Origin of the sequence: Kitasatospora sp. NPDC051164 (assembly GCF_044455625.1) — a bacterium.
Lineage (GTDB): Bacteria > Actinomycetota > Actinomycetes > Streptomycetales > Streptomycetaceae > Kitasatospora.
This window is the reverse complement of sequence record NZ_JBITFB010000014.1, coordinates 212,641-254,620: the sequence shown is the minus strand read 5'-3', so window position 1 is coordinate 254,620 and position 41,980 is coordinate 212,641. Positions and strand designations below refer to the sequence as shown.

At 70.0% G+C, this 41,980-nt stretch carries 37 protein-coding genes; 26 read left to right on the top strand and 11 right to left on the bottom strand.

Annotation, left to right across the window (positions count from 1 at the left end; genetic code table 11):
* Positions 1-578 precede the first annotated feature (578 nt).
* Complete coding sequence (locus tag ACIBEC_RS22595; RefSeq protein WP_396288696.1) at positions 579-902, top strand: hypothetical protein; 324 nt, start codon at positions 579-581, stop codon at positions 900-902.
* A gap of 68 nt (positions 903-970) precedes the next feature.
* Complete coding sequence (locus ACIBEC_RS22590; RefSeq protein WP_396288694.1) at positions 971-1,135, top strand: hypothetical protein; 165 nt, start codon at positions 971-973, stop codon at positions 1,133-1,135.
* Positions 1,136-2,128: 993 nt separating this feature from the next.
* On the opposite strand, the gene ACIBEC_RS22585 is transcribed toward ACIBEC_RS22590, so the two are convergent.
* The 11 genes from ACIBEC_RS22585 to ACIBEC_RS22535 form a co-directional block, all read right to left on the bottom strand.
* On the bottom strand, positions 2,129-3,418 hold the full coding sequence (locus tag ACIBEC_RS22585; protein ID WP_396288692.1) for a hypothetical protein: 1,290 nt from the start codon (positions 3,416-3,418) through the stop codon (positions 2,129-2,131).
* Positions 3,419-3,941: 523 nt separating this feature from the next.
* Entirely contained in the window at positions 3,942-4,466 is a 525-nt protein-coding gene (locus ACIBEC_RS22580) for a hypothetical protein (RefSeq protein ID WP_396288691.1), read from the bottom strand.
* A 26-nt stretch (positions 4,467-4,492) separates the two neighbouring features.
* The gene (locus ACIBEC_RS22575) at positions 4,493-5,065 is read right to left on the bottom strand and encodes a hypothetical protein (RefSeq protein ID WP_396288689.1); all 573 of its coding nucleotides are present in this window, start codon (positions 5,063-5,065) and stop codon (positions 4,493-4,495) included.
* A 213-nt stretch (positions 5,066-5,278) separates the two neighbouring features.
* Positions 5,279-5,407 (bottom strand): hypothetical protein, encoded by a 129-nt coding sequence (locus ACIBEC_RS22570; protein WP_396288688.1) that lies wholly within the window; start codon positions 5,405-5,407, stop codon positions 5,279-5,281.
* 386 nt (positions 5,408-5,793) lie between these two features.
* Positions 5,794-6,648, bottom strand: a complete 855-nt coding sequence (locus ACIBEC_RS22565; RefSeq protein ID WP_396288686.1) for a hypothetical protein — start codon at positions 6,646-6,648, stop codon at positions 5,794-5,796.
* Positions 6,645-7,085: a hypothetical protein gene (locus ACIBEC_RS22560; protein WP_396288684.1), complete on the bottom strand. Its 441-nt coding sequence runs from the start codon at positions 7,083-7,085 to the stop codon at positions 6,645-6,647. The genes ACIBEC_RS22565 and ACIBEC_RS22560 overlap by 4 nt, the downstream gene beginning before the upstream one ends.
* A gap of 8 nt (positions 7,086-7,093) precedes the next feature.
* Positions 7,094-8,134: a hypothetical protein gene (locus ACIBEC_RS22555; protein ID WP_396288682.1), complete on the bottom strand. Its 1,041-nt coding sequence runs from the start codon at positions 8,132-8,134 to the stop codon at positions 7,094-7,096.
* A complete protein-coding gene (locus tag ACIBEC_RS22550; RefSeq protein ID WP_396288680.1) occupies positions 8,131-8,304 on the bottom strand; it encodes a hypothetical protein in 174 nt (57 codons plus the stop codon). The genes ACIBEC_RS22555 and ACIBEC_RS22550 overlap by 4 nt, the downstream gene beginning before the upstream one ends.
* 63 nt (positions 8,305-8,367) lie before the next feature.
* Positions 8,368-9,918: a DUF2637 domain-containing protein gene (locus tag ACIBEC_RS22545; protein WP_396288679.1), complete on the bottom strand. Its 1,551-nt coding sequence runs from the start codon at positions 9,916-9,918 to the stop codon at positions 8,368-8,370.
* Positions 9,915-10,199, bottom strand: coding sequence for a hypothetical protein (locus ACIBEC_RS22540; protein WP_366106577.1), 285 nt, complete (start codon positions 10,197-10,199; stop codon positions 9,915-9,917). Before ACIBEC_RS22540 ends, ACIBEC_RS22545 begins: the two co-directional genes overlap by 4 nt.
* Complete coding sequence (locus ACIBEC_RS22535; RefSeq protein WP_396288705.1) at positions 10,196-10,834, bottom strand: WhiB family transcriptional regulator; 639 nt, start codon at positions 10,832-10,834, stop codon at positions 10,196-10,198. The genes ACIBEC_RS22540 and ACIBEC_RS22535 overlap by 4 nt, the downstream gene beginning before the upstream one ends.
* 217 nt (positions 10,835-11,051) lie before the next feature.
* Here ACIBEC_RS22535 and ACIBEC_RS22530 point away from each other — a divergent pair, with 217 nt between their 5' ends.
* The 24 genes from ACIBEC_RS22530 (at position 11,052) to ACIBEC_RS22415 (ending at position 41,868) form a co-directional block, all read left to right on the top strand.
* Positions 11,052-11,744 carry a GntR family transcriptional regulator gene (locus tag ACIBEC_RS22530; RefSeq protein WP_396288677.1) on the top strand — a complete coding sequence of 231 codons (693 nt, stop codon included), beginning with the start codon at positions 11,052-11,054 and terminating at the stop codon, positions 11,742-11,744.
* Positions 11,745-12,775: 1,031 nt separating this feature from the next.
* Positions 12,776-14,428 carry a hypothetical protein gene (locus tag ACIBEC_RS22525; protein ID WP_396288675.1) on the top strand — a complete coding sequence of 551 codons (1,653 nt, stop codon included), beginning with the start codon at positions 12,776-12,778 and terminating at the stop codon, positions 14,426-14,428.
* Between the two features lie 1,469 nt (positions 14,429-15,897).
* The gene (locus ACIBEC_RS22520; protein ID WP_396288673.1) at positions 15,898-16,851 is read left to right on the top strand and encodes a hypothetical protein; all 954 of its coding nucleotides are present in this window, start codon (positions 15,898-15,900) and stop codon (positions 16,849-16,851) included.
* Positions 16,852-17,027: 176 nt separating this feature from the next.
* Positions 17,028-17,303 carry a hypothetical protein gene (locus ACIBEC_RS22515; protein ID WP_024126962.1) on the top strand — a complete coding sequence of 92 codons (276 nt, stop codon included), beginning with the start codon at positions 17,028-17,030 and terminating at the stop codon, positions 17,301-17,303.
* Entirely contained in the window at positions 17,300-18,430 is a 1,131-nt protein-coding gene (locus tag ACIBEC_RS22510; protein ID WP_396288671.1) for a conjugal transfer protein, read from the top strand. Before ACIBEC_RS22515 ends, ACIBEC_RS22510 begins: the two co-directional genes overlap by 4 nt.
* A 16-nt stretch (positions 18,431-18,446) precedes the next feature.
* Positions 18,447-18,791, top strand: a complete 345-nt coding sequence (locus tag ACIBEC_RS22505) for a hypothetical protein (protein WP_396288669.1) — start codon at positions 18,447-18,449, stop codon at positions 18,789-18,791.
* Complete coding sequence (locus ACIBEC_RS22500; RefSeq protein WP_396288668.1) at positions 18,788-19,363, top strand: hypothetical protein; 576 nt, start codon at positions 18,788-18,790, stop codon at positions 19,361-19,363. The genes ACIBEC_RS22505 and ACIBEC_RS22500 overlap by 4 nt, the downstream gene beginning before the upstream one ends.
* A gap of 43 nt (positions 19,364-19,406) precedes the next feature.
* A complete protein-coding gene (locus tag ACIBEC_RS22495; protein WP_396288666.1) occupies positions 19,407-22,013 on the top strand; it encodes an ATP-binding protein in 2,607 nt (868 codons plus the stop codon).
* The gene (locus tag ACIBEC_RS22490) at positions 22,010-24,475 is read left to right on the top strand and encodes a hypothetical protein (protein ID WP_396288664.1); all 2,466 of its coding nucleotides are present in this window, start codon (positions 22,010-22,012) and stop codon (positions 24,473-24,475) included. The genes ACIBEC_RS22495 and ACIBEC_RS22490 overlap by 4 nt, the downstream gene beginning before the upstream one ends.
* Positions 24,476-24,550: 75 nt before the next feature.
* Positions 24,551-25,225, top strand: a complete 675-nt coding sequence (locus ACIBEC_RS22485) for a hypothetical protein (protein WP_396288662.1) — start codon at positions 24,551-24,553, stop codon at positions 25,223-25,225.
* Positions 25,218-26,675 carry a peptidoglycan DD-metalloendopeptidase family protein gene (locus tag ACIBEC_RS22480; RefSeq protein ID WP_396288660.1) on the top strand — a complete coding sequence of 486 codons (1,458 nt, stop codon included), beginning with the start codon at positions 25,218-25,220 and terminating at the stop codon, positions 26,673-26,675. The genes ACIBEC_RS22485 and ACIBEC_RS22480 overlap by 8 nt, the downstream gene beginning before the upstream one ends.
* A 222-nt stretch (positions 26,676-26,897) precedes the next feature.
* Positions 26,898-27,374, top strand: a complete 477-nt coding sequence (locus ACIBEC_RS22475; RefSeq protein WP_396288659.1) for a hypothetical protein — start codon at positions 26,898-26,900, stop codon at positions 27,372-27,374.
* 31 nt (positions 27,375-27,405) lie between these two features.
* On the top strand, positions 27,406-29,895 hold the full coding sequence (locus ACIBEC_RS22470) for an ATP/GTP-binding protein (protein ID WP_396288657.1): 2,490 nt from the start codon (positions 27,406-27,408) through the stop codon (positions 29,893-29,895).
* Positions 29,892-30,908, top strand: coding sequence for a replication-relaxation family protein (locus tag ACIBEC_RS22465; protein WP_396288655.1), 1,017 nt, complete (start codon positions 29,892-29,894; stop codon positions 30,906-30,908). The genes ACIBEC_RS22470 and ACIBEC_RS22465 overlap by 4 nt, the downstream gene beginning before the upstream one ends.
* 34 nt (positions 30,909-30,942) lie before the next feature.
* Positions 30,943-32,289, top strand: coding sequence for a ParB N-terminal domain-containing protein (locus ACIBEC_RS22460; RefSeq protein ID WP_396288653.1), 1,347 nt, complete (start codon positions 30,943-30,945; stop codon positions 32,287-32,289).
* Between the two features lie 254 nt (positions 32,290-32,543).
* Positions 32,544-33,401: a DUF4417 domain-containing protein gene (locus ACIBEC_RS22455; RefSeq protein ID WP_396288651.1), complete on the top strand. Its 858-nt coding sequence runs from the start codon at positions 32,544-32,546 to the stop codon at positions 33,399-33,401.
* A gap of 79 nt (positions 33,402-33,480) precedes the next feature.
* Positions 33,481-33,882 carry a hypothetical protein gene (locus tag ACIBEC_RS22450; protein WP_396288649.1) on the top strand — a complete coding sequence of 134 codons (402 nt, stop codon included), beginning with the start codon at positions 33,481-33,483 and terminating at the stop codon, positions 33,880-33,882.
* Positions 33,882-36,500, top strand: a complete 2,619-nt coding sequence (locus ACIBEC_RS22445; RefSeq protein ID WP_396288647.1) for a hypothetical protein — start codon at positions 33,882-33,884, stop codon at positions 36,498-36,500. The genes ACIBEC_RS22450 and ACIBEC_RS22445 overlap by 1 nt, the downstream gene beginning before the upstream one ends.
* Positions 36,500-38,767 (top strand): hypothetical protein, encoded by a 2,268-nt coding sequence (locus ACIBEC_RS22440; protein WP_396288645.1) that lies wholly within the window; start codon positions 36,500-36,502, stop codon positions 38,765-38,767. The genes ACIBEC_RS22445 and ACIBEC_RS22440 overlap by 1 nt, the downstream gene beginning before the upstream one ends.
* 14 nt (positions 38,768-38,781) lie before the next feature.
* Positions 38,782-39,246, top strand: coding sequence for a hypothetical protein (locus ACIBEC_RS22435; RefSeq protein ID WP_366106558.1), 465 nt, complete (start codon positions 38,782-38,784; stop codon positions 39,244-39,246).
* 162 nt (positions 39,247-39,408) lie between these two features.
* On the top strand, positions 39,409-39,837 hold the full coding sequence (locus ACIBEC_RS22430; RefSeq protein WP_366106557.1) for a hypothetical protein: 429 nt from the start codon (positions 39,409-39,411) through the stop codon (positions 39,835-39,837).
* A 230-nt stretch (positions 39,838-40,067) separates the two neighbouring features.
* A complete protein-coding gene (locus tag ACIBEC_RS22425; protein WP_396288643.1) occupies positions 40,068-40,574 on the top strand; it encodes a hypothetical protein in 507 nt (168 codons plus the stop codon).
* Between the two features lie 117 nt (positions 40,575-40,691).
* Entirely contained in the window at positions 40,692-41,105 is a 414-nt protein-coding gene (locus ACIBEC_RS22420; protein WP_396288641.1) for a hypothetical protein, read from the top strand.
* Entirely contained in the window at positions 41,098-41,868 is a 771-nt protein-coding gene (locus tag ACIBEC_RS22415; protein ID WP_396288639.1) for a hypothetical protein, read from the top strand. The genes ACIBEC_RS22420 and ACIBEC_RS22415 overlap by 8 nt, the downstream gene beginning before the upstream one ends.
* Positions 41,869-41,980: the final 112 nt, after the last annotated feature.

Genomic DNA, 41,980 nt, shown 5'->3' with positions numbered 1-41,980 from the left:
AGCTCAACACCTACAAGACCGCCTAACCCCCCAACACAGGGCCGGGCGACCCAACCCCCCACGGCCCGCCCGGCCCGGCCCCCCAGAGACCCCCAGAGGCCCGACACAGGGCCCCCGGGGGACCCCGAGCTACCGCACCGCCCAACACCAGTAGAGACGAGCCGAAGATGCCGCAGCGCAACAGCCAGCCTGAGATATCCGCCTGCCCCGGATGGGGCGAGGAGTGCGGCAACGAGACGGAGAGGGGAGCGGACCTCTGCCCCGACTGCCACATGGCACGGCTGGACGCGCAATCCCCCCGGATCCCCTTGTAGCCCTTGCCCGCGACGGCGGCTAGCTGAGACCAGGGCCGGGCGGCCCGACCCTCCAAGGGTCGCCCGCGCCCACCACAGGCCCGGCCCCGGCCCCGCACTCACCGGGGCCGGGCCACCCCGCCCCACCGTCGGTCATGTTGCTTATCCTCTTTTCATTGTGTAGTGTTATCACATCAGCCGGCCACCGCCACCCTGGGAGATTCCGTGTTTGCCCTGCTTCGCCGTTCCCCGAAGGTCGCTACGCCCGTCACCGAGAAGTTGGCGATGTGTCCCACGACCGGACTTCCGTACGGTGAGCCCGGCTCCCTGGAGCGACTGACCTGGATTTTCGCCGAGCAGGACCTGGAGGACATCCAGGAGCGCATGGAGTACTTCGCGCAGCGCGCCGCCGCGCGCCCCGAGTCCGGCCTGATCGTGTCCATCATCAAGACCCCCATAGCCCGTCCGCACATCATCCACATCCGGGACTTCGAGTCCGACGGGGACCGGCGCGGCGGCACATGTGTCGAGTGCGGGACGCACGGTGAACTGTCCGCACTTCGGGACCTTGCCCGCAACGACCTTGGCTGTGAGGCGACTTGGTTCTAAGCACCGGGTGCCGCCCCGCCGGGGCGGCACCCTAGTCCGACCCGTTGCGCCACCGAAAGGGACCCCTGATGACCGACAGCAAGATCACGCAGTTGCTTGCCCGCGCAGCGAGCGGCGACCCCGAGGCCGCCGCCGCGTTCATGCGAGCGCGGGCACTGCGACTGCACGCGGCGGAGCGCGTCAGCGCCAGCGGCCGGGCCGCCGCGCGGCGGATGCTCCGGGCAGCCTCGTAATCTCGCGCGCCGCGCCCCTCCCGGCGCGCCCCTCCCCCCGCCCCCCTTGCTCGCGCCCCGCTCAGCGTTTCGCTGGGCGGGGCCGCTTGCGTTCCGCAGCCCTCGGCGACCTGCTCAACTCCCCGACCCTCTCCACACCATCGCGGCTCTCTGCCTCATGCTCACCGTCCCTGCCGTCCCGCTTCCGTTCTCCCTTCCCGTCTCGTGCTTCGTGGTCTGTCCGTGTCTCGTCGGTCGTTGTCTGCTCCCTCTGTTCCTCTACCTCTTCGGCTCTTGTGCTCTGCTGCTTTCCTCTCGCTTGCTGTTGTCGCTCCGCCCGCTCTCGCTCTTCGCTGCTCCTCTTCCCCCCTCCTCCAGTCCTGCTGTCGCTCCTCTTTCCCTCGCTCCCTCCCGTCCTGCTGCTGCTCTCCCATCCATGTCGCTTCTTCCTCTCCCCGCCGGCTTCCTCCTTCCTGTCGTTCGCCTGTGGCTCTTCGCTGATGTCCTCATTGCCCTTGGGGGTCTCGTAGAGAAGTAGTCGGCGCGCCCCAAGCCCCTTGACCGTTCCCCTGAAGTGCAGGTTTCCGTGTCGGAGGCGCAGCGTGGGGGCAAGTTGTGGGGCAAGTTGAAAGGCAAGCTGTAGAGCAAGTTGTAGGGCATGTTGTGGGGCAAGTTGTAAGGCAAGTTAGCCTTAACGGTGGTCTGCGGGGCCGAGTCCTGGCTTTCGCGTGGGGGTGATTTCTCTCCCCTCCCCTGATGTCGGAGGGGGGAGAAATCACCCCCACGGCAGTTGGGCTCTCGGGGAGGAGAAATCTCCCCCTTCCAGCGGGGGGAGATTTCTCAGTGGCCAAGGGGGAGATTTCTCAGTGGCCGTGGTGGGGGAGATTTCTCCCCCTCTCGGGTTGGGGGAGAGAAATCACAGTCCGAGGGAGCGGCCCCGGGAGGGCCGGCGCCTGCGCAGGTTGGGCGGGCAGTTCGGCGCCCTCGGTTCTGGCCAGCTGGGACGTGGTGGGGTCATGCTCCTTGCGGCGACACGGTGGTCGCGACCGGCCCGTTGACGGCGATGCGCCCGTCGAGGCAGAGCTCGCGGTAGCCGGACGTGTAGGTGAAGCCGTGGCCGTCGCAGGTGGTGCAGTCCGGGGCGTGGGCGGTGGGGGCGCCGAAGCACTGGATTGGCTCTTGGTGGACGGCGGTGCCGTGGTGCTCCCAGGTGAGCACGGTGAGGACTTCGCCGGTGCCGTCGCAGCGCCCTGCGCAGTCGTGGGGGTGCGGGTGGTCGTCTTCGTCCTGGTCGTCGAAGTCGCGGAAGGCGTCCAGGAGGTAGGCGCGGGCGCGTAGGTCGCTCAGGGCGGGCCGGCGGTCGAAGGCGCGCAGGGCGTGGCCGGCGGTGGCCGCGGCCGCCGCTGCGGCGTTGTCGGCCGGTGCCGCGGTGGCAGCCCAGTCGAGGAGGAGTCCGCGGGTCATGAGGTGTTGCCGTTGTTCGCTGGCGACGTCGACGGCGGGGAAGAGGGGTGTGAGGCCGAGGTTGGCCCAGGCGTAGGTGTCGAGCATTTGGCGGACCAGCCGAGGGCCGGATCGGCGGAACGGGCGCTTGTGCGGCAGAGAGTCGTCAGTGGCGTGGGGTGCTCGGTATGCGGGGCCATGGGCGTGGTGGTGGAGTCGGGCGTATTGGGCCCGCAGGTGGTTGAGGCCGTCGTGGGGGTGGTGGTCGAGGGCCAGGCCGTCGACCTTGCGGAGGAGGGCGCCGTGGTCGCGGGCGGCTTCGTAGAGGTCGGGGTCTTGGGTGCGCAGGGCGAGGACGTCGACGAGCGCGCCGGCGTGCAGGAGCTGGAAGCGGCGCAGGGCGGGGACGGCGTTGCTGTCGGGGTCGTGTTCCAGAGTGTCGGTGAGGCGGAAGTGCGCCCAGCGCGCTTCGAGGATGAGCCGGGTGATGGACGGGCGTTCGTTGCGGTACGCCGTTACGGCGTGTTCGGGGTGCTGGCCGACAGGCACGGAGGTTCCCTTCAGGGTGACTGGTGTGCGGGGCCTGGTCGGCCCGCGCTTCATCGGGGCGTTGTAGGCGAGGTCGGCTAGGTGGTGAAGGCGGACGTCCTGCGGAGCTGCGGCCTTGAAGACGCGGTGCGCGGCGCCGGCGGGGGCGTGGGGCAGTGCGAAGACGCGGCCGCGGTCGAGGACGGCGAGGAGGCGTGCGGCGTGGTGTTCGCAACCGTCGGCGCCGGCGTTGTCCTGGTCGAGCACGGTGACGACGATGGGGCCGGCGCAGGGGGTGGGATCCGTCGGGAGTGCGGCGGGGCAGCGAGCCATCGGTCCTCATCTGGTGGGCTGGGTGAAGCGGCTGGACGGGGGCGCGTGGCCGCGCGAGGGTGGCGTGACGGAGCGTGCGCCGCAGTTAGCGTCGTTCCTCGTCAAGGAGATATGCGTGGCCCCAGGGGTTCGGTTCCGGGACGGGGCGTCCGTGTGCAATGTCGCGGAGGCGGTCACGGCGGCGTTCTTGGACGTAGCCGCGGCAGTGCAGGGGGTCGTGCTGGGAGGTGGGCCAGGCGGAGGCTGTGGCACACCAGGGGCAGTGCGGTCGCCGGGTCAGTCGCCGGCAGAAGGCGAGAGCGACCAGGGTGACGGCGGCTCCGAGGACGGTTCCGAGAACGAAGGGGTGCATCTGGTGTCTCCCACTGGATGATGCGGGGCCACCGGGTGGTGGCCCCGCAGCGGAGGTAGTCGGGCGGGTGTGCTGGGGTGGGTAACTGGTCGCGTGGCAGCGGATCGCCGGGGAAGAGGGCCAGTCGTGACTCACCGGGGCTGCGTGGCATGGGTCTTCGTTCCGTTTCGATCACCACCAGTGCCGGAACAGGTAGTTACCGCGCGGGAGTTCGCTGCGGCGGATGAGATCGGCGAGGATCAGCTCCAGCGACGGGGAGAAAGCGCGATCGGCGAAAAATCGGGACTCGAACACGGCGTTCTCAAGGTCTTGCGTTGCTGGCGGGTTCGCCTCGACAGTGGCTGGTGTGTTCTCGTCGGCGACGCGGATGCTCAGCCAGTAGTCCAGCTCCGTCATGCCGGTCTTGACGATGCTCTCGCCGGTGCGGGAGTCCCGGCCCAGGTACATCTCGGCGTCGTCGACGGCTCCGAGTGCCTCCAGGTAGTCCTCGTCGGAGGTGAGTTCGTACAGCTTCACGCTGTCATTACCGATGTGCTCGTCGTCCCGCTGGCATCCGCGCAGCGAGCTGTACGGCTTGCCATAGACGCGCTCGGCAATGGCTTCGATCGGGATGTGGCCGTTCTCGGCGGTCGCATAGTCAGCGTGTGGCTCCAGCACGTAGATGCTGTACGGCGTGTACTCGGGTGCATCGGGCATGGTCGGGTCTCCGGGGTGGTGGTTGGTCAGATCTGGTCGTGGAGATCGGTGTCGTCGTAGGTGGTCTGGGAGACCGTGATCCAGCCGGTTCGGTCGTCGTCGCGGAGCTGGAGCTCCCACTTGCCCGCTTGCCAGTGCTGACCGGTCTGCTTCCGGCCGACGTACTGGCGCTGACACTGCTTGCTGGGCTGTGTGCTGCCGCCCGTGGTCGCGCCCGAAGAGCCGGGGTTGGTGGTGCCGGAGGTGCCTCCGCTGGTGAGTGACTTGCCGGGAGGAGTGCCGCCCGATGTACCGCCGGAGTTGCCGGTGTTGTTGTTCTTGCCGGTGCCGCCGGACGAGCTGGACTTTCCACCGCTGGACTTGCTGCCGCTGGAGCCGCTGCTGCGGCCCTCGAAGGAGGCGGCGGTGAATGAGCTGGTGCGGATGGTCGGGCAGTTCTCGCGGTAGACGTCCTGGTACTCGGGGATCCAGCGACCGGCGTGGCCGCGCTTGTCGATGACCTCGCCGTGCGTGACGGGCTTGTTGGCGCAGCCGGTGAGGGCGAGGAGCGTGGCGGCCGTTATGGCGGTGCCGAGCATCAGAGTGCGGGGCGTGGTCACGGTGGACTCCCGGAAGGTGTGTGGGTGCGCTCAACTGCTACAGGTGTCGTAGGCGAGCTGCGTGTGACACGGATGCGGAACTTTCTCCGTCGAGATTCACAATACACACTAAATTCAGAATAAGCAACGTCCAGTTGAGCGCACGACCCCCGGGGCGTTCGTCAGGCGTTGGTTGGCCGGGACGGGGCAAGAGGCACCACTACGCGGACCCGGTCAGCGAATGTTCTGGGTGATCCAGGCGACGACGCAGACGGCTGCGATGATCGCCCACATGCGCAGGGCGGCCGGATCCTTGGCGATCGGCAGGGCGTTGGATTCGAAGACCTCGACCGTCGGGATCATGCCAGCGTGAACGACATTCCGGTGCTCATCCCGCTTGGCGGAGGCCTGGTCCTTGGGTAGCCATCCTGTCGTGACCGCACACGGGCCGCACCCGTACCGCCATGCCACCGCGGGCTCCCCCTCCACTGGTCCTCTGAAGTGTGCTTCGACCGTACCGGGCGGCCGCGCGCAGCGGGACGAGAACAAGCCGGTAGGGCGCGGTAGATGGACGCGATAGACGCATCTACCGATGGGATAGATCCGCAGGTCAGGCAGTCGTAGATGCGGCTAGTAGGGGGTGGGTCTGCCCTCTGCCCGGTAGGGGAGTGGAAGCCGGGGGAAGGCCGGTTGTGAGCGCCGAGCCGCCCCCTCCGGGCGGTGGCCGGCAGGGGGCGGTGGCGGGTGGTTCAGTCGGCTCCCGCAGGGGGCTGGATGAGGGTGATCTCGGAGGGTGGGGCGGGGGGCTCGGGTGGGGGTGGGGTGGGGGCGTTCACGGTGATGTCCGGGACCAGTTGCGGGGGTACGCGTACGGCCCTGCCGAGGGACTGCTCGAAGTCCTCGATGTGGACCCCGAAGTAGTTCCGGCCCCGGATGCCCATCTGCTTGCGCACGGGGATGCCGAGGGCCTTGCACTTCTGCCTCAGCATGGGTTCGGTCCAGTCGGTCAGCATCTCCTTCGCATGGAGGATCTTGAGGAGGGTGTCGGTGTGGACGCCCTTTCGGTCGCCCTTGGGATCCGTGCGGACGGCGAAGGCGACGTTGTGCTCGACGAACAAGCCGAAGGCCGCGTCCGCTTCGGCCGGGCTGACGGTGAGCGGCTCCGCTTCGAGGTGCTCCTCCCCCGCCATTTCATGATCGTTTTCGATGTCGGTGCTCGGCTGCTCCTCCTCGGCGGCGGTGGGAGCGTGGGCGGCTTCCAGGTCTTTCACGGTTCGGCCGGCCGACAGGCCGGTGCGGACAGCGACGGTCGTGACGAGGAGAAAGCTGGCGCCGCCGTAGGCGTACCAGAGCCCGGGATGCCTCTCCGCGAAGTAGAGGGCGACGTAACCGGCGATGCCGAGAGCGAGCAGGCGGACGCCGAACCCGCCGCTCTCCTCATCGCCACCTCGCAGCCAGGCGCCCACGTAGCGCAGCACGACCATGGTGGCGCTGACCACGACGGGCACCTCGCGGACGAACGGGATCTCCTCCAGCGTGGGCCTGCGTCGTTCCCGGTTGGCGGTCTTCGTCGTTGGCCGGCTCTCGTCGGGCTTGCCGGTCATGCGCCGACCAGGGACAGCGCGGCGGTGGCAACGGCGATGATCGCCCGCCAGACAGAGCCCTGCGCCGCGGCCATGGCGGCGGCGGTGAGCATCCCCCATAGGGCACCGGTGAACGGCACGATGGGGGCGAAGGAGGACAGCACGAGCAGGATGATCACCACGGCAGTCATGCCGATGGATCCCAGATCGGGGTTCGCGGCGATCTGGCGCGGGATGTCCATGACGGCGGAGCCGAGGTCGTGAGGCCAGGAGTCGGCGCGCAGGAAGGCGAGCTCGGCGAAGAAGCCGATGGCCTGGGCCGGGCCTCGGGCCAGCTTCTTCTTCCCCTTGCCCCGGATGCCGTAGATAAGCGTCACGATCAAGATGACGCTGACGGCGGTGGCAGACATCGGGCCGAGGGCGCTGGTTCCGGCCCCGGCGGCGAGCAGGCTGGTCACGGGTGTCCTTAGAGAGTGGGGGCGGAGAAGAGCAGGAGGGCGATCCCGGCGGAGGCGACCGGGATGTGGGTGAGGAAGCGGACTGCGGCGCAGAACGAGGGCAGCCGGTACAGCCACTTCTCCGTGAAGGCGGTGATGCCGCCGCCGACGACCGCGGCGAGCAGGACCACGCCGCCGCCGACGAAGAACGGGGTGGACGGCTCGGCGCTGCCGGCGGCGGCGTCGTGCATGACGGCGAGCGTCCACTGGGGCAGGCCGGTGTTCCACTGGGCGGTGAACATGCCCCAGCCCCAGGCGCCGGCGGTTGCGGCTGATCCGTTGTGGAGGATGAACCGCTGCAGCGGCGTGAGTGAGGCCCACCAGGCGGTGAGGGAGCCGCGGTTGCGGCTCCGGCCGGCCCCCTCCCCTGCGGCTGCTGAGGAGTCCTGGCCAGTGCCGTAGTAGTGGTTGTGCACCTCGTAGGTGCCCGGGTCCGGTGCCTGCGGATCGTCGGTTTTCTGGACGCGGTACCAGTCGGGCTGGTCGCCCTCCGGCTGCGGGAGGTCGTTGTCGCCGGCCGCGGCGGCAGGGCGGCCGTCGGCCTGGTCGTTGTCCTCGTGTCGGCGCCAGGGGACGCGGGGCGGCCACACGCTCTTCGCCGCCTCACCCGCGCGTCGCGTCTCGGGTGGCTGCGCCGGGGCTGCTGTGTCGTCCTGCTCCTCGGGGAGCGTCGGTTCGTCCGCCCGGGCCTGCTGCCCAGGGGGGTCGGTGAGGTCGATGGTCTGTCCGGGCGCGGGCAGTCGGCAGCCGCCGGGCTCCGTCGGGTTTCGCCGGGTGGCGGCGACGGGCTGCTGGTCCGGGGCGGGGTGGGCGGCGGGCTCGGGCTCTTCGTCGACGGGCTGCTCGGCATGACCGAGCGGCCGGACACCGATGCGGGACAGGACGCGGCGCAGCTGCGTCTCGTCAGCTCCCATGGTGTCCTCCGTCTCCGGGGTGGCGTGCGGTTCGCCCTGGGGGGCGTCGGCGTGCGCCCGGCTGCGCCGGCCGCGGATGGAAGGGGTGGTGCTCACTGCTCGCTCCCCTCGTGGGAGGCGGGGCGCCGCACGAGGGCGAGGCGGGGCCGGCGGTGCTGCGGGGCGCCGGCGGTCCGGGCCGGGCGGCCGGCGTTCACCTGGCGGCGGGCCGGTGCGATGAGGTCGAGGGCTTCGTTGACGTGCTGGTCGAAGGAGGTGGCGGGCATGAGTGGTCCTCACGGTCGTGCTCGCGGGCAGCCTTCGGGCGCCCTGCGGAGCGGGGCGTCAGGTCAGGGCTGGCGGATGCCGGCTGCTGCGGGGAGGAGGAGGCCGCTGTCGTGCTGCTCGAAGTCGCCCACGGTCGGGTCGAGGGCGAAGCGCTCGTCGATGGCCAGTTGCTGGCCGGCCGGTGGCAGGGCGGAATCGAGGGCCCGGGGGACGGCGGCCGGCTGCGGCGGCTCGTTCGCGAGGGCGAGGGCCTGGTCGAAGTGGTCCGGCTCCTCGCTGTCGGCGCCGTGCGCCGCAGGATGGGATGCCAGCGCCTCGGGCAGCCACTCGGCCTGCGTCTTCAGGAACCGCTTGGCCCGCGGGTTGCCGATGCCGAGGGCTTCGGCGCACTTGTTGATGCCCCAGGCGAACGTGCCGTCATCCTTGCGAGGGACGGTCTCGACGAAGGCGGCCATGACCTCCTCGTCGGTCTTCCGCTCCGCGCCCGGCGCCTCATCCTGCTCGGCGTCGACGTCCGGGTGCGGCGAGGCGGTGTCCTCGTCGTCACTGTCGTCCTCGGGCTCACCGCCCTCAGCCATCCTGGTCTTGAACTGCGGTTCTTCATTGTTGGCGGGGTGGGATGAGGGCGCAGGATGGGGGTCGGCCGTCTGGGATGGGATGGTCGGGATGGTGCCGATCAGGGTGTTGAGGATGCCTTCGAACGCGGTGGGATTCCTCAGGTTCATCCCGGCGATGTCGGACTGGCGTACGCGCATCTGCAAGCGGGCGACGACGCGGTTCAGGATGGCGGGCTCGGAGCATCCTGCTCGTTCGCTGGCATCCTGTGCGCGGGCGTCGGCATGCATCTCGACGAGGCGGTATGCCCAGCGCGTCATCCCGCCGGCTCGCTTGACCGCGTCCTGGGCACGGCGCAGCCGGTACCAGCGGTAGGCCGCCCGGGAGATGCGGACCTCGGCGGTGGCTTCTTCCTGGGCCAGGTCCTGGCGGGCGGCGAGCAGCAGCGCGACGCGGAAGGCCTCGACGGGGTGGAGCAGGCGCACCAGGGCGATGCGTCGGTCCGGGCGTCCGCCCTTGTTGCGGGCGGCACGGCGCTCCTCGAGCGAGCCGATCTCCCAGAGCACGGCCGCCAGGACGGGCCACACCGCGCGAACGGCGCCGCCGAGGAGGGAGGCGGCTTCGGACGCGGAGAAGACCGAGCTGATGCCGGCCAGAATCCAGAAGAGCGCTCCGGACAGGCCCGGCCCGTCGCCGTCGCGGGCGCGGCGGCGGGCTCGGCGGCCGCAGACCATCGCCGCGACGTCCAGTGCGACGAAGGGCAGGAGGTCGAACGGAGCGTCCAGGCCCATCTGGTGGTGGCCGACCCGGCGCAGACCGGTGGCCGAGAGGGCGGCCGCGGCCGCGGCGATGACGACGGTGAGGACGTCCTCGATCCGGCGGCCACGGCGGTCGGCGGCCGCGGCGCGCTCGGTGTCGGTGAGCGCGGCCAGGGCAACGCGGCGCCGGCGCAGGGCGATCGCCGGTCCGAGGGTGAGGACGAGCGCCCCGACGACGAACTGCCAGCTGCCGAAGAGTTCGGCCAGGGCCGCGCCATGGGGGGCGAGGTCGGGTGTCACGGGGAGTCCCTCCTGGCGAGGTTGCTGGCCGCATCGGCGGCCCGGGCGCGCAGCGGGTCGTCGCTGGGCGGGGTCGGGTCCTGGGTGATCCAGTCCCTGTAGGCGTCGCGCTCGGCGGTGGCCTGGCCGAGCAGGACCAGGAGCAGCACGGTGAGCGGGTTGACGGGCGGTACGTCGGCGCCGGCCGGCACGAGGACGGGGAGTAAGCGGACGTCGTCGCGGCGGGCGAGGGCGCTGACCAGAGCGCGGTTGAGAGCGCGTTCGTCGCCGGCGGGGGTCATGCGGCGACCGTCCAGCCGGCGGCGCGGCGGTAGGCGGCGACGAGCTCGTCGCGCCGGCGGGCGGCCTCGCGGATGTTCTCGATGTTCTCCAGGCGCTTCTCGGGCTTGCCGGAGGTGCCGAGGTACTGGCCGGAGAGCCTCTGCAGTTCCGCGCCGGCGGCGATGCGGGCGCGCCGGGCCTCCGCGGCGCGCCCGTCCAGGGCGCGGGCGCGCTCCAGCCTGGTGGCCTCGGCGGCCAGGCGGCGGGTCAGCTTCTCCGGAGCGAGGCCGCCGCGGACGCCGACGGTGTCGTCGTCGCGGAGCGCGAGCTCGGCGCACGCGGCCCGTACCGGGCAGACGGTGCAGTGGTCGCGGACCGTGCGGGCGCGGCGCTGCTGCCAGTCGGCCTCCGGTTCGCCGTCCTCCTGGTAGAAGTTGTCGACGTCCGGCTGGACGGTGTGGCACACCGAGTGGGTGATGGCCCGGCGCAGCTGCGGGGCTCGCAGCTGCTGGGCGATGAGCCGGCCGTCGTGGCCGGCCAGGTAGCCGCCGGCGACGAGGTCGTCGATCGGCTCGGTGTCGGCGAGGTACCGGGCGATGCCGTCCTCGGTGAATCCGCGGGCGTCTGCCGGCTGCGGCGGGTGGGCTGCCATCATGGTGTTCACGCGTTCTCATCTCCTGCGCTCTGGTGGGTGAGGGCGCGTTCACGGCCTCCGGGGGGACCAGCCCCGGGGGCCGCTTGCTTTTTCACGCGCCATCTGCCTTAACTGCCTTAAGGCAGTTGCGTCAGATGATGCACGCCATTGGCGATCACGTCAAGGAGAGGTCGAGCGGATGAGCCGAGAGTTCTGGCGGGTGCGGCAAGATGTGCGCATGACGTCCCATCACCCGCACGAGCAGGTCGCGGCCGCGCTGCGCGCCGACATCCTGAGCGGCAGGCTGGCCCCGGGCGATCAGCTCCCCGGCCAGCGCGAGTTGGGTGAAAAGCTCGGCGTCGCCCCGAACACCGTGGCCCAGGCGTTGCGGCTCCTCGAAGAGGAGGGCCTGGTCGAGACGGCCCCGCGCCGCCGCAGCCGGGTACTGCAGCCGGCTCTCGCCATGACGGTCCGCCTGCACGAGGACGGGCTGATCAGGCCGGCGGAGTCCGGCGACGGCGGCCACGACGACACGAGGCGCGGGGTTCCCGGTACCGACGCCGCCGCGGTCGAGGCTCTGGGCCTCAAGCCGGACGCCGCCCTGTCCGTCCGGCAGTCGGTGCTGCTGCAGGCCGGCATCCCGTGGGCGCTGCAGACCCTCTTCACCCCGGACTCGCTCGCGGTGACCGGGGCCGAGGCCGCCACCGTCGCGCCGTTCACGGCGGGCACGCTGCGGCGCGAGGACAGCCACACCAGCACCTGGGGCGCGAGGTCCGCCACCACCGAGGAGTGCTCACTCCTCAAGGCCAAGGCCGGCACCGCGGTGTTCGAGATTCGAAGAGTCGGATATACGGATGAGCGCCCAACCTCATACCTTTTGACGGTAGTACGTGCGGATCGGGTGACTATCCGCACGGGAAGCGCCAGTTAGTAACCCTCTGCGCCAACTGCCCCCTCTTGGCCGCACTTTTCGACGTCGCGTGAACAACGCGCCGAGTGCGTGTGCACGGCGGCCGTCAGGGGATAGGGTGACTTCCGCTTGATCCAAAACGCCTCACCTCGGGCCCCCGGCGCACAGCGCCGAGGACGGGCCCGGCGAACCGAGAAGGCGGTTCTCCCATGACCAGCACCGCGCAGACCCGGGGCGGTTTCGCCGCGCCGGGCGCGGCGCTGCGGTGGGGGCGGCCCGGCACTGCCGGGCCCAGAAACACGAAATCCCCCGTGAAGGGGGAGTTGAGGATGTCGTAGGTCTTCCGGGCGGGCGCCTCTAGCAAAGGCTGCTCCTCGCCCCTCTCCACCGGCTTCGGAGTTAGCAGCTCCTCTGCCGGCCGTCACCGCTCCGACCCGGGTTAGCAGCCCAGTCCGAGCGAGGGCCGGACCGAATGGTCCGGCAATCACTGCCCTCCAGCAGCAATCCCCCCGAAGGGGTTTGTCGTTTCCCGGGGCAACCCGGGAGAACGGGGTCCATCTTGCAGTACACCCATGCCCTTTGTCAGCTCGGACGCCATCGAAGCACGCCGATCGCGGTGGTTATTCGCCCGTCCGTGACGCCAGCACCACGCTGCGTTGCCGCTCTCCGGGTCGGTGCGGCCCGGATCCACCGTGGCCCACAGCGGTCCAGCGGTCTGCCCTTGACCAGCGCCAGCCGACACCCCTTGACCAGCAATGCCGAAGCCTCGCTCCCCACACCTGACCAACGAGCCTTCACGGGCCCGGTCAAGGGGGCCTGCCGCCAACCCAGAGAGCCCCTTGACCCGCAGGTCACAGGTTCGCTGGGGATTTTTTCGGCCGGACTGTCACACCGTCGGCTTTTTCGACACCCGTAGCAGCTGAAGGACCCGTTCCTTCAGCCCTCGCCCGAGTGCCTCTGGCCAGACCCCAGACCGCGCGTCCTTGCCGGACGCCGTCGAGACCCAGCGCACCCGAGTCGCCGCCCCGCGGCACCGGTGCGCCAGGAGAAGCGTGCCCCGCACAGCAGCACCACCGAGTAGCCCGCCGCCGGCGGGCGATCAGGCGCGCCCGCAGCGCCGCCAGCGGGTCAAGGTGCCCCTGCGCCTCGTCACCAGCCCGCAGTACGCCGACGTCGCGCTGACCGCGTACGTGAAGATCGCCGCGCTGGCGTCGCGTCCCGAGGGATGCACGGCGGCGACCGTGACCATCGCGGAGTACGTCGGCCTGTCGAAGGCCTCCGTCGAGCGCGGCATGACGCAGCTGATGCGCCCCGGGCACGACGGCGTCGTCGAGCTGTCCTCGACCCGCCGTTCCCTGCCCGGCGGATGTGGCACCTCGGCGGTGCGCCGTACCCGGCCTCTGTCTGCGACCGAGCGGTTCGTATGGATCCCGGTGGCCGCCTCCGAGGACCTCACCCCGCGCCAGCTGCGCGCGTACGCACTCATCGCGTACGCCCAGGCCCAGCGGATCCCGCTCACCGAGTCGGAGATCGCAGGGGCGCTCCACCACCACAGCGGCCGACGGGCCGGCCAGCCGCTCACCACCGCGGCCGCCGGGGAGATCGTCGACGAACTGGAAGCCACCCGGTGGATCACCGTGGAGCGCAGGGCCGGCGTGCGCGGCCGCCACCACTTCATCGCCCACGACATCCCCGCCGCCCTTCCTCAGGACCCCTGTGGACAACCGTCCACCGCGGACGTCGCACCCTCCTCCACCTCTGGTCCTGGTGAGGGATCGGGTTCCTCGGCTGATGCGGGATCACTCGCGACTAAGGAAGAACCTAGGACTGACCGACCTGATGACGAGCGCGCCCCCTTCTCACCCGCCGTAGGCGAAGTACAGGTGGGTGAAGCTGTGGAAAACCGCGGTGCGCAACCGCCGCTCGGCGACGGCGACGGTGGGCTCGCGCTGCGCGCGGATGACCACCAAACCCCCTTGACCACCCCCTTGACCAAGCCCGCGGGCACCCCCTTGACCGACCACACCGGCGCCTACGACGGACCCGGGCTCACCATCAGCGCCCGGGTGCACGCCGTTCTCGAGCCGGTGCACAGGCTCTACCGGCAGACCAGCGTCTACATGCAACGGCGCATCGCCCGGGAGGTCGGCCAGCAGCTGCGCTCCGGCATCGACGACGCCCGGCTGCGGCAGCGCCTGGAGGCACGGGCCGCCCGGTTCTTCACCGACGAGATCCGCGACCCCGGCCGGTGGATCCTCGGCGTCGGCCTGCCGCACTGGGGCTGCGGAATCTTCGACTGCGAGGCCGGTGTCCTGTGGAGCAGCGGCCGCAGGTGCTCGGTGTGCGAGGAGATCGTCCGCGACCGGCGCCGCGCCACCGCGCAGCCTGGGGCGCCCACTCCCACCCTCGTCGTCCACTCCACCCCCACCGGCACTCCCACCCCGCGCTCCACTCCCGCGGTTCCCCGGGGCCGGTGCCCCGAGTGTGGCTGCGCCGTCCTGGTGCTGAACCGGGCAGAGCCGGGCCGCAGGTGCAGGCCGTGCCGAGAGGAGCACGAGGGGATGCGCGCCGGCCGCCCGTCCTCAGCGGTGGAACCCGAGGTGTGCGCGGGGTGGGACGGCAGCGGATGCACCCGTCCTGCCCTCGGTTCCACTGGCCTCTGTGTCCGGTGTCGAACCCGGCATCTGGAGCGGGCCGCATCGTGAGCCGTCCACTCCACCGCCCCAGGGCTCTCCACACTCCGGTTGGCGATGGGCCGGCCACGCCGGAGCCACGTTCCACACAGCGGGCGCCCGCGGCCTGGACGAGCTCGACGATCCGCGACAGGACATGGTGGTCCTGGCGTCTCAGAGGCGCCCCTTGACCAGCTTTCGCGGCGGGCCGGTTTCCCCTTGACCCGCGCCCTGGTCAAGGGGAAACACGGGCCCGCGACAAGGCGCCGTGGAGTCCCGGTCGAGGGTGGGGCGGCGCGAGCGCACGCTGCTGTCTCCGCCACCGCGAACCGCGTGATGCACCCACCACTCCCCACCCGGCCATTTGCGTAGCCCACTCCCCACCGCCCGGTCCCGCGCACCGGGTGGGCTCCATCCGGTGGCACCGCGTCCGCAGTGGAGCCCACCCGGTGGCGAGTCGCCTTCGTCCATCGGGTGGGCTCCATCGGCTCGGACCACCCGATGGGCGACACCCAGTGGGCGACACCCGGTGGACGGGGTGTGGTTCATCCACTCGGTGGGCTCCATCCGATCCGGTGCACCGGTGGCGCCCACCGACGGCGGACGGTGGACGAGGCGATCGGATGGGCCCCGGTGGCCACCCGAGCCGCAGGCAGGATCGCAGTGAAGCCGCGCGTGCCACCCACCCGAGGTGATCGCCGGCAGCCAACGTCCGGCGATCCCCTCGCCGCCCTCTCCTCTCCCCCTTGACCAGCTTCACCGCATCATCTGGCCCCTCAGCCACCCCCTTGACCGGCGGTGCTTCCACCCCTTGACCACGGGACGGGGCGCCTGCTGTTTCCCCTTGACCTGGGCCCGGGTCAAGGGGAAACGCAGCAGGCGCCAGAGGGCCAGGATCCGATGAGGCCGGCTCACGGCACCGACACGGACAGCCCCTCTGCCCGACGACGGGCGGCCGCCCAGCAGGGGAGCCGCGGGGCCCGGCTGGCGCTTCCTCCCCGGCGACATGCACCGGAGCCCGGCGCCGTGCAGAACGGCGCGTGAAGGCGATGGCGACCCGGGGTGTCTCGGACTTAGTTCGCGATGGCGTCCATCGCGATGGGCCGATGGGCGGGAGGTCCGGGCCCACCGTGGGTGGCCAGTGGGTGGAGGTTCGTGAGCGCCGCGACGGGGCGTGGTCCATCCACTCGGTGTGCTCCATCCGGTCAAGTGGATGGCGCCGGCTCCGCGGTGCCTTAGGTCCGTCCACTGGAAGTGGTCTCCACCGCGTCCTCGGTGGAGTGGGTCGCACCCATCCACCTCGCCGAGTGGATGCCATCCCCCTTGACCACTCCGCCCACCCCCTTGACCGCGGCCCCCCTTGCCCAGTTGGGCGGCGGGTGCCGACGGCCGGTTTCCCCTTGACCTCGTCGCGCCGGAATCGCCGTCAGACCGCGGTCAAGGGGGGCCTCGGGAGTGTGAGCGCCATCGAGACCAGATGGCGCGAAAGGACGGACACGGACGTGGCCACCACCCAGCACACCCCGGCACTTGACTCCTCCGAGTCCACAACCCGCTACGACACGCTCGCCCTGATGAACCGCGACTGGGACGTGCTCTGCCGCGACCTGAGGGCGGCGGACCGCGTCGCCACGTGGGCCGAGGAGCACCCCGACCTCGCTGGGGCAACCAGTCCCCAGGACGTGGTCGACAAGATCTCCGTCTACTACCGCCGCGGTGACTTGGACGGACACGACCGCGTGATGCACCTGCTGGTCGAGCGCGCCGGCGGGACCGGCTTCGACGCCCACCTCGCGTGGCGGGTGGCCGTGCGCGTCCTGCTGCCCAAGACGGTCTTGATGGCGAAGACGCAGCGGCGCTCGTACGGCCTTCCGTGGGACGACGTCTGCGCGACCGTGCTGGGCGCTGCCTTCGAGGTCGTCCGCACCTACCCGCTCGACCGACGGCCGCGACGGATCTTCAACAACCTCGCGCTCGACACCCTGCAGCTGACCCGCCGCACCCTGGCCGCCTGCCTCGACGAGGTGGAGGACGTCCAGGAGTTCGCCGCCGGCGTCGCGCCTCTTGCCTCAGCTGAGTGCCACACCCGCTACGCCCACGTCGTCTCCAGCGAGGACCCCGACACCCCGCACGGCACGGTCGAGCTCGCGGACCTGCTGATGCGCGCTGCCCAGATGGAGCTCGTCGGCGTCGATGAGCCGGCCCTGTCGCGTCACGAGGCGCGGACGGAGGTCCTCGACCTCCTGCTGTGGGCGGTGGAGATCGGAGCCCTGAAGGAGCTCGAGGCGCAGCGCATCGCCCGGTACTACCTGTCCACCTCGCAGCGGCCCGAGCAGCGGCACATGACCACCCGCTCCATGGGCCACGAAGGGGACCTGCTGCGGCAGCACGCCAGCCGTGCCGTTCGCACGCTGCGCACGAAGTCGCCCCTCGCCCAGTACCGCGCCGCGGCCTGAGAGCGGCCGGCCCGCGCCGTGGATTGACCGCCGCAGAAGTCCCTCGAAAAAACTTCGGCCCGACTGTCACACCGCGGACTTCCTCGACACCTGTAGCAGGCGAGAGGCCCGCCAGAGCTCCTCCAGCCCCTAACGCCCCGCCCCGCCCCCACCCTTCAACCTCCGGGAGAACCGACGTGACCACGAAGTCCCCGGCCGGCACCGGCCGACAGCTGCTCGACGCCGACGAGGCCCGTGTGGCCCGTGCTTCGCGCGAGCTGACCAAGATTGCCGCCGCTCTGGTGAGCCGGCCGATGGACCGTGACCTGCACCAGCAGATGCGGGCCTTCCTCGACAGCGAGTCGGAGCCCGCCCTGGCGTCGTGGGATGTGCTGCTGGCCCGAACGCCGGCTCAGCTCAAGGAGCGCATCTCGACCGTCCTGACGGTCCAGGCCCTGCGGACGGCGTCGTGAAGCGCCAGCGCCGGCAGCGGAAGGCCGACAAGAAGAAGCAGTTCGTCGAGGCGGAAGTCTGGGACGAGGAGGTCGAGGAGCACCAGGAGTCGCCGACGGACCAACCGGATGAAACCGGGTGGAAGGCGAGCACCGCCCACATGTCCGGGATCTCCCGGCTGGCCCGCGTCGGTGTCTGGGCTCTCGTGGCGTCAGGCCCGGCTCTGGGAATGCTGGCGTTCCTCAGCGCGTCCGGCCCGGCCCAGGGCGCGACCAAGCCGGTCGTTGCCGCAGCGCCCGCGTCCTCGGTCGGACCGGCCGGCTTCGCCGAACTGTTCGTCGCCGCCTACCTCCAGGCCGGCCAGGGCACCGAGCGGGACCTGACGCCGTACTACTCCGGCTCGTTCGCACTGGCCGTCAAGCCCGGGACCCGCGAGGCCACGCAGTCCACCGTCCTGGCCTCCCGTGAGGTTCAGCCTGGCTACTGGTCGATCACCGTGGCCGCCGACGTCACGGCGCACGACGACAAGGGCAAGGCGAAGCGCCTGGGGGTGCAGTACTTCCGCGTCGGCATTCAGGCCACCGGCCCGGCCAGTGCCGGCGGCACCGACAAGGCGGCATCCGATGCCGGCTACGCCGCGACGTCCCTGCCGGCGCAGGTGGCCGCACCGACCTCCGTCAAGCCCGGAGGCCTGGCGTACGAGACCGACCGCGGGTCGAGCAGCGCCGACCCGTCGGTGGAGACCGCGCGCGGGTTCCTGGCCGCCTACCTCACCGGCTCCACCGAGCTCGACCGCTACACCTCGCCCGGCACGCGCATGCAGGCCATCAGCCCTGCGCCGTACGCCGCGGTGAAGGTGACCGGCGTCCAGGACGACGCGCTCACCGCCGGACAGCAAAAGGTTCCGGCCGACGGCACGGTGCTGCACCAGCTGGTCCAGGTCGATGCCACGGACCAGGCCGGCAGCCCGGTCTCGCTGAGCTACGCGCTCACCCTCAAGTCCCGCGCCGGCCGCTGGGAGGTCGCCTCCGTCGACGACGCCCCGGCCATCCGCGCGAGCAGCCCGCCCTCGGCGGCGCCGCACACCACCACCCCAAGCCCCGACGCAGCCACGGCATCTCCCTCGCCGTCGCCGTCGAACTCCTGAAGAAGAGGAATCGTTCATGCACACCCTGGCAGCAACCAACCCCGACCACGTCGTCCTCGCCGGCGACGTCCTCGACTGGGCCAACACCAAGACGGGCCAGGTCCGCACGCTGGTCCTCACCGTGGCCGCCCTCATGGCGATCATCGCCGTGCTGATGGCCTGGTGGAAGACCCGGTCCTTCGTCGGCACCCTCGTCGCCTTCGTGCTGGCCGCCCTCGTGCTGTGGGGAATCAGCAACCTCTCGGTCCTGCAGACCAAGGTCGGCTCCGAGATCAACGACACGGGCACCAACGCCATGTCCGTCCACCCGAACGCCAAGACCGGCCCCGCGGGAACCGGTAAGGACTGGCAGCTGTCGTGAGTGCCTCGGAGGAAGAGCTGATCGGGCACTCGTACACGCGAGCCCGTAAGCACCCGCTCGTCATCGGCAAGCTCCCGGGAGCCGGTCGGCTCCCGGGAGGGCCCTACACGATCACCCAGGTCATGACCATGGTGATCAGCTTCGGTCTCCTCGTCATGACGAAGGGACTGTGGGCCCACTTCGGCGCCATGAACTTCATCCTCATGGCACTGATCCCCTGGGGTCTGGCCTGGGTGCTGCGGTACGCGCGGCTCGATGGCCGGGACCCGGCACGCGCCGTGCGCAGCCTGCTCATCTACTCCTCCACCCCGGCCCAGGGGCGCCTGGCCGGCAAGCCGCAGCGGGTCGCTCGACCGCGACTGGCGACCGCCACCTGCACGGTGCGCGTCCGGTCCGCCGAGCGGCCCGCCCCGGCGGCGGCCGTAGCAAAGCCCGCACCCGTACTCGCGCGCAGGCCCCGTGCGGCCGCGACCGCGGCGCCGGTGGCCGCAGTGCCGACGGCCGCCGCGGCCGCGCGGCCGGAGCCGAAGACCGGGTTGCAGGCGCTCCTCGCCTCCCTCGACGAGCAGTAACCCGCTGCCTCGACATCACCACCAGCACAGAAAGAAGAACGCCATGCGTCTCCCCGTCCGGCACATCAGCGGCCACCTGATCTGGACCACTGCCGCCACCGTGTGGGCGGTGTGGCGCGTCGACACCGAGAACTACACCCACGCCTCGAAGTCCACGAAGCGCGAGCGACTGGACTCCCTGGAGTCCCTCTTCAAGTCCCTGCGGGGCGAGGCCCTCCTGCTCAGTCTGTGCCCGAGCGTCGACGCCGCGTCGGTCGTCACCCGCATGACCGCCGGCGTCGACCTCGACGCCTCCCCCGAGTACGTCGACCTCGCGCTGAAGGTCCTCGACCAGCTCCAGGACCTCGAACTCACCGGCCGCGTCGACTTCCTCGCGGTCCCCCTGTCCCACGTCGACTTCAAGCAGAGCACCCGGGCCGTCTTCTCCTCCGTCCAGTCGGAAGTCATGGGCGCCCTCGGCCTGCCGGTCGCCCCGATATCCCTCTCCGACGAACGCCAGCGCCTGGAGCAGGCCACCCGCCTGGCGGCGGGCTGGCCCTCCGGCATCAAGATGCGACCTGCCACCGAGGCGGAAATCCTGTGGATCTACGGGCACAGCGCCCGCCGCGGCCTGAACGAGCCGCTCCTGCCCGAGGACGGCGCACCGCGGGGTCTGCGCGGCCGCGGCCACACGGTGACCGCCCACACCCAGGTCATCCTCGACGAGGGCGGCCGCGGCACCCGGGCTTCCAAGGGCCCCACCAACCCCTTCAAGCGCCGCTACCTGCGCGCCACCAGCGAACACGGCGACTCCTACCAGGCGTTCTGCGTGCTCTCCGAGATGCCGGAAGCCTTCCGGTTCCCCGGCAGCGAGTACCTGGCCGCGTTGGACGAGTTCAACTTCCCCGTGGACTGGGCCGTCCGGCTGCACGTCGAGTCCGGCTCGAAGGCCGAGCCGAAGAGCCGGCGGCAGCAGCGCGAGCTCGCGCACCAGCGCGGCGAGTACGACGGCGAGACCTCCGGTGTGCCGGCATCGCTCGACAAGGCGTCCTTCGCCCTGGACGAGTACCGCGACCGGCTCACCGCCTCCAGCACCGAGGTCGAGATCCGCGCCACCGTCGCCACCTGCGTGTGGGGCACGACCCCCGAAGAGGCCGACGAGAAGGCGACGTCGCTGGCCAACCACTTCGGCGGCAACGACTACACGCTCGTGCGGCCCACCGGCGACCAGGTCGCGCTCTTCCACGGCATGCTGCCCGGAACCAAGACCCCGGGCCCGATGCTCGACTACACCCAGTACCTGCTCGCCCGCGACTTCGCCATGTCGATGCCGTTCTGCGGCGCCGGCCTGGGCGACGACTCCGGCAGCCTCTTCGGCCTCCAGCTCAACGGCGGCGGCGTCCGCCCCGTGCTGGTCGACTTCTCCCACGGCCCCCGCGTCAACGCCTCCGCGTCCGCCGCCTTCGTCGGCGAGCTCGGCTCCGGAAAGTCCGTCGCGATGAAGTGCGCGATGTACTCGATCCTCACCACCGGCCACCGCACCGGGCAGAGGAACTCCCGCGGCCGCGCCCTGGTCATCGATCGCACACCCCAGCAGGAATGGTCGCGGTTCGCGCTCGCGTGCCCCGGCACGACCCAGATCATCAACGTCGACGAGAACGCCGGCGTCAGCCTGGACCCCCTGCGCGTCTTCCGCGGCCCGCGCGCCGCCCGCTACACCGAGTCCTTCCTCACCCCGCTCCTGGACATCGGGTCGATGAGCATCGAGGGCATCACCCTCGCCGAGGCGATCGAGGCCACCCGGCTCGGCCCGAAGCCGAGCATGACCGCCCTGATGAACACCCTCGCCGACCGGGCCCGCACACCCGACCCGGACGAGCCGAACGACAACGCGGTCCGCGCCGCCGCCTCCGAACTCGTCCGCAAGCTGCGCTCGCTGGCGAAGAAGGACCTCGGTCGCACCATCTTCGACCCCACGCTGCCAGTCGTACGGATCACGGACTCCGACAGCATCGTCTTCGCCGTCGACCGCCTGGGCCTGCCAACCAAGGAGGAACTCTCCGAGCACCGCCTCCCGAGCCTGGAAGTCGAAAAGCGCTTCGGCTGGCGACTGATGTACCTGATGACGGCGCTCTGCCGCGAGATTGCGTTCGCCGACCCGAACGAGTTCGCTGGCGTCTTCCTCGACGAGTGTTGGTGGCTCACCTCGTCCGCCGAGGGCTCCAACCTGATGCTCGAGCTCATCGCCGACGGCCGCAAGCACAACGCCGGAGCTTTCGCCGGCAGTCACGACCCGTACGACATCGGTCCGAAGTCCGAGATCGGCGACAAGATCAGGGCGCTGCTCAGCCACATTTTCGTCTTCCGTCACCGCGGCAAGGCGTTGGCCGCGCGGTGCCTGGAGTTCCTCGACCTCGACCCGACCGACGACGAGATGCTCAAGGTCATCACCGAGAACCTCAGCCCGCTCAACGTCAGCGAGACCGAGCGCGCCCTGCGGGCCGGCGAAGGCCTGTACCGAGACCTCCGCAAGCGGATCGCGGGGATCAAGGTGCTGATCCCTGCGGATGAGAATGCGGCCGCCGCGATCACCACGACGCCCGGCCAGCTCGACGACGAAGCCGACGAGACCGTGGAGTTCGCCGAGGCGGCGGACGGGGTCCTGGCATGAGTCGCCTCCGGCAGCGTGGCCTCAAGCGGCGCCTGGGTCTGATCGGCGTTCTGCTGGCCCTGTTCACCGTGGTGCTGGCCCCTGCGGCCACGGCAGACCCGTCGCCGTCGCCGTCGCCCAGCACGTCCGCGCCGGCGAAGCCGGCTGCCGGCCCCGGCGGCAAGAACCTGAACCAGAAGCCCAAGGACGGCAGCGACGGCCTCCTCCAGCCTTTCAACGTCACCGACAAGGACGGCGTCCCGATCAGCTCCTACACCGTCAAGACGGATACGGGCGGCTGGAAGGACATCGACCTCAAGATCTGGAACATCGTTGCCCAGCTGCTCTTCGGCGTCTCGAAGTGGGTCATCGGCTTCACGTGCTGGCTGATCAAGTGGGCGCTGAACTTCGGGCTGGCCAAGGTCATGGTCGGTCCCGTCGAGGACATCTCCAGCACCATCAAGAAACAGGTCATCAACCGGCTCGGCCTCCCCGGCCTGTTCCTGACGTTCGCGGGTTTCTACTGCGGCTGGCTGATCCTCTTCAAGGAGCGCTCGCGCGGCTTCGCCGAGATCGGGGTCTCCCTGGTCGTCGCCGCGCTGACCACCACCGTGCTTGTCTCGCCGGCCCAGGTCCTGCTCGGCCAGCACGACCAGGCGCAGCCGCAGGGTTCCACCATGCTGCTCTCGGAAGGAGGCCTGCTGGGCAAGGCGAAGGACTTCACCCTGGAGGTCGCCAGCATCGTCCTGGCCGACGACCCCGCGAGCGCCAAGGGCAGCGCCGACCCGGACAACGTAGCGAAGCCGATCACCAACGCTTTGGTGGAGGCGTTCATCGTCAAGCCCAACGAGCTCATGGTGTACGGGCAGACCTTCGACGGGGCGTGCGACAAGGCCTTCCGCGAGTACAAGCTCGCCGAGTTCAACCTCGATCAGCTCGGGATGAACTACTGGGATGCCGCGATGATGGATTCGATCTACGACACGAACTTCATCGGGCAACTCAACGACAACGCGAAGAAGTTCGAGGCGGCGTGCGGGGACGTGAAGCCCAAGGCGAAGCGGGCATCCGCCGACCTTGCCTTCTCCGCTCTGTTCGTCGCGATCGCCGCGGTCATCGTGGCCATCCTCATGATCCTGGTCACCGGGACGTTCCTCACGGCGCAGGGCTGGCTGGCCTTCGAGGCGATCCGCGGTCACTGGGCCCTCACCGCCGGCATTTTGCCCGGCGGCGGCCGCGCCACCTTGTGGCGCTGGTTCTCCGCGATCACCAAGGCCGTTCTCGGCATCATCATCGCCATCCTCTTCCTGGCGATCTTCATCCTGATCGTTCTGGCCCTGATCAACGCGGACACCGGTGACGTCCTGGCCGTGAAGTTCATCGTCATCGATGTCACGGCCGTCGCCGGTCTGGCCGGCCACAAGAAGATCAAGCAGACCGCGCAGAGCATCGCGGTCAACCTCAACCGCAAGCTGGCCAATGCCCGCGTCGGCGGTGCCGGCCGCCGCTCCGTGTTCAGCAGTCCCGGCCGCTACGCCGAGACCGCCCCCGGCCTGAAGCAGATGTGGGGCGAGGCCCGCAGCGAGGCGCGGCGCGTGAGCAAGCCCGTCGGCCAGGGCCTGAAGTCCGCCAAGAACGCCTGGGTGGGCTCACCCCAGGCCAACCGCAAGGCCGGCAGCCGGCTGCGAACTGCTGCCCGGCTCGCCACCAACGCGGCCGCGGCCGTCGGCACCGGCGGTGCGAGCACGGCCGCGAAGGTCGCGGCGCAGCAGGCGGCCAAGCAGACCCTGAAGAAGCGGCTGGCCACGGCGGCCGCGAACAAGATGTCCCAGACCAGGGGCGGCAGGGCCACCATGGCCACCGGTAAGGCGGCCGCCACCACTGCCAAGTACGGCGCCAAGGCCGGGAAGTTCGCCTTCATGGCCACGGTGGGCGCGCCGGTGGGGATCCCCCGCGGTGTTGCCGCGACCAAGCGTGGTGGCGCTGCGGCCATGGCGCGCGGGAAGAAGGTCGGCGACGACCTCAAGGCTGTGAAGGCGCGCACCGTCGACAAGAAGGTCCAGGAGGCCAAGGACTTCGGAGCCGAGTACAAGCGCAACGTCGCCACGGCTGGCAAGTTCGTGGCGAAGCAAGGGACGAAGGCACAGGTCAACCTCGGTCTGGCTCCGATCCAGTCGAACCCGAGGGCCGCGACTCCTCCCGGGCCCCGGGCCGGTGCCATCGCGCCGAGGACTCCCGGGGGCGCATCGGCTGCGGCCGGTGCCAAGACGCCCGGGCCCAAGGCGGCCGGCACGAAGACGCCGAGCTCGGTGAAGCCGCCGGCAGCCGGGCCGGCCGGGGTGCCGAAGATGCCGACCCCGCCCACCCCTGCACCGCCGACCCCGTCGGCCGCGAAGAAGTCGACGCCGGCCAAGCCGCCAGCTCCGCCCCGGGCCATCCGGCGAGCCACCCGGCCGCCCGGCCCGCCCAGGCCCCGGCCGTAGCCGGGCCGCGGCCGGGGCCCGACAGGCCCCGGCCGCCCAGATCACCGCACCAGAACCACCTCACGGGGGACCCTCATGCCGAAAACCGATGTCGCGCGTGCCCGCGCCCAGCGCGGGACGATCGCGCTGTTCGCCGCTGCGGCAGTCCTGGCAGCTGTCGGCGTCGCCCTCTTCCTCGGGCTCGGTGGGAGCGATCGTCCCGCCGCCCCCGAACCCTCTGCCCGTACGGCCGCACCCTCCGCCACCGCCGCCGGGAGCAGCTCCGGCAGTGCACGCACGACGACGGCCTCGCCCGTAGCCGAGCCGTCCGAGTCTCCCGTCACCTCGGAGCCGAGTTCGCTGCCCGCACCCCTGCAGGAGGCGGCCCGGGCGTTCACGACCGCGTGGGCCAGCCACGACGCCCGGCCGGGCCGGGACACCTCGCTCGACGACGCCTCCCGGCGCGCCGCCACCTACGCAGACGGCGATCTGGGCAAGGACCTGCGCACTCACACCAGCGGCAGCGCCGGCCGGCAGCAGTGGCTGAACTGGAAGGACCGCCAGGTCCAGGTGACGGTCACCGTTCTGCGGGTGTCACTGCCGGACGGAGCTCCCGCGCCGACCGAGGACTCCGCCTTCGCGCGCGTGATCTACAGGCTGACCGAGACGCCGGCCACAGGTGCCGCCACCGCGTCGGAAGAACAGGTGGCACTCAAGCTCCGCCGTGGCGCCGACGGCAGCTGGCGCGTCGTGGGGCTTCCCAATGTCTGAGCAAGGCGAGTCCAAGGCCCTGCGCAGAGTACTGATCGCGATCCTTTTGTCATGCCTGCTCGGCTTCGGCTTGATGCTGGCTGCCGTGCTGGCGCTGACTTCGGCGATCGGCGAGGACAACACCAGCGACGCACTGGAGAACGCGGGATTCGGCGGCGGCCTGTCGGACACCAAAGACATCCCCGACTGGCTGCGCCCGATCATCCTCAACGCGGTGCGGGACTACGGCTGCGCGGAGACCACGCCTTCGCTGATCGCAGCCCAGCTCTACCAGGAGTCCAACTTCCGCAAGAACCCGCCCGACGGCGGAGCGGGCGCGCTCGGGATCGCCCAGTTCATCCCTTCCACCTGGGCCACGCAGGGCATCGACGCCAACAAGAAGGGCGGCGCAGACCCGCTGGATCCCGAGGACGCCGTCCCGTCGATGGTGTCCTACGACTGCAAGCTCGCCGACGAGATCCGCAGCGTGCCCGGCGACGTCGTCGACAACATGCTCGCCGCGTACAACGCCGGCGGCGGCGCGGTGAAGCAGTACGGCGGCATCCCGCCGTACAAGGAGACCCGGGACTACGTCCGCGAGATCCGGGAGCGGGCGGAGAAGTGGGCCGCTCCGATGGACGGCAAGGTCTCCGGTGGTCTGGCCAAGGTCGTCGCCGGGGCCAAGGAGGCGTACAACACCCCCTACGTCCTGGGCGGCAGCTGCAAGCCCCCGTTCGTGGGCTCTACCGGCTGCGACTGTTCCAGCCTGGTCAAGTACGCCTGGAGCAAGGTCGGCGTGAACCTCCCCAGGGTCACGTATGACCAGGTCGGCGTCGGCAGCAAGGTCAACTCGGTGAAGGACCTGCGGCCCGGCGACCTCATCTTCTCGGGTGGCAGCGCCTCCAGCCCGGAGCATGTCGCCATGTTCATCGGCGGCGGAGAGGTGATCGACGCGCCGCACACCGGTGCCCGCGTCCGGATCGAGCCCCTCTCGTTCTGGACGGACCGAATCCTGATCATGAGGCGTCCGGACTACACCGAGCCCGATTCAGGCGGCACGTCGGGCTCCTGGGTCGCGCCGGTCGCCGACGAGCACATCGGCACCGGATATGGGGTCTCGGGGTCAATGTGGTCGAGCGGTTACCACACCGGCGTGGACTTCCCGGTAGCCAAGGGAACCGCGGTTCGCGCGGTGGGCCCGGGCACCGTGGTCACGGCCGGCTGGAACTCCGCGTACGGCTACCAGGTGGTGATCAAGCACGGGGACGGCAAGTACTCGCAGTACGCGCACCAGTCCTCGCTGAACGTCTCCGTCGGCCAGAAGGTGCAGGGCGGCGACCGGATCGGGTGGTCCGGCGACACGGGCAACGTCAGCGGTCCGCACCTCCACTTCGAGATACGTACCGGGCCCGAGTACGGATCGGACATTGACCCGCTGGCCTACCTCCGCGGTCACGGCGTGAAGATCTGACCCCGGCCGGCGTCACGCGTTCCCTGCAGGGAGCGGTGGCGCCGGCCGACGCAACTCGGCGAAGAATTTCGGAGCGGAGTGTCACACCGAGCCGGATCCCGACACCTGTAGCAGACGAAAGGCCCGTTTGCTCTCTGGAGGTGCCGCCGTGCTCCCGACTCCCCCCGTGCCCGCTCCGGCTGACGCCGCGGCGCCGCCCACCTTGCCCGCGGACGGTGGGCGATGACCACGACCGACCTCATCGACGGCGTCATCGGCTTCACCGGGGACCTTCCCGGTCACGCCGAACAGCTGGCGGACACGGTGATGGCCAACGCCTGGTGGGTCGCCCTGGTCGCCGGCGGTGTCGCTGCTGCGGTCCGCTGGGCCCTTTCCCGTGGCCCGATGTCCAAGCGAACGGCCCTGGAAGTGCTGCCGACGACAGGCTTCGACCCGAAGCCGGAAGAGGTCATCCGCTTCGGGCACCAGATGGCCCGCGCGCACAAGAGCGTGTCGCGCTGGCTCGTCTCCTCGACCCGCACCAGCGCACTCCGCGTCCGCTTCACCTGCTCCGACGGAGCGCTGTCCATGAGGGTCGAGGGACCGGACCGAGCGATGTCGGTGCTGCGCCACCAGGGCTACGCCCAGGTCGAGATGCGGCCCGTGGAGGCCGACGGCCGTGCTGCACGCGAACAGCCGCAGATCCGGCTCGGCTCCTGACGCCCCGACGCACACCACAGACAGGTAGATCATGACCATCGCACCAGACCCGACCGTTGCACCGCCGGTCGATCTCGCCAAGCCGCAAGCTGACGTCCGCGACAAGCCGGCCACCAGGGAGATGCACTACGCCCGCGCGGAACTGGCTCTGGCGCTCCCTGACCACCTCGCCCTGCGCGAAGTGCCGCTCACCCCGGACCCGCTCGAGGCCCTGGCCAACGCGGTCGCCGACGTCCGCGAGGAGCTCGGCGAGAGCGCCGACGTCATGCTGGACCTCGTTCCCGTCGCCCCGAACCGGGTCGGCAGCCGCCGCCGGCGTCTGCTCGCCCAGGCCCGCCGCAACCCGTCGGACGGTCCGGCCATACCCGGCATGCCGCAGCAGCGCACCAACCGGTTCGGCTTCGACCTCGGCGCCGTCATGTCCGAGATCGCCACCGAGATGAAGGGCAACCAGGGCGGCGGCGGTGCCCGGCAGCGGCAGCACCACCAGCAGCAGCGCACCCACCGCGTCGCCGACATGAAGGCCGCGATGGGCAAGCTCGCCCCGGGTGCCGAGCCGGTCTTCTCCATGCAGCTGCTCGTCCGCACCTGCGCACGCGATGAGTACCGGGCCCGGATGCTGCTGGACCAGGTCCTCGCCGCCCTGGAGCCGTGGTCCGGCGACAACCACCTCCGGCCCGTCGGCCTCCACCTCGGTGTCACCCGCGTCCGTTCGGACCACTGGTTCTACCGGAGCAAGTTCGACCGGCGCTTCGAGACCGGGCTCTTCGTGCCGCGCCGGCACTCCTGGGTGACCGCCCAGGAGATCGCCGGCCTGCTCAAGCCGCCCACCAAGCACAACAATGCCCCCAACATCACCCGCTCGGGCGGGGTCGTGCCGCCCCCGCCGGCGGCCCTCCCGACGTGGACGGGACAGAAGGGCCTGCTCCCCCTCGGTTGGGTGTCCAAGTCCGGCGGCGGCGAGCGCCTGGCCGGCGTCCCGCTGAAGTACCTGCTGTTCGCGTTGTTCCTGGGCAAGTCCGGCTTCGGCAAGACCGAGATGTCGCTGGTGCAGGCGATCGCCCTCGCCCACAACGGGTTCGGTGTGCTCTTCCTCGACCCCCACGGCGACGGCTGGACCCGCGCGCGGCCGTACCTGGCGCACAAGGAACTGGCCGACCGGATCTGGGAGATCGACCTCACGTCCCCGGAGCTCGACAAGATGGTCGGCTCCTGGAATCCGCTGTCCATGGAGCGCCGGCGCGAGTCGGAGATCCCCGACATCGTCCAGTACATCGTCACCGGCTTCGCCGCGGCCCTGAACTGGAGCGACAGCGCCGGCCGAGCGAAGACCATCCTCACCAGGGCGGTCGAGTCCCTGGTTTACCTGTCGTGGCACGTCTGCCGCGCCGGGCGGCCCGAGCTGGCTCCCACTGTCTTCCAGATCCGTACGATCCTCACCGATGCGGTCTGGCGCACCAACGTGCTGCCTTACCTGCCCAAGGACATCCGGGACTTCTGGGAGAACGTCTTCCCGAGCTACAGCAAGGAAGCCGTGCCGGTCGTCACCAACATCATCGAGCGCCTGTCGTCCAGCAACGCGATCAAGGCGTTCCTCGGGTCGAGCCGGTCGACGTACGACATCCGGCACGCCATGGACACCGGCAAGATCGTCTTCGTCTGCCCCGCCGGCACCGGCGACGTCGACCGCATCATCAGCTCCCTGCTGATCTACGACCTCTTCCGCGCCGGCCTCTCACGACGAGACACCCCGCCCGACCAGCGCCGCGACTTCTACACCTTCATCGACGAGCTGACCAGCGTGGACGGCGCGTCCAAGGGCACCCTCGCCCAGATCACCGAGCAACTGCGCAAGTACAACGTGAAGTTGCTCGCCATGACGCAGATGGCGCAGCGGCTGAGCGCCACCACCAGGCAGGGCCTGCTGCAGAATCTGTCCATCCTGTCGACGACCGCGTCCGACGTCGACGAGGCGACGCTGGTCACCCGCCGGTGGGGAAAGAAGGTCTCCCCCGACACGATCGTCCAGCTCAACAGGTACAACTACGTGATGTCGGTGACGCTCGACGGCGGTACGAGCGACCCGTTCCGTGTCCGCGGTGCCTCGGTGGAGGACCTGTACGGCGACTACTTCCGGCCGCAGAACGAGGAGCGGCTGGCCCGGGCCATCGACGAGAACCTGCAGCGCCGCTCGGTGCGCGACATCCTCACCGACCTGCGCCGGCTGGACCTGAGGCTGCGCCGGTTCATCGTCACCCTCGATGTCCCGCCGGACGACGACGACCCCACCGGCGCCGACGTGCCGCCCGACGAGCCCGACTTCGACGAAGCCGCACCCGTGGACGACGAAGGCCCCGGTGGACCGACCGATGGCACGGTGTCCGCCGGTGGGCCCGCCAAGCCTCGGGTCCACGACAGCGAAGGCACCCTCATCAGCGGCGCGCAGCCGGATCCGGCTGACGAGACCCCGAACAACGTGCACCCGATCAATCCCCACCAGAACCAGTCGAGGCTCGGATGAACATGCCCCTTGCCGAGTCGCCCGCGACGTCGGCGCCGACGCGCAGCTTTCACACGATCGGCCGCGAAATCCTGGAACTGCTGTACCAGCACCGGGTGCTGTCCACCCCGCAACTGCATGTGCTGTTGACCCTGCCCGAGAAGCGGCCGGGCCGTCCCGTGTACCTGCGCTGGCAGCTCGGCGAGCTGCACCAGGCCGGGCTGGTCGACCGGATCCGGGCACAAGGACCCGGCGGCCGCGGGCGCGTCCAGAGCCAGCCGTTCCTGTGGTTCCTCACCGAAACCGGCGCCGCGTCGGTGGAGGAGGCCGGAGAGCTGCCCTCCCGGCCCTACCGGGTGTCGCCCGAGTCGGTCGCCGGGGCCCGGCAGGCACACACGCTCGGCGTGAATGAGGTCGGTGTGGCCTTCGTCGAGTGGGCGCGCCGCCTCGGCCACGAGTGCGGTCCGCTGGACTGGACCCCGGAGGTCGCCAACCGGATCCGTGACGGGCAGCGCCGCTTCGAGGACGACCACGTCATCAGCGACGCCATCCTCAACTACGTGCACATGGAGCGCGGTGGCCGGCGCACGATGCTCAGCTTCTTCGTCGAGTTCGACCGCGCCACGATGACCTCCGCGCGGCTCGCCGCGAAGCTCCAGGCCTACGGGCGGCTGTACGAGTACGTCCCGCAAAGTGCGGACCGCACGCGACGGACCCCGAACGCGACGCGGCCGGCGTGGATGTACAACTACCCGGTCTTCCCCCGGGTCCTGGTGATTCTCGACGCGGCGCCGCCGAAGGCCGGGGAGCCGGATCGGCGCCCGCAGCGGCTGGCCGCGCGCACCGAGGACCTCTACACCCGCGCCGCGGCGGACGTCCGTCTCAGCCGGCTCAAGGGCGACATCCACATCGGTGTCACCACCCTGCAGCAGCTCCAGGAGCACGGGCCGTTCGCCCCGATCTTCACCCCGCTGCTGAGCGGCACGCAGTCTGCCCGCCCCGCCCCTACCGACCTCTACCTCGCCACGAAGTGACCGGCCGCGCCCCGGCCCCGAAGGAAGCAGCACCATGACCAGTACCTCGCTCGAGGCTCCGCCCGACGGCGGGAGCATGATCCGGCTCACCGAGATCCTGCACCGCAGCGTCAAGCTGCGGCAGCGGCGGTTCGAGATGCTGCCGCTGCGCGGCCAGGGCGCACCCTTCACCGAGCCCCACGCCCGCAACCCCTCCGACTCCCTGCCTCCGTCCGAGCTCGCCGACCTCATCTCCTCCATGTCCGTCATCGGCCTCCTGGAGCCGGTCTTGGCCGAGGAGATCGTCGTCGACGGGAAGGCGCCGACGATCCGTCTGGTCACGGGGGAGCGCCGACTGCGTGCGATGCGCTGGGGCGCCGTCAACCGGCCCGACAACCCGCACTTCGCGGCCCTGCCCGCCGTGGTCTGCCCGGGTCCCTTGTCCGAAGAGGAGCGTCACATGTGGCGCTTCGTCGAAAATTTCGCGCGCGAGCCTCTCCGGCCCGGCGAGCAGGCCGCCGCCCTGCTGTACCAGCGGTGCGCCATCCTGGTCGGCAAGCTCCTCAAGGCCGGCAAGCCCGTGCCCCAGGAGGTCTACGCGATTCCTGACCCGGCAGAGCGGTTCCACGCCTTGGAGAAGATCCGCGGCACCGACACTGCATGTGCCGCTCCCTGGAGCGAGGTGCTGGACCGGCTCGGGCTGCAACTCAACGAGCGCAAGGCCGGCGAGCTCGTGCGTGCGTTCCGCGCGCTGCCGCGTGACCTCACCGAGGAGATGGACGAGGCGGCGGTCCGCCTGAACACGCGGATCAAGTTCGCCGAGCTCCGCAATGGCCGGGCGCAGGCTGCTGAGGGCATTTGGGCCGCGTTGAAGTCCTCCAAGCGGCTCCACCTGCTGCCGACCGCCGTGAACGTCGGCTTGGAGGAGCCCGAGCTTGACCCGGAAGAGATCATCACCGAAGCCGAGGAGCGTCAGGACGCGGCGAACGCCGGCCGCCGGGCGAAGCTCACCCGGGTCCTGAGCAGCTCAGAAGCTCAGGAGGAATCCGAGGACGGTGAGGACGACGCCGCCCCGTCGGCATCCGGCCAGGAAGGGCCGCCCGAGGTCTCGGTGGCGGAGGATGCGTCGCAGCTGGCCCCGGCGTCGGCGGCCGCGGCCGGCACCGCGGTGCTGACGGCCGACGCCGCCCCCGGTCGCCCGGCCGTGGAGACCGACACGATCCGCACCGCTCTGGACGGAATCCGCAGCCTGCTGGTCGAGGTCCGAGCCGGCAAGGAGATCGCGCGTTACGACCGCGGTTCCCTGCGTCTCGCCCTGCGCGAGCTCAGTACCCACCTCGACGACGCCCCCGCCGGCGAGACAGACCACGATGCGATGAACGAAGGAAGCGAAGCCGCATGACCAGTGTTTCTCTGCCCATCCCGACCGTCGGCGTTCCCCTGCCCGGCCGGGGCTGCGACTGCAACAGCTGCGCCTTCTACGCCGGCCCCGACGGTCGGGGAGGCCCGGCCACCGTCGAGCCGCTGTGCACCGGCCAGAACTCGGACTGCCGGTTCTGTGGGTGCGCGGCAGCCGAAGCGGATGCTCCGGCGAACGCGTGCGTGACCCGGAAGTGCCCGATCCGGTGCGGGAGCAGGACCGACATAGCCGGGTGGATGGCCGACGTCGGCGGCACCTTGACCTTCGACGACATCACCGTCGACAGCACCCTGCCCGGCGGTCTGCCGTCGTTCATCCCCATGACCGACGGCAGCGCCGTCACCAAGCTCGACGCCAGCTTGAACTGGCCGGCCTACGGGGTCGGGCTGCGGCGCGTCTTCTCCCCGGACACCCACACGCTCTACAAGCGCTTCACCGAGCAGACCGCGCGCCAGGCCCTCGCCCTCGGGGAACACCAGAAGGCCGTCCTCGTCGGCTACGGCGAGGACCCCCTCGTCGAGGCCTTCTGGACCCGCCGCGAACGCGACAGGCTCGTCGAGCGAATCGCTGAGCAGGAGTGGGACCTGGTGCTGTCGTGCAACTACAGCATCTACGGCGACTGGCCCCGCACCGAGCACCTGCTGAACATGCGCCGCAGCTTGATGCTCGCCCAGGAGTTCGCAGAGGCCGGCGTGAACGTCGTTCCGAACGTGTACTGGTTCCGGCTGGAGGACCTCCAGCGCTACCTCGCCTGGATCGAGGACACCCAGCCGGCGGGTATCGCCATCAACGTGCAGACCGTCCGCGACAACGCCGACTGGGACAGCTGGGAGCGGCCCGGCCTCCACTGGTTTGCCGAGCATCTGCCCGAGGACATGCCGGTCTTCCTCACCGGCCTGTCCCGAGCCAACCGCATCGCCGAGATGGCCGAGATCTTCGGTCCCCGGTTGACCTTGATCTCCCAGAACCCCCATCAGTACGCCCTGCACGGCGCGATCATGACCCCCAACGGCCGCGAGGATGTCCACGCCCGAAGCGAGGACGCGTTCGCCGCGACGGTCCAGTACATGGCCTCGCTCCTGCCGAATCGCTGAAACTTCTTAGCCCGCACTGTCACACCGGCGGCTCCTCCCACACCTGTAGCAGGTGAAAGCACCTACGGGAGGAGCCTCCATGACGACCGACACCAACCACCCTGATGCCGAGACGACGCAGACGCCGAAGGCCGCTCCCGCCTGGCGGCTGTGGATCCTGCTCGTCTGGCACCCCGCGCTCGGCCTTCCGGTCGACCCCGTGGCCGTTCTCGGCCTCGACGAGGGCCAGCAGCAGTCCGCACCGGTCGTGCGCTGGGTCCCACTTGTCTACGAGGCGGCCGACCCCTGGCGAGAGCGCCTGAGCGCACCCACCACCAGCCAGGACATCGAACGCTGGCTCGCGCAGTCCGGCGGCGTGTGCGCGATCGAGCCCGCCGACGTTCCCGACGGCGCGCTCGACCTCACCCACGCCGCCGACCTCGTCCTGGACGAGCTGCTCGCCGAGGTCATCCCTGCGCTGCCGTCGCGGGGTGACGGCTGATGGGCACGGGCAGCAAGTCCTCGCACGCCTCCTACGCCGTAGGGCCCACCACCGCGTCCGAGGCGGACGACGTGGTGGCCGAAGCGCCGGCGCAGCCCATGTCCGACGAGGAAGTCCAGGCCAAGGCCGACCTCCTGATGGCGATGAACCTCATGGAGGAGATCACCGACCCGCCGTTCGCCCTCGACCCCGAGGACGAAGTCCCGACGGACCCCGTCGATCGGTACAACGCCTTCGTCGGCCAGGTCGAGCAGGCTCAGGAGGCCATCGAGAAGCTGAAGGAGGCGGGCGCTTCCGACGAGGAGATCGAGGCCCACACCAAGGCGCTGAAGGCGCAGACCCTCGCCTACCTGAACTCGCTCGACGAGGACGACCTGCGCGAGATTGCCGAGGCCAAGGGCTTCGAGCACCCGGCGCTGGTGGGTCTGTCCGGCAAGGGCCAGCACCCCCTGGTCCACTGGCTCGACCCCGCGTACCCGGGCGACATCCCGTCCAAGGCGAAGATCCAGGCCGCCGCTCTCAACCGGTACAACGAGCTGCTCGCCGGCAAGACGGTCGGCGGAATGACGCTGGCTGACCTGCACGAGCTCGAGGGAACCGAGCCGCCCCTCAGCGGCGGCGCCTGGAAGGCCACGCCGGACGAGGTCGCGGCCTCCGCCCAGGCGGTGACCGCGTCGATCGAAGCCTGGAACGAGGCGAAGAAGACCTACGGGCCACAGTCTCAGGAGCAGAGGGCCGAGGCCCTGCAGGCCATGCTGGCAGCCGAGCAGAAGATGGAGTCGGCCGACTGTCCTGAGCTCGGCGAGGACCTGGCCAAGGCCAAGGCCGAGGCCAAGTCGGTGGTCGATGATGCTCTCCATCACACGTACGTGGCGCCGAAGGACGTCCAGCCGCTGATCCAGGAGGCTCTCGCCTCGGGGAAGCTGAGCGAGACCGAGGCGCAGCACCTCGGTGGTCACCAGCTCGTGGCACTCATGCGGCCCTCCACGCCGGACAGCGAAGTGGAGTCGCTGAAGGCCCTGGCGGCCAAGAGGCAGGAGCAGCTGGCGAACCTCGACGCCGGCTACGCCGCTCACGTTGCGATGGCTCCCGGTGGGGACCAGCCGCTCAACCTGCCGCCTGCGGGCGATCCGGGCGCGCCGCAGGCGATCGCCGCGTGGGCGAAGAACGCCGGTGACGTCCGGGACATGCAGACGGGCGTGAACAGCTGGTACGCCTACACGCAGCAAGGCGGTGCCAGCGACACCCCGTACGCCGAGCACCCGGCCCTCGGACCGGGGAAGTACCTCCAGCCCAACGAGATCACCAGTGACTTCAAGACGTGGGCCGCGAAGCAGAAGCTCGCCGACCTGCGCACCGTCGCGGCCGAGCTGGGGATGGACAACAACGGCAAGGCCACGCGGGCCCAGGTCCAGAACTACATCGCTGCGAGCTTCAACAAGAAGTACGACCAGCAGGCCATCAAGGACAAGGTCAACGCGGACGTCGCGAAGAAGGAAGCGGCCAAGGCCGCCAAGTCGGCAGCCGCCTCGGCACCTTTGGCGAAGCCCGATGGGGGTCTGGCCTCCGACGAGGCGGTCCAGGCCCTGGCGAGCAAGCTGCCGAAGAAGGTCGCGACCGCCACGCCCAAGCCGGCCGCGGCCGCGGCGAAGGCGCCGAAGCCGGGGTCGTTCAACGCGAACATCCAGGCGCTGATGGCCGAGGTCCAGCAGGCGAAAGCGACCAGCCAGGACGTCCCGGCCTACGTCGATCCCAAGGAGGTCGCCGGCTGGTCCTTCGGCGCGGGTACCAAGGTGTCGAACCTCGGAGGGACGTACGCCAAGACCGTCCATGCCGGCCCGGACGGCTCGCAGTGGATGTTCAAGGCCGACCACAACCACGGTGGGGCCCTGGGCCACACGGAGGCCGCCGCGTCCCAAGTCCTGTCGTTGGGCGGCGTGCCGGCAGTGCCGGTGTACCACCACAAGAAGGCCGACGGCACGGCCGGTTCCATCCAGCCGCTGCTCAAGGACGCCAAGCCGTTCACGTCCAGCCCGAGCCAGTGGACGCAGTCCCAGGTCGACGCGATCGTCCGGTCGCACGTGGGCTCTTGGTTCGTCGGCGAGCACGACGGTCACCAGGACAACTGGCTGGCCACGCCCTCGGGCGGCCTCGTGCAGATCGATCGCGGGCAGGCCTTCAAGCACTACGGCCTGGACAAGCTGTCGGTCGACTACGCCCCCAGCGGCGGCGGCGGTTTCACCCCGATCCACCAGAAGCTCTACCAAGCAGCCCTGGGAGGCGGCTTGGCCAAGGGCGTCAAGATCAGTCCTGCCGCCGCGCACCCGGTGATCAAGAAGTTCGAGTCCATGCCGGATGCACAGCTGCGCTCGATCCTGCACTCCACCGCGCACGAGGGCGTCAAGGCCGGCGTGGCGTGGGTGCCGCAGATGCGCAGCAAGGCGGCCAAGGCGCTGAAAGTCCCGCAGTCCCAGGTCACGCACGCCCAGATCGCCACGGCGTTCCTGGACCACGCAGTCGAGAGGAAGAACACCTTGCGTCAGAACTTCGCCGACTTCTTCGTCAAGCAGATGGGTCTGCCCTCCGGCGCCTCCCTCAAGCACGGCGGTGGTAGCTGATGGGAACCGGATCCAAGTCGAGCCACCAGAGCTACGCGGTCAGCCCCACCGCGCTCGCCGAGGCACCCACCGCGCCGCCGGACATCACCGGAGCGCCGAATGCGGCCGAGGGGACGGACCTCACGGGCGCGGCCGCGGGAGGCACAGGCATCCCCGAGCTCGAGGAGCTGGAGCTCTCTCAGCTGCTTGCCGAACCTGCTCCCCCTGCGGAAACTCCCGCTGCCGAGGAAGCTCCGGCGGAGCTCGACGCGCTGCTGGGCGCCGAACCCGCACCTGAGCCTGACGTGTCCGTTACCGGACCCGAGGAGGAACTCCAGGAGGCTTCGGCCGAGCCCGAGGGCCTCGCGGCCGAGGGGGAGCTGCAGGGCAGCGCTGAGGAGGCGCCGGCAGAGGAGGCCGGACTGCTCCACGCCGACGACATCGAGGAGGTCCAGGAGGAAGAGGAGGAGACGGACCCGCCGCTGACGCCGGTGCCGGCCGCGCCCCCCGTCGGCGAGCCGACCGGCACGCCGCTCCTCGTGGGCGGGGACGACTTCATCAACTCCGAGGCCACCCTGGTCGCCTACGACTCGCCGGACGGCCCGCGGGAGGTTCTCCTCACGCACATCTCCGAGGAGGCCGAGGAGAAGCTCCTCGACGCGCTGAGCATCCCGGGCACCCACATGGAGGAGATCCAGGTCGAGGAGGAGGTCAAGGAGCGCCTCGACCTCGACAAGGAGAAGAAGCTGGCCGAGCTGACCAAGACCGCGATCAGCTCGGTGCAGCACAAGCTGAAGGACGGCTTGCCGATGTCGGATGCGTCGATCGCCAAGCACCAGGCGGCCTACGACGCAGTCGCCGACGTCCTCCACAACCCGTCGATCAGCGACGAGGAGGAGGCCATGGCCCTGCACTACCTGCACCAGCTGCAGGTCGTGAAGGACAAGATCGACAACGGCGGGTCGGTCATGCCGTGGATGGACGCCTACGAGGTGACCGAGACCAAGATGGTCACCAAGCAGATACCGGTGCCAAACGGGGATCCGGAGCCCGGCACGCTCGCCGCGACGGTCCGCAAGGCCAGCCGGATCAAGGCGTCCCTCGACCCGGAGACGGGCCAGTCGTCCTGGGACGGCGTCACCCGCAGCTCCGCCAACGGCACCGAGTACGAGATCGACATGGGTGACGGCTGGACCGCCGTCTACCGCCCGTACAAGGACAACGACCCGAAGCACACGGAGTTCTCGCTGCGCGGGCAGCTCGAAGTCCACGCCCCGGCTGGCGCCGGCCACGGCAAGGACCTCGTGGAGCGCCTGGAGCAGCTCCACCTGATGAACAAGCCGATGACCGCGGCCGAGGGCGAGTGGACGTACCTGTCGAACAACATCCAGGCGCAGGGGCTCGGTGGAGCCGCCGGCATGCAGGCGGCCATGGACACGGCCCAGGGACTTCAGGACCTTCAGGTCCAGGAGATCGTGCACCAGCGGATGGAAACCCTCATGGGCCTCGACAGCGGGGACCTGCAGACGGCGATGAAGCGGATCCAGTTGGAAGCCGCCCACAAGGTGCTGCCGATGAAGGTCGAGGTCGTCCGGGACGCCGTGGCCAAGGCCTCCGGATTCTCGGACGGGGCCGCACTGGCGGCCAGCCCGGGCTACGAGCCGACACCGTCGACCTCCGGCAAGTGGCTGACGTGGTCTCGCTTCGACGTGACCGGGAAGCAGGCCGAGATCCAGGGGGCGTTCAAGGGGAGGTCCCTGACCCACGGTCTCCACGGCGGTGCGCTCGCCAGTCTCCTGGGAACCGGCGTACTGGCCTCCACGGAGAAGCGGGCCGTCATGGGCATCGGCGGCGGACTCGGCATGAGCGAGCAGGCCGACAAGATGACCGGCGGCGCCAACAGCGTGTTCCTGCGGGTCAAGAAGACTCCCAGCCAGCCGAGCGGCGGCATGCTGATCTGGGACGACCCGAGCGTGCTGATGCGACGAAGTGACTACTACGCCTACAACGGCGACCACTACGGCGCCATCAACCCCGCGCACCACAACTACAACGAGAGCGCGATCACCCGGGACCCAATGAAGATCGCGAAATTCTCCGCCGCCGGCAACGAGGTCATGTTCAGGAACGGGCTCGACCTGTTCGGAGCGGAGGCGCCCAGCCGGATCGTGTGCCACACCGCCGCGGAGCGCACCACCATCCTCGCTTCCCTCGCCTCACGTGGCATCACCCACATGGGCGGGAAGGCCGTCGAGGATGTCCTGTGCACGACCGACGACTACAGCTGACAAGGAGCGATCGAATGACACAGCAGTGGCGACAGCGATTCTCGGACCTGGTCGCGGGCAACCACAGCCCCACGGGCGACCCGGTGGACGCCGGCGCGCGACTGATCGTGTGGGACCCGGACGGGACGGAGGTCTTCCGCGCCGCCCTCGCCCGGCACCACCGGGTCGAGGACGAGGATGAGCCAGAGCAGGTTCTGTGGATCCGGCCGCTGGTCGGCGGCGAGGACAACGGCGCTGGCTACCTGTTCAATCTCAACGCCACCCGTCGGCGCTCCCTGACCTGCGCTCGCGGCACCCTTGTCGACGACGGGGTGGAGATAGACCTGACCAGCGGGCAGCGAGCACGCATCGAGCCGGCCGACGGCCCCGAGCTGGAGCAGCTGATCCACTGGGACGACTTCACCAACCGGCTCACCCCCGACGAGGACGCCGCGCTCAAGCGCCTGGACGCCGACTCATGGCACGGACGGTACGCATGAGCGGCCCGGCGCCGGCACCGAAGAGGCGAGCATGGGGCGTGTTGGCATGATGGCCTCGAGGCCACGGCGGCCGCGCAGAGGAACCGGGAGGTCTCGCTGCGCCGGCCGCATGCCGACCAGCATCGACGCAAGATCCAGACCGCGCCCGAGAGGAGGAAGAACATGGCAGATCGAGCCCACCCGGTAACGGAGCAGCGGCACGCCGAACTGCGGAGCCCGCTGCCGGAGGACGAGCGGAACCTGCCTGTCGACGTGCATTGGCTGCGCCGGCGAGCGAAGCAGTTCGCCTCCGTCTCGCAGCGAGACTTCCACCTCGTCTTGGACCTCGCGGCGTACGCGTCGATCAGCGGCATGCCGTTCCTCTCGCACTACGCAGCCCAGGTGTATCTGGGCCCGAAGAGCGCGCGGCTGAAGGTGCCGTTGATGGCCGTCAACCTCCAGCTGGTGACGACGCGCGAGGAGGCCGACCGCGCGCTGGCTCACGAGACCATGCACCTGGTCGTTCCGTCGTACGGTCACAAGGCAGCCGCGTTCGCCCGGGCCCAGCTCCTGCTCGACCAGGTCGGACAGCTCACCGCCGCGCCGGCGTAGTCCGGCGTCCACCGGCCGGCCGCGCTGCTGCTCCCCCAGGGGCATCAGCTGGCCGGCCGCCACTTCAACCGATGCGTTGCGTATTCACGTTTCAATATGTATTGTGGTGCGTGTCGGACGGGGAAGACCCCACCGGCCGGAGCCGCTGTTCGCGGCCTTCGACTCCAGCCCTGTTGACCCTGACGCGCGACAGCGTGCCGATCACGGGCCTGACTCTTCTCGGAGACCCCATGCCGAGCACCATGAAGAAGCCCTTCAACTACGTCGAGACCGCGGCCGTCACGGCCGCGGTGAAGCGCGCCCGGACCGGTCAGCCCGCTCAGATCGGCCCGGACCCGGCCCTCCACAGTCAGGACGCCGAACTGCACTGGGTGGAGGCGGTGTTGCGCCACCGTCTCTCACTGCGCTCCCTCAGCCGCCCGGTCAGCATCCGCGCCAAGGATGACGACACCCATCCGCTCGTCGCGGACGGCAAGCACTTCCCCGCGGTGGCGCTGTCCATCCCTTTCGCGGACAAGACGCTGGCCTTCCTCGCGAGCTACGACGACCGACGCCGCCTCGTCTTCGACCTCCTCGCCCCGTGCGAGCGGTGCGGCGCGCCGGTTCCCACCGAGGAAATCAACTCCCTTGAGGACCTGGGCGACTACCTCCTCCAGGCCCGCGACATGCTCGGGGGATCCCCCCGCCTCCGTACCTCCCCCGCGCACGCCGCGGGCTGCCTCGCACGCGGCGACTGATCGCTCTTCCCCCTTGCCCACTGGCGCCCCCGGCTGATGCAGCCGGGGGCGCCCTGCATGAAGCGACACCTCACCATGACGACAGCAATTCCGGGCTCCCCCGTCGGCAAAGAACCTGTGCAGCACGAGCCGGGCCCCCAGCCCACCCCTGACGTGTACGGCCCCTTCGGCCGGGTCGTCGACGTCCGCAAGGACGCCCCGACGTCGGCGTCATCGGCGTGGGTGACGTGGCTGCTGTTCATGGTCCCGCTGTGCATCGCCGAGTTCCGGGACCTCCCGCAGTTCGAGATTGCGCGCGTCTCGGCGCGGGCCGCCGACCTGATCGCCAGCCACGGGGACGACGCGCAGTACGGCGGCCACCACCAGCGCAGTGCGCGCACCGCCATCGCCAAGGGGCTCGCCGTGCTCGCGAGAGCCGACGGCGGCGTGACCGCGCTGGGAATCCACGCGTGCGTCCGCCCTCACGCCGGCTGCCCCGGCATTTCACCCACCCACTCCTCCCCTTCGAAGCACGAGGAACGAGATGTCTGAGAACAACACGGCCGGCAGCATCAAGCCCAAGCGGCTCCTCACCCAGAACTCGGACCTGAGGAGGATCGGCGTATTCAACTGGACGCTTCCGGCTTTTGTGATCGAAATGCCTGACGGCAGCCATTTCAACGTCTGCCCCCAGGCGGGCGTGTGCGCCCAGTTGTGCTACGCCCGGGTCGGCACGTACCGGTTCAAGAACGTCCGCGCAGCCCACATTCGAAATCTTCTCCTCTGCCGGGACACCCCTGAAGAGTTCGAGAGGCGAATGACGGAAGAACTCAGCCACAAGCGATACGCCGGAAAGTGGATTCGCTTGCATGATTCAGGCGAGTTCTTTTCCGATGAATACGTCCTCACCTGGATGCGCATCATGAGGAATTCGCCGGGAGTCCGTTTTTACTGCTACACCAAGGAAATCAGCCGGTTTCGTCGGCTGGTCGTGGACGATGCGCCCGAAAATTTCCTCTGGTGCTGGAGCCTGGGCGGGAAGGAGGACCACCTCATCGATCTGAAGACCGAACGGCACGCGGATGTTTTCCCGACCGTGGAGGCGCTGATCGCCGCCGACTACACCGACCAGACCGAATCCGACCTCCTTTCCGTTCTCAGCGAGTCCCCGCTTGTGGGAATCCCGGCCAATCGGATTCCGCACCTTCTCAAGAAGCAAGGGCAGGAGACATTCGGCAGCCTTCAGCGGGCGCGCGACAAGAAGCTCCGCGCGAAGAACTCGGGCGCGGACCAGGACTTTGCCCTCGCGCACTGACCGCTCACGTGGGGGTGGGGGGGGGGGGGGGGGGGGGGCGCCCCCCCCCCCCACAGCCCCCCCCCCGCGCAAGATTGTGGGGGATTGGTGCGCAGCTAGTTGATTTTGGTCT

Excerpts from the sequence above, each read along its gene's own strand:
- ACIBEC_RS22595 (WP_396288696.1), top strand. The coding sequence starts at position 579 with ATGTGTCCCACGACCGGACTTCCGTACGGTGAGCCCGGCTCCCTGGAG.
- ACIBEC_RS22480 (WP_396288660.1), top strand. The coding sequence starts at position 25,218 with ATGTCTGAGCAAGGCGAGTCCAAGGCCCTGCGCAGAGTACTGATCGCG.
- ACIBEC_RS22465 (WP_396288655.1), top strand. The coding sequence starts at position 29,892 with ATGAACATGCCCCTTGCCGAGTCGCCCGCGACGTCGGCGCCGACGCGC.
- ACIBEC_RS22445 (WP_396288647.1), top strand. The coding sequence starts at position 33,882 with ATGGGCACGGGCAGCAAGTCCTCGCACGCCTCCTACGCCGTAGGGCCC.
- ACIBEC_RS22585 (WP_396288692.1), bottom strand. The coding sequence starts at position 3,418 with ATGGCTCGCTGCCCCGCCGCACTCCCGACGGATCCCACCCCCTGCGCC.
- ACIBEC_RS22425 (WP_396288643.1), top strand. The coding sequence starts at position 40,068 with ATGCCGAGCACCATGAAGAAGCCCTTCAACTACGTCGAGACCGCGGCC.
- ACIBEC_RS22590 (WP_396288694.1), top strand. The coding sequence starts at position 971 with ATGACCGACAGCAAGATCACGCAGTTGCTTGCCCGCGCAGCGAGCGGC.
- ACIBEC_RS22470 (WP_396288657.1), top strand. The coding sequence starts at position 27,406 with ATGACCATCGCACCAGACCCGACCGTTGCACCGCCGGTCGATCTCGCC.
- ACIBEC_RS22580 (WP_396288691.1), bottom strand. The coding sequence starts at position 4,466 with ATGCCCGATGCACCCGAGTACACGCCGTACAGCATCTACGTGCTGGAG.
- ACIBEC_RS22440 (WP_396288645.1), top strand. The coding sequence starts at position 36,500 with ATGGGAACCGGATCCAAGTCGAGCCACCAGAGCTACGCGGTCAGCCCC.
- ACIBEC_RS22535 (WP_396288705.1), bottom strand. The coding sequence starts at position 10,834 with ATGATGGCAGCCCACCCGCCGCAGCCGGCAGACGCCCGCGGATTCACC.
- ACIBEC_RS22450 (WP_396288649.1), top strand. The coding sequence starts at position 33,481 with ATGACGACCGACACCAACCACCCTGATGCCGAGACGACGCAGACGCCG.
- ACIBEC_RS22485 (WP_396288662.1), top strand. The coding sequence starts at position 24,551 with ATGCCGAAAACCGATGTCGCGCGTGCCCGCGCCCAGCGCGGGACGATC.
- ACIBEC_RS22505 (WP_396288669.1), top strand. The coding sequence starts at position 18,447 with ATGCACACCCTGGCAGCAACCAACCCCGACCACGTCGTCCTCGCCGGC.
- ACIBEC_RS22460 (WP_396288653.1), top strand. The coding sequence starts at position 30,943 with ATGACCAGTACCTCGCTCGAGGCTCCGCCCGACGGCGGGAGCATGATC.
- ACIBEC_RS22495 (WP_396288666.1), top strand. The coding sequence starts at position 19,407 with ATGCGTCTCCCCGTCCGGCACATCAGCGGCCACCTGATCTGGACCACT.
- ACIBEC_RS22490 (WP_396288664.1), top strand. The coding sequence starts at position 22,010 with ATGAGTCGCCTCCGGCAGCGTGGCCTCAAGCGGCGCCTGGGTCTGATC.
- ACIBEC_RS22475 (WP_396288659.1), top strand. The coding sequence starts at position 26,898 with ATGACCACGACCGACCTCATCGACGGCGTCATCGGCTTCACCGGGGAC.
- ACIBEC_RS22455 (WP_396288651.1), top strand. The coding sequence starts at position 32,544 with ATGGCCGACGTCGGCGGCACCTTGACCTTCGACGACATCACCGTCGAC.
- ACIBEC_RS22435 (WP_366106558.1), top strand. The coding sequence starts at position 38,782 with ATGACACAGCAGTGGCGACAGCGATTCTCGGACCTGGTCGCGGGCAAC.
- ACIBEC_RS22540 (WP_366106577.1), bottom strand. The coding sequence starts at position 10,199 with ATGACCCCCGCCGGCGACGAACGCGCTCTCAACCGCGCTCTGGTCAGC.
- ACIBEC_RS22565 (WP_396288686.1), bottom strand. The coding sequence starts at position 6,648 with ATGACCGGCAAGCCCGACGAGAGCCGGCCAACGACGAAGACCGCCAAC.
- ACIBEC_RS22550 (WP_396288680.1), bottom strand. The coding sequence starts at position 8,304 with ATGCCCGCCACCTCCTTCGACCAGCACGTCAACGAAGCCCTCGACCTC.
- ACIBEC_RS22570 (WP_396288688.1), bottom strand. The coding sequence starts at position 5,407 with ATGATCCCGACGGTCGAGGTCTTCGAATCCAACGCCCTGCCGATCGCC.
- ACIBEC_RS22430 (WP_366106557.1), top strand. The coding sequence starts at position 39,409 with ATGGCAGATCGAGCCCACCCGGTAACGGAGCAGCGGCACGCCGAACTG.
- ACIBEC_RS22530 (WP_396288677.1), top strand. The coding sequence starts at position 11,052 with ATGACGTCCCATCACCCGCACGAGCAGGTCGCGGCCGCGCTGCGCGCC.
- ACIBEC_RS22415 (WP_396288639.1), top strand. The coding sequence starts at position 41,098 with ATGTCTGAGAACAACACGGCCGGCAGCATCAAGCCCAAGCGGCTCCTC.